The following is a 43,227-nucleotide window of genomic DNA, read 5'->3' as shown; positions in this document are numbered from 1 at the left end:
GTCCTCCCCGGAGGCGTGGCCGTTGCCCCGCCTCCGGGTCAGGATTAACAACGCCCCTTTTCCATCGATCACTTTTCTGAAATTAGCGGTTCTGTGCGCCATCTGCGGGTTCTCGGGCCGCGAAACGGGGAAACTAATCATTTAATGTCTATTGGTGCTATGTATACCCGAAAAATCACCCACTGGTTTGCCAGGCGATCGTTTCAGAATCGCATCTTCCTGCTGATCTTATTCACCTCGACGATCGTTATGCTGGCGATGTCATGGTATCTGACCGACATTACCGAAGAGCGTCTGCATTACCAGGTCGGGCAGCGGGCGCTGATTCAGGCAATGCAGATTTCGGCGATGCCGGAGCTGGTCGAGGCGGTTCAGAAACGCGACCTCGCCAGAATCAAAGCGCTTATCGACCCCATGCGTTCGTTCTCCGACGCCACCTATATCACCGTCGGTGATGCTAACGGCCAGCGCCTCTATCACGTCAACCCTGATGAAATCGGCAAATCGATGGAGGGCGGCGACAGCGATGAAGCACTATTAAACGCGAAAAGCTACGTGTCAGTGCGCAAAGGCTCGCTGGGCTCCTCGCTGCGCGGTAAATCACCGATTCAGGACGAGACCGGCAAGGTGCTCGGCATTGTGTCGGTAGGCTATACCATTGAACAGTTAGAGAACTGGCTCAGCCTGCAGATAAGCTCGCTGCTGATCCCGATGGCGATCATGTTACTGCTCCTGCTCTACTGCGCCCGCCGCTTCTCGTTGCATATCAAAAAGCAGATGCTGAATATGGAACCCCAACAGCTGTCGCAGCTGTTGATCCAGCAAAGCGTATTGTTTGAATCCGTGTTCGAAGGGCTTATCGCCATCGACTCCCGTTACAAGATCACCGCGATTAATCAGACTGCCCGCCGGCTGCTCAACCTGAGCCAACCGGAAACAACGCTTATTGGTAAAGGGATCAGCAGCGTGATTTCGCAGGAGGCTTTCTTCTACGATGCGCCGCAGACCAATAAAAAAGACGAGATCGTCACCTTCAATCAGATCAAAGTGATCGCCAGCCGGATGGCGGTGATCTTAAATAATGAGCCACAGGGCTGGGTGATCAGCTTTCGTAGTAAAGACGATATCAACACCCTCAGCCTGCAGCTTAGCCAGGTACAACAATATGCCGATAACCTGCGCGCCGTGCAGCATGAGCATCGCAATCTGATCTCCACCATCGCCGGCCTGCTGTTTCTTAAACGCTACGATCATGCGCTGGATCTGATCCAACAGCAGTCGGAAAGTCACCAGAAGGTCATCGATTTTATCGCGCGTAATTTCCAGGACAACCACCTGGCCGGGCTGTTGATCGGCAAATATTACCGGGCCAAAGAGCTTGGACTTGAGCTGATTTTCGATCCGGCCTGCTTCGTCGACAGATTACCCACCGCCCTTTCTCACAACGAATGGATCTCGATCGTGGGGAATCTGCTTGATAACGCCTACAATGCCAGCCTGCAACAGCCGCAGGGCTCAAGGCAGATAGAGTGCCTGATCAACAGTGACGGCCACGAGGTGATTATCGAGGTCGCCGATCAGGGATGCGGCATTGACGAGACGCTGCGCGATCGGATCTTCGAGCGCGGCGTCACCAGCAGCGTCAGCAAAGATCATGGCATCGGACTCTGGCTGGTTCGCAGCTACGTGGAACAGGCAGGTGGCAGCATCGTCGTCGAAAATAACATACCTTTTGGCACCATCTTTACTCTTTATATTCCCCTGACCCGAGATGAACATCATGGATAGCATCACCACTCTTATCGTTGAAGACGAACCTATGCTGGCGGAGATCCTGGTGGATAACATCAAACAGTTTCCCCAGTTCGACGTCATTGGCATTGCGGATAAACTCGAGAGCGCCAGGAAACAACTCAGACTGTATCAACCGCAGCTGATCCTGCTGGATAATTTCTTACCTGACGGCAAAGGTATCGACCTGATCCGCCATGCGGTCAGTACCCATTACAAGGGGCGGATTATCTTTATTACCGCTGATAATCATATGGATACCATCAGCGAAGCACTGCGCCTGGGGGTGTTCGACTATCTGATTAAGCCGGTGCACTATCAGCGCCTGCAGCACACCCTGGAGCGCTTCGCTCGCTATCGCAGCTCGCTGCGTTCCAGCGAACAGGCCAGCCAGATCCACGTCGATGCGCTGTTTAATATTCAGGCTCGGGAACAGACGGAACCGGCCAGCGCACCGCTACGCGGGATTGATGAAAGCACCTTTCAGCGCGTACTCCAGCTGTTTGCCGACACGGGGGTGGTGCATACCGCCGACTCGCTGGCGCGTATCCTTGGCAGCAGCAAAACCACCGCCCGCCGTTATCTGGAACAAGGGGTGAAGAATGACTTTCTGGAAGCGGAAATCAGCTACGGCAAGGTTGGTCGACCGGAGCGTATTTATCGCGGCAAACAGATCTCCCCTGAGCAGGTCTGAAACGTTTACGCCAGGGAATAGCTGACCACCAGCTGCCCCTTCTTCATCTTAATCTGACTGATAAGAATGTCGCCCAGCTCCGCCAGGCGGGCGACATGTGTGCCACCGCAGGGATAGGCGGGCAGTTCGCCAAACCCCACCATGCGCAAACCCTCAGCGAAGATCACCTGACGCGGGAGGTCCTGCGCCTGCCATGCCTTCACCTGGCTCAGCAGCGCGCTGGCGTCGGGTATCACGGCGTGGTTCCCGCCGGTGAAAGCGATCCGCCCTTCGCCAGGCCAGTGGTGCGCTTTCACCGGTTGCCAGCCAAGCTGTTCGCCCGCCAGGCCAAGCAGGTGACCGGCGGAATGCAGGCGGGCATGCAGGTGTCTCGCGGAGGCATCTATTCTCATCTCCACTTCACCGAGGGGAAGCGGTTGCGACAGAATATGCAGCACGCTGTCGCCGCGCACAATAACCGTCTCAACGGCCTGACCAGCTATCCAGCCGCGATCCGCCGGTTGACCGCCCCCTTGCGGGTGAAACAGCGTCCGATCCAGTTCGATGGCGTAGCGGCCATCCGCTTCCGCAGTGCAGGCGATGATCTGGGCGCGCCCATCGGTAGCGTCGCTGGTGTAATAAACCCGTTCAGTCATAGTGATTCTCCTCTCTGTCCGCCCAGTATATTATTAATACCGACAGCGATAATCCTATCACCAGCCAATGCACTCTTGCTCCGGGAGCACAAATGAATCTCAGCCTCCTGCCCGACCTTGCCCTTTTCGTCCAGATCGTCGACCAGGGCAGCTTCTCCGCCGTCGCCCGCCAGAGCGGCATTACCCCTTCCGCCGTTAGCCGCAGCGTGTCGCGGCTGGAGCGAGAGATGGGCTGCAAACTGCTGCAGCGTACCACCCGCAAGCTGCGTCTGAGCGATGCCGGGGAAACGGTGTATCAGCATGCCCAGCAGATGCTGGAAGCGGCGCGACAGGCGATGGATTCCGCCGGCAGTCGCCAAACGGTCGCCCAGGGAAAGCTGACGCTCAGCGTACCGAAAGCCGTCGGCCGCTTCGTGATCCATCCGCTGATGATGGCGTTTTTTCAGCGTTACCCGCAGGTTGACGTCTGCCTGCGGCTGGAAGATCGCCCTCTGGATTTTATCGATGACGGTATCGATCTGGCGTTACGCATCACCAATACCCCCTCGCCCGGTCTGCATGGCAAACCGTTGATGCCAGTCACGCACGTTATCTGCGCCACTGAGGTCTATTTACAGCGCCACGGTATGCCGCGCACGCCGCAGGAACTGCGCGCGCACAGCTGCATCAGCCTTGGCGAAACGCCCGCCGACGCGCGCTGGAAGTTCCGTCGGCAAGGGAAAACCGAAACGGTGCAAACATACGGGCGGTACGCCGCCAACCATACCGCCGTGCGCCTCGACGCGGTCAGGCAGCATTTAGGGATCGGCAGCCTGCCGCTGTTCACCGCCCGCGAGGCGCTGGCGAATGGCGATATCGTGCAGGTGCTGCCCGAATGGGAATTTATCAGCAGCTACTCCGGCGATCTGTGGCTGCTCTGGGCGGGAGATAAGCATATGCCCGCCAGAATGCGGGCGATGATTGATTATCTCAGCGAGACGGTGCCGGCGCTGAACGCAGGCAGCATAGCGCCAGCGAAATAACCGCAAACCACGGAATGATAACCCCCAGCACGAACCAGAGCCCGGAGCGGCCGATATCATGCATCCGCCGGCAGCCGATCGCCAGCAGAGGGAGAGTCATCAGCAGCAACCACAGCGCAGCAAAGGGTATAACAACAAAACTGAGGATGCCGTATTGAGGGTTAAAGCTGGTTGCCAGCCACCAGACGGCCAGCGGCGCGCTGGCGATCAGTAGATTGATAAGAAAAAACGTCCAGAACTGCTGTCGGCTGGCCCGGCCGCTAAAATTAAAGGTCTCTTTCCAGCCGCTTAAATACGCCTGTCCATAGGTCATCACTTCTCTCCTTGAAGATTGGGTGAGTATCACGGCGCCAGGGCGATCACCTCCGCCGCCCAGCGCTGAAACCCTTCGACATCGATATCCAGCGCCACCTGGGCATTGGCCGGCTGGCCCAGTCGCCCTTCGATATCCACCACCGTGGCGCCGGCGGTCCAGGTTCCCTGCGTCTCCACCGCCACAAAACACGGCTGTAGGGTGAACAGTTCCGGGCGGACCAGCCATGCGATAGCGCAGAGATCGTGCATTCTCAGACCACTACTCATGCTGCCGCTGCGATAGTGGCTAAACAGCGCATGGAGCATTTTACCGGTCTGATTCAGCGTCGGCAGGGTCGCCAGATAATCCGCCGTCAGCAGCGCCCGATTGGTGACGTCCAGCCCGCACATGATAATCTCCAGCCCGCTGTGGAAGACTTTCGCTGCGGCTTCCGGGTCGATGGCAATATTGAATTCGGCATTCGGCGTAAAGTTGCCCCGGCCCGCCGAGCCGCCCATGATCACCAGCCGGCGAATGTTGAACAGGCATTCGGGATACTGGGTCAGCAGCAGCGCAATATTGGTCAATGGGCCAATCGCCACCAGAGTGATCGGCTCGGCAGCATGCATCAACGCATCGCGGATCGCCTGGAAGGCCGGCTTCGCCAGCGGCTGCCGGTGATGCTCAACAAAGTCATACCCTTCCATACCGGATTCGCCATGCACCGAGGCGGCATCGCGCAGGGGACGCACCAGTGGCATCGAGGCGCCCTGCGCCAGCGGCACATCGGCATGCCAGAAGTGCAGCAGCTGCAGCGCGTTACGGGTCGTCTTCTCTACCGAGACATTGCCCGCCACGGTGGTCATCAGTTGCAGATCCAGCTCAGGGGCGAACAGCGCCGCGGCAATAGCGGCAGCATCGTCGATGCCCGGGTCTGTATCAAGAATGATCGGTAAGCGCATGGTTTCTCCCTAAAAAAAAATGCCAGACGTTAAGTCTGGCATCTTCTCATACTGCTGACGGAAAGAACTTACTCTACTTCACGGACATCCACACGCAGCTCTTTCGGCACTTCAAAGACGATATTCTCTTCCCGGCCTTCCAGCGGTACGGCTTCGCCGCCGCCCAGCTCCTGCAGGCGGGTAATGACGTTCTGCACCAGAATATCCGGCGCCGACGCGCCCGCCGTCACGCCGACGCAGGCCGCATCCTTGACCCACGCTTCCTGAATATCGGAGGCATCGTCAATCAGGTAAGCCGCCTTACCCATCCGCTGCGCCAGTTCGGCGAGACGGTTTGAGTTGGAGGAGTTTTTCGAACCAACCACCAGCACCACGTCAGCCTGCTCCGCCAGCGCGCGCACCGCTTCCTGACGGTTAGTGGTGGCATAGCAAATGTCGTCTTTGCGCGGGCCGACGATTTTCGGGAAACGCGCGCGCAGCGCGTCAATCACATCCGAGGTATCATCCACCGAGAGGGTGGTCTGGGTCATAAACGACAGCCGGGCGTCGTTTTTGACTTCCAGCTTGAGAACGTCTTCCGGCGACTCGACCAGGTACATGCCCCCTTGCGGGTTATTGTACTGCCCCATCGTGCCTTCGACTTCCGGGTGCCCGGCATGGCCGATCAGAATCGACTCTTCGCCACGGCGGCTGGCGCGGGCGACTTCCATATGCACTTTCGTCACCAGCGGACAGGTGGCGTCGAACACCGTCAGATCGCGGCTCTTCGCTTCATTCCGTACCGCCTGCGATACGCCGTGAGCGGAGAAGATCAGGATCGCGCCGTCCGGTACTTCGCTGATCTGTTCGATAAAAATGGCGCCGCGCTTGCGCAGGCTATCCACCACATAGCGGTTATGCACCACTTCATGACGAACATAGATCGGCGCGCCGTACAGCGTCAGCGCGTTTTCTACAATGCTGATAGCGCGGTCAACGCCAGCGCAAAAGCCGCGCGGGTTAGCCAACAGGATCTGCATGTTAATCCTCCAGCGCCGGATCGATCTCCAGCACTTCAATATCAAAATGAACGGTGCGCCCGGCCAGCGGATGGTTGAAGTCGACGGTGATGGAATCGCCGTTCACTTCACGGATCACGCCAGGCATTTCGCTGCCATCCATTGCGGTAAAGAGCATAATCGCGCCGATCTCCGGCTCGCCGGCGTCGATAAACTCGCGGCGAGAGAAATACTGAATCAGGTCCGGGCTCGGGACGCCAAATGCGGCGTCAGGCTCCAGCGAAAAGGCCTTTTTCTCGCCCTCTTTCAGACCAAGAAGCTGTTGCTCCAGCCCCTCAGACAGGGAGGTGTCGCCGAGGCGAAACAGCGCCGGTTTGCCATTGTTACGGGTGGACTCGGCGGTGGATCCATCGTCCAGCTTCAGCGTGAAGTGAACGAGAACCGCGCTGTTGCTCTGTACGGATTTAGACATGCAAATTGCTCGCTTGTTTTCGATCTCCTGGTGCCCGGAGGCGCTACGCTTACCGGGCGACGGGAGACCACACATTCTGTAGGCCGGGCTGACGTGGCGCCACCCGGCATTAACATTTACGCCTGCTCTTTTGCGGTCGGTTTCGGCAGGAAGCCTTCCAGCACAATCATCGCCGCGCCGATGCAGATAGCGCTATCGGCGAGGTTGAAAGTGGCGAAGTGCCAGTCGCCGACGTAGAAGTCGATCATATCGACCACAAAGCCGTGCCACAGGCGATCGAACAAGTTGCCCAGCGCGCCGCCGATAATCAGGGCGTAGGCAATATTGTTCAGCTTTTGCGTCGCCTTCGAACGGTACATCAGCACCGTCAGCACCACGCAAATGCCGATGGCGATCCCGGAAAAGAACCAGCGCTGCCAGCCACCGCTGTCGGCGAGGAAGCTAAAGGCCGCGCCATAGTTGCGGGCATAATGCAGATTAAGCGACGGGAACAGCGGAACCGTCTCCCCCAGAGCGAAGTTCTGGAGGATCAGGAATTTGCTGCCCAGATCGATAATCAGCACGGCTACGACCACCCACAGCCAGCGTAGCCCCGTTGAACAGATCGATTTACTCATCAGGCGAATTTACGTTGCTCGCCGTCACCGGCGACGTTGCTCACACAGCGTCCGCAGATTTCCGCGTGTTCCGCCACCTTGCCGATATCGGTGGTGTAATGCCAGCAGCGCGGGCATTTCTCACCTTCAGCTTTGCTCAATGCGACTTTCAGTCCTTTGAGCAGTTCGCTCTGCTGCGCATCAGCAGGCGCGCTCGCATAGTCTGCGACGTTCGCCCCGGAGGTCAACAGGACAAATCGCAATTCATCGCCCAGCGCGTTGAGCTTAGCGGCCAGATCGGCATCAGCATACAGCGTCACCGAGGCTTCCAGCGAGCCGCCGACTTTCTTATCCGCACGCGCCTGTTCAATCACTTTGTTGACTTCGCCACGGACTTTCAGCAGCTCATCCCAGAAGCCGTCATTCATCGCTTCGTCGTCGGCCAGACCGAAGAGACCTTGATACCATTCGCCGGTAAAGACGTATTTCTCACGCTCGCCCGGCAGGTAACCCCAGATTTCGTCCGCGGTGAAGGACATGATCGGCGCCATCCAGCGCACCAGCGCTTCCACGATGTGGAACAGCGCGGTCTGACAACTGCGACGCGCCACGCTGTCCGCCCTGGCGGTGTACTGACGGTCTTTGATGATGTCGAGATAGAACGAGCCCATCTCAATGGAGCAGAAGCGCATCAGGCGCTGCACCACTTCGTGGAAGTCGTAGGATTCGTAGGCTTTCAGGATATCTTCCTGTGCCGCCTGCGCGCAGCCGACCGCCCAGCGATCCAGCACCACCATCTCTTCCGGTTTGACCATGTCTTTTGCCGGATCGAAACCGTTCAGGTTGGCCAGCAGGAAGCGCGCGGTGTTACGGATACGACGATAGCTGTCCGCGGCGCGTTTGAGGATCTCGTCAGAGACCGCCATTTCGCCAGTGTAGTCGGTGGAAGCCACCCACAGGCGCAGGATATCGGCGCCCAGCTTGTTCATCACGTCCTGCGGGCTAACGGTGTTGCCGATAGACTTGGACATTTTGCGGCCCTGACCATCGACGGTGAAGCCGTGGGTCAGTACCTGACGATATGGCGCTTTGCCTTTCATCGCCGTGGAAATCATCAGAGAGGACATGAACCAGCCGCGATGCTGGTCGGAGCCTTCCAGATACATATCGGCGGCGTGACCGGCGAATTCCGGACGCACGTCAACCACGGAAGAGTGGGTCGACCCGGAGTCAAACCAGACGTCGAGGGTATCCGGCACTTTCTCGTAGCTGTCAGCGTCATCGCCAAGGATGTCGCGGGAATCGAGATCCCACCACGCCTGGATGCCGTCGACTTCAACACGCTTCGCGACTTCTTCCATCAGCTCAAGGGTACGCGGGTGCAGTTCGTGGGTTTCTTTATGCACGAACAGCGACATCGGCACGCCCCAGGTACGTTGACGGGAGATGCACCAGTCAGGACGGTTGGCGACCATCGATTCGATACGCGCCTGGCCCCAGTCCGGGATCCACTGCACGCCTTTGATCTCTTTCAGCGACTGCGCGCGCAGACCTTTCTGATCCATGCTCACGAACCACTGCGGGGTGGCGCGGAAGATGATTGGCGACTTGTGGCGCCAGCAGCACGGATAGCTGTGCTGCATTTTTTCCACATGCAGCAGCGCGCCGCGCTCACGCAGCATCTCAACGATGATATCGTTGGCTTTGAAGACGTTGATACCGTCCAGAGACGGATAGGTGCCTGGCAGATAAGCCCCGTCCGGGCCAACCGGGTTAGCGATTTCCAGACCGTATTTCTGGCTGATCGTGTAATCGTCCGGACCGTGGCCGCCGGCGGTATGCACCGCACCGGTACCGGCATCCAGCGTCACGTGGTCGCCAAGGATCGCCGGCACGTCGAAATCGAGGAACGGGTGCTGGAAACGCATCAGTTCAAGCTCGGCGCCGTTCACCGCCGCCAGGATGGTGTAATCGGCCGCGCCAACGCGCTTCATCACGCTCTCAACGAGGTCTTTCGCCAGGATCAGCGCCTGGCCGTCCACCTGCACCAGCGCATAGTCGAACTCTGGCGATAGGGAGATGGCGCGGTTAGCCGGCAGGGTCCACGGGGTGGTGGTCCAGATAACCAGCGACACCGGGCCGTTGACGTCGGCGACGCCGAATTTCGCCAGCACCGCGGCTTTATCTACCGCGTGGAACGCCACGTCGATGGATGGAGAAGTCTTGTCGTAATACTCCACTTCCGCTTCCGCCAGCGCGGAACGGCAGTCTACGCACCAGTGCACCGGCTTGGCGCCTTTATGCAGGTGGCCGTTGCCGATGATTTTACCCAGCGCGCGAATGATGTTGGCTTCGGTTTTGAAGTCCATGGTCAGATACGGATGCGACCAGTCGCCCAGCACGCCGAGGCGGATGAAATCTTTACGCTGCCCCTCGATCTGCAGAGCGGCATATTCGCGGCATTTGGCGCGGAATTCTGCGGCGGTGAATTTCTCGCCCGGCTTGCCGTATTCCTGCTCTACTTTCAGCTCGATCGGCAGACCGTGGCAGTCCCAGCCTGGAACGTAAGGCGAGTCATAGCCCGTCAGTCCTTTGGACTTAACGATAATGTCTTTCAGAATCTTGTTAACCGAGTGACCAATATGAATACTACCATTCGCATAAGGAGGGCCATCATGCAGAATGAAGGTTTTTTTGCCTTTTTTGGCTGCACGAATGATGCCGTACAGGTCATCATCGGTCCAACGCGCCAGCATTCCCGGTTCGCGTTTGGCGAGGTCGCCACGCATAGGGAACCCTGTTTCCGGCAAATTCAGGGTCGATTTATAGTCACTCATCAGATTCTCGGTTCCGTATTTCGGTTTGATAAACACCAGTGGCTCAGGCCTGGCTGGTCAGCCCAAATAATTCGCGGGCCGTTAACTCATCACGTGCGATTTGCGCCTTCAGCTCGTCGAGCGACGCAAACCGCTGCTCATTACGTATCTTTTTACGCAGTACTACATTGATATGGCGACCGTAGAGGTCCATTACAACGTCCAACAGATGCACTTCGAGCTGCTGACGCACGCCCGCTACCGTTGGACGGGTGCCAATATTGGCGACGCCGGCGATCGGCTTGTCGCCCAGCCCTGTCACTTCTACCGCATAGACCCCTTTAACCGGGGAAACCTGACGACGCAGCGGTAAGTTCGCCGTCGGAAAACCTATGGTACGGCCCAGTTCGTCGCCATGCACGACGCGCCCGGAAATGCTAAACGGATGGCCGAGCAGCGTCTCCGCCAGCAGGAGATCGTCATCGGCCAGCGCCTGACGCACCGCCGTGCTGCTGATCCGCACCCCGCCTTCGCAGAAGGTTTGGGTGCTGGTGACGTCGAAGCCGTATTCCGCCCCCGCCTTTTGTAATAACAAGAAATCCCCCTGGCGACCAGCGCCAAAGCGGAAATCGTCACCGACGGCAAGGAACTGCACGCCCAGGCGGCGCACCAGCAGTTCACTGATAAAATCCTGCGCCGTCAGCGCGGCGAACCGGCGGTCGAAGCGAACACACAGCACATAGTCGACCCCGCTTTCAGCCAGATAGCTCAGCTTTTCACGCAGGCGGGTCAACCGCGCCGGGGCTTTATCGGCGGCAAAGAGCTCGAGCGGCTGGGGTTCGAAAATCATCACCACCACCGGTAAACCGCGCTGGCGGCCCTCTTCGCGCAAGCGCTGCAGCAGCGCCTGATGCCCACGATGCACGCCGTCAAAATTGCCAATGGTCAGCACGCACCCGTGCGGGGCCTGACTGAGATTATGTATGCCGCGTATCAGCTTCATGTCTGGCTCAAAACAGTGAAAATCGTCCGAGTATACCTTGTACAACTGTCAACGTTAACCAGCGATTGCTCCTCGGCAACGAAAGTTCTCAGGAATTCATTCACTCAGCGCGAGTCAGCGGGAAAACCGCCCGCCCCCGGCGATTTTTATGGTGGAAAAGCTGTATTCGCCTGCAACAAGCTGGTAGAATCTTGCGCCATCACTACGTAATGAAGCGCTGTGGTGTTAAACGGCGCTTATTTGCACAAATCCATTGACAAAAGAAGGCTAAACGGGCATATTCCTCGGCCTTTGAATTGTCCATATAGAACACATTTGGGAGTTGGACCTTGGCTAATATCAAATCAGCTAAGAAGCGCGCCGTTCAGTCTGAAAAGGCTCGCAAGCACAACGCTAGCCGTCGCTCTATGATGCGTACTTTCATCAAGAAAGTATACGCAGCTATCGAAGCTGGCGACAAAGCTGCTGCACAAAAAGCATTTAACGAAATGCAACCGATCGTGGACCGTCAGGCTGCTAAAGGTCTGATCCACAAAAACAAAGCTGCGCGTCATAAGGCTAACCTGACCGCTCAGATCAACAAACTGGCTTAATCGCTGCTTGTTGTCGCTTTGTGAAAAAACCCGCGAAAGCGGGTTTTTTTATGCCTGTCATCTTTCCCGTCCTGGCGCGACCTGAGCCACGCCAGCCCACGCTTTCCGGCTATCTGGGTTCAGTAAACAGCGACGAATAATCGCGATTGCAGATGCGCTGTACCGCCGGATGCTGAATCATCCGTTCGGCGAAAATGGCGTGATACTCCTCCATCACGCTATCCATGCGACCAATTTCGACAATCGATTCATCATGGTAGAAATCATGCGCGTAGAGCGTCGGCGCGACAAAAATCGCATTATGCGCGGCGCCGAAGGCTTTCATGAGCGCCGCGTCGTCAAACTCGCCGAGGATCTCCACCTTCAGCCCCTGCACGTTAATCCAGTTCAGCAGCTTACGTCCCAGCATCGAGCGTCGACCAGGGATCAGCAGCCGTCGCTCTTCAAGACAGGCCGGGAACGGCTTCATTGGCGCCGGGTTCATGCACCAGAAGCTGACGCTGCACTCGCCAATCTTCACCGAAAACAGCCCTTCCTGCTGCGTCGAGTCGATCGGGCAGTCAGAGATAATCATATCGAGCTTATGCTGGCTCAGTTGCTCCAGCAGCAGCTCATGGGTGGATTCAAAACAGCGCAGATGGATCTGCTCGCTTTCGACAACGGCGGCATCCAGTACGCCGCTGACCAGCCGTTTCGATAGCGCATCGGCCACGCCGACGTCAAACAGCAGATTCGACTCTTTGCGGTAGTTGACGATGTCGAGCATCTCCTGGCTCAGGGTAAACATCCGGTCGGCGTAGCGAAAGACCAGCTCCCCGAGCTCGCTCGGCTCCAGCCCTCTTCCCTTGCGCTTAAATAACTTTCCCTGCAGACGCTCCTCCAGCGCTTTGATCTGCCCGGTAATGGTCTGCGGCGTCAGAAACAGCGCCTCCGCCGCGCCCACGACAGACCCTTCTTTATAGACGTGCCAGAAGTAGTACAGATGGTTGTAGTTGATATGTGACATGCTTCTCTCCCTGATAATGTCCAGGAGAGCCTGGCAGGCCCTCCTGCAGAAAGGTTATACCGCGAGGCGAGTATCCGTTACGCGCTGACGCAGTATGAGGTAGCCGGTAACAGCTGATACCACCGATCCAATTAAGATGCCAAGCTTGGCCCAGTTGATTAACGCGGGATCGACATTGCCAAAGGCCAGCGTGGCGATAAAAATCGACATCGTAAAGCCAATCCCGCACAGAATGCCCACCGCCATAATCTGCCGGCAGGTGGTCCCCTCCGGTAGCGAGGCCCACTTCAGCTTCAGGGCCAGCCAGCAGAACAGGCTGATCCCCAGCGGCTTACCGATAAACAGGCCGGCCATGATACCCAGGGGCAGCAGCGACGTCAGTCCATCAAGCGTAACCCCCCGCAGCGAGACGCCCGCGTTGGCGAAGGCAAACAGCGGCAGGATCATAAACGCCACCCACGGATGCAGGACATGCTCAAGCACTTTAGCCGGTGACTGACCCTGCTTCTCCTGGAGCGGGATCATAAAGCCGACGATGACCCCGGCAAGCGTCGCGTGAACGCCGGACTTCAGCACCGCGGTCCACAGCACCGCACCGACCAGAATATAGATCCCGGTGCGTCGCACGCCGCTCAGATTCAGAACCACCAGCACCGCAATCGCCGCCGCCGCCACGCCCAGCGAGAGCATTGACAGGTCGTGGGTATAAAACAGCGCGATAATCACGATAGCCCCAAGGTCATCAATAATCGCCAGCGCCATCAGGAAAATCTTCAGCGCCGTCGGGACGCGGCTGCCTAACAGCGCCAGCACGCCGAGGGCAAAGGCAATATCCGTCGCCGCCGGGATCGCCCATCCCTCTCTGGCGACAGGATCCTGAGCGTTAAAGGCCAGATAGACCAGCGCCGGGACGATCATCCCGCCGAGGGCGGCAATCACCGGAAAGACCGCCTGACGGCGACTCGCCAGCGAGCCCTGAATCAGCTCGCGTTTGACCTCCAGGCCAATCAGCAAGAAGAACACCGCCATCAGGGCATCATTGATCCATAGCAGCATATTCTTGTTGATCTCCAGCGCCCCCACCCGCAGCTGTACAGGCGTATCAAGGAAGGAGTGATACAGACCGCTGGTCACGCTGGTATTGGCCATGACCATCGCCAGCGCCGCGGCGATGATTAAGACAATGCCGCCGGAAGCATCGCTACTGAAGAATCGTTGCAGATGTTTCACTTTTACTTTCATCCTGTTGGTGAATAACTCGATAAAAGTATAATACACAGACTGATAACTCGAAAAAATCAGATTTAAGTTGCGCTAATGCTCGATTTTTACGAGTTAAAGAGGAGGGATAAGACAATGATAGACTGGGCAGCAAAAGGCCAGGCGTTGACGAAAGCAGAATTAACCGCGCAGATCGTCCCACATTTTCTGTCTTTTATTATATTCATATTTCAGACAATCCAGCGTCACGGTCACGTTCGCCGGAGACAGGCGATTTAGCTGCGGCAAAAAAGGATGCGCGTGCAGGTATTGAATAAATTTCGTCGCGCCATTTAACGTGGCGTGCCGCAGATTGGCCGTTTTTTTATTGCCGGTTAGGTTACAAACCGCCATCGCATAGTCCCGTGTAGAGAAGGTCCGCCAGACATTGTTGCGGTTCCCTCCGCCCATAAACAGGCGCGGCGGGATATCATGCAGCGGCGGCGTCATGCCTCGCTCTCTGACAAATGAGATATGGCATCGCCCCTGTTGAACCTGCTGCAAATTCGCCATCAGGCAGCCACCTAATATAAAACATTCCTGATCGATGTAGTGTTGAATATTGAGGGAACGTGCATCTGTCAGTGTTTTGACTAATTCAAAATGGCGATAAGCCGGCAATACGGGTTTGACCAGCATTCCCGGATCGTTTTTGTATAACGCCGCCGGTCCGTAATCCACATCAAAAAGCGTTGCGCGCCGCATCGTTATCGCTTCTTTCCGTTGCACAAGATGTACCAGCGTACCGGGCGGCAGGCGCTCTTCGTAATAAGAGTGGTATTGATACTCCGTTTCAACGGGCTGGAGTGAATAATTGGTTGTTACGGATATAATCCGACCGGTAGTCTCCTCGGCGGTGACCAGCACATATAGAAAATTGTCACCGCCGTTAAATTTAACCCGAAAAGCGCGGGTGCTGAGGGTAATGTCGAAAGCGGGAAAGGCAAACTCGCGTTCCGCCTGATTTGCCCTGCGGGATAACTTCTGTAATTCACGGCTTAGTCCGGTACTGTCTAACGCAAGGGCGGATCGGATATCCGCCAGCGAAGCCCCATCCTGGATGAGTGCGGCAAGATAATCCTGGCGCGGATCGGTTTTATATCTGACGGGATAAAGAAATGTTTTATGGCACTGCTGGCAGCAGACGCGTGGCTCTCCCTGCGCGGAAAAGCCATACTTTTTTAGTGAGACGCTGCCGCATCCTGGGCAGGATTTTATCAACCCTTTCCATACCCGATTTACCGACTGGCGAAAAAGATTCAGCGATCTTGCCGAAATCACAGGAAAATGAAAACCACATGCCCTGCATAACACATTTTTCCCCTGGTTCTGGTAATCCGGGCTGTTCAGCACGCCCAGATTTTTGCAGCCTGGCGTTTTGCAGCTATCGACATTAACCTGAGAAAACATGATTAACTCCCTGTGACGGTATGATTTTCAAACAAATATTGATTTTATCTCTGCCGGTGAAAAACCATTCTGATGGAGCGTTTTCATCGCGCTCATAGTCACCGCGCTATGAGAGAAAAACGCTTTATAGCCTGCGCACAAATAGTTGTGGTTTCTCTCGCCCGTCGCGGATTGCAAGAAGCGGTGCTTGGGGCAGCCGCCGTAGCAGGCAAATTGCCACTGACAAGAGCGACACTCCTGCGCCATTGAGTGGCTTTTATCATCACCAAACTGCTGGTTTTGCGCGCTATTATTCATCGCATGTAGCGTTGTATCCTGAATATTTCCCAGCCTGTACTGCGGATAAACAAAATGATCGCAGTTATAAACGTCGCCGTTCATCTCCATCGCAAACGCGCTGCCGCAGGTTGGAGCGAATACGCATACCTGGGAAGGCAACCCACACCAGGCGGCAAGCGTCTGTTCAAACATCTGTATGCCTATGTCGCCAATGTCTTCGCGGACCCATACATCAAAAATAGCGTTAAGAAAATGGCCAAACTGTAGCGGATCAACCGACCACGGCATCATTTTTGTTTGCCTGTCCTCAGGGTGCGCCAGCCCAAGGTCGCTCTTTTCGCTGCTTCTTTCCACCAAAGGGATAAATTGCATATAACGGCTGCCGATGCTCTTCAGATAGCGATATACCTGAAGCGGATGGCGCATATTGCTCTGATTAACAACCGTCAGCGTATTAAATTCAACGCCGTGGCGGTTCAGACATTGTATGGCCTGTTCAACTTTCGCATGCGTCGCTTTTCCCGCGCGCGTAACGCGCCATTCGTCATGCAAGGCTGCATCACCGTCAATGGAAATACCGACCAGGAATTGATTGGCACGAAAAAACTCAGCCCATTGGTCGTCGATCAAAATGCCGTTCGTCTGGAAGGTATTCACAATCGTTTTTCCCGCAGCATAACGCTGCTGGAGTTCGATCGCCCGGCGATAAAAAGGCAGCCCCATCAACGTTGGTTCTCCGCCCTGCCAGGCAAAAATCACCTCATCAATCTCTTGTGCGGCAATATGTTGTTTAATGAAGCGTTCCAGCATCTCGTCTGACATTCTGTAGTTGCGCTTTCGCTCCGGGTAGAGCTTTTCCTTTTCCAGATAGAAGCAGTACTTACAATCAAGATTGCATACTGAACCTGTCGGTTTAATCATGACCTGACAGCTCTTTCTTCGCATGATCGCTATATCCATCCCAATAAAAAGAACCTGATTCAGTTTAAACACCGAATCAGGCGGGCATCGCCCTAAGTGGCATACTACGGTTTTATGGTTATTCGGTTAGCCCCAGGTGACCGGTGTCGGCTTATCGCCACGGGCTTTCATTAACGAATCGTTATCGATGTCTGCTTTATACTTCAGGAACTTATCGTACAGTTGTTTCTCAATATCCGGCCGTTTGCCAATCTGATTGAGCGTTTCGTAACGATCGGTCTTCAGGTTGTAGAGATACTTCGGTTTATTTTCACGATCGATGATCATTTTCCAGTCGCCATCCCTGATCGCCCACTCATCGGTTGGATCGTCCTGGAATGGCATATCAACGCCGAAGATCAACGGCTTATTACGCTCCAGCGGCTTCTGTTCCAGCAGCGGAACCAAAGACTGGCCATCGTACGTGCGATCGTTCGGGAGTGTAAAATCCATCATCTTCGCCAGCGTCGGCATCCAGTCAAGACCGGAAACCGGCGTATCCGTCACCATCCCCTGCGGCAGATGTTTGCCATATTTAATAATCGCCGGAACGCGGATGCCGCCTTCCCACAGATTATCTTTACGGCCACGCAAACCATCGGTCTCACCCGCCAGGTTCAGCTCATACACCTTACGCGCCTCACGCGTTACCGGGCCATTGTCACTGGTGAAAATCACGATGGTGTTGTCTTCTTCGCCCATTGCCTTAATTTTATCCAGCACTTTACCGACCTGAGCATCCATGTAACTGATGTTCGCGTAGTACTCCCCCGTGCCACGCCACGGTTTATCAGCCCAGTCGCCATAAAACAGGTCTGGATGCTGTTTTTGGTACGCGCTCATATATTGCGAGTACATATCGAGATACTTCTTCGGCGAAGCCAGCGGGCTGTGCACCTCAGTAAACGCGACATATAAGAAGAACGGCTTATCATCTTTCTTATTATCCAGCCAGTTCACCACTTCAGAGCTGACAAATTCACCGCTCATTTTATCTGCGCGACCAATTCGTTGCCCATTGCGTAGCCATCCTGTCGGATGCACCACCCCGTAGCGAGGACGCTCTTTGGCATTATCCAGCGTGGAATCCGTGACAAATCCCGCCGGATTCACCAGACTGTAATCAAACCCCATATCTTTTGCCTGGGGTTGATCGGTACGATCTCCACCTGCATTCAGGTGCAGTTTGCCCATCATCGCCGTGTCATAGCCCTGCTGTTTCAACAGATTGGCGATGGTCAGTTCATTACGCCCTAATGCAACATCTTTGCCTTCCGGGATCCATGAGCGAATACCGGTACGAAATGGCATACGACCGGTTAACAGACCCGCACGGGAGGGGGAGCACAGCGGCGCAGGCGCATAATAATCGGTGAATTTCACCCCTTCCTGCGCCAGTTTGTCGATATTCGGGGTTTTGACAATGGGATGTCCATAAGTTGCAAGATCGCCATACCCTAAATCATCAGCCAGAATAATAACCAAATTAGGACGCTTTTCTGTTGCGGCATGTGCTGTTGACAGCGCGCTCCCGGCACATAGCGCCAGCCCAATCATACTGGCAACAACTGTTTTTTTCATTTTAACTCCTTTGACATTTTTTAAAATTCATACCCAACCATATAAATCATTTGATCGCCAAAGCCGTCATAACCTAATTTGTTTTTAAAATAACGCCAGGTTACCGTTGCCTTCCAGCGAGGATAAAATTTCCAGGCCAGCGTTAAACCGCCATTAATGCCATAATCACCGTGTTGCTGTTCCGCGTAGGCATCATTTCGCTCAAATTCAATTTCATTCCAGTCTGACAGAACAAATTTCTCGTCAAATAGCGTGAAGTTATAAGCTGCCGTCCAGCCCAGTACATACCCGTTCCAGCCGCTTGTTTGCCCATATTTTGGTGAAACATAATCACCCGACTCATTGTGGAGTCCGAGGTAAGGTTTAAAGAATCCCCATTTCCCGGACCATCCCAGATAACCAAGACCATAAAACATGTCCAGATCATCCCCCCACGTATTTTCCCACTGGCCATAAATCTTGCCAAAGAGCGTATAGTCAGAGCCAAAAAGGCGAACATGCGTCATCGCTGAAACCGTATGGTTACGCCCCGCGACAGAATGGTTGAGTACATTACTTTCAAAAAAAGAATAGAATTCAGCTTCTTTAAAATTGACGCCAAAATCAGCTGTGGCTTTCCAGACTTCACCACGACCTACATCGACAAAGCCGCTGTTCCAGTCAGCATAACCTGCATTAATCGATCCAAAAGAATATTGGTAGTCCAAAGATGCTTGTACGGAGTGACTAAAGCCCAAGGATGCTGCAAGTATCGTACAAGCCAATAGCGTATTTTTTATCCGAGGCATTGAAAGTATTTCCCAAAGTTATAATTCGTCCATAGACATACACTACTTTTCTGCGGCGCTTATTGTTAGCGAAACACACCATCAAAATAGTGATGAAAATCTCATATCAAAAGGGACGATGGGCATTATCAGGCATGTGTCAAAATATGTTGTTTTAGTGAGGGTAAGTTATTATTTATAAATATCCGGCACTATCATAACGCACTTGTCTGTTACCTATTTTTGTCATAACTGGCGCGCAAGGACGTTATTGATTTGAGCGACGTCCGACAATACCCATTTGGGCAACCACAGATGAAACGTTCGGGCTTTATCCTGGATGATTAAGACATAATGCCCCAGCAACATCGAAATGACCAGACCATCAATTATTCATGTTATAAATAATAAAGCCCTATTGAGATTAACTGCACATATATTAAATGCATGTAGGTTATGCCATGAGGGAAAAATAAATCAATGGGAAGAACGCTGTTAATACTCCTGATTCAATAAAATAAAGATTCTGAATCAAAGAGTTAAATTAATGGATACATCAAGAAGAAATAAAAAAGCCTGGGATTTCTCAATCTCAGGCTTTTTATCAGCAATGACGGAAATGATTAACGAGTCAAATCATCAAAAAACTTCTTCACACCGTCAAAGAAGCTTTTCGAACGCGGGCTGTTGTTTTCCCCGGTCGGGCCGCCGAAGCTTTCCTGCAGCTCTTTCAGCAGCTGCTTCTGCTTCTCGTTCAGCCCCACCGGCGTCTCCACCACCACCCGGCACAGCAGATCGCCCTGCGCGCCGCCGCGAACGGATTTCACGCCTTTCCCACGCATGCGGAACAGCTTGCCGGTCTGGGTTTCACCCGGAATTTTCAGGTTGACGCGACCGTCGAGCGTCGGGACCTCAATCTCACCGCCCAGCGCAGCCATGGTGAAGTTGATCGGCACTTCGCAGTACAGGTTATTACCTTCACGCTCAAAGATAGCGTGCTGCTTCACCTGAACCTGAACGTACAGATCCCCTGCCGGTGCGCCATGCTCGCCGGCTTCGCCTTCGCCCGCCAGACGGATCCGGTCGCCGGTATCCACGCCCGCCGGGATTTTAACCGACAGGGTTTTGGTCTTCTCAACGCGGCCGTGACCATGACATTTATTGCACGGATCTTTAATCAGCGTACCGCGTCCCTGACAGTGCGGACAGGTCTGCTGTACCGCAAAGAAACCCTGACGCATCTGTACCTGGCCCGCGCCATGACAGGTCGGACAGGTCTGCGGTTTGCTGCCTGCTTTGGCGCCGCTGCCGTGGCAGACGTCGCACTCTTCCAGCGTCGGAATACGGATCTCTTTGGTGACGCCACGAACCGCTTCTTCCAGCGTCAGCTCCATGTTGTAACGGAGATCGGCGCCGCGCGCCGCGCGCTGCCGGCCACGTCCGCCGCCAAAGATATCGCCGAAAACATCGCCAAAGATATCGCTGAAGTCCGCACCGCCGCCAAAACCGCCGCCGCCGCCCATGCCGCCCTGCTCAAAGGCCGCATGGCCGTACTGATCGTAGGCCGCACGCTTCTGGGCATCAGTCAGGATTTCATACGCTTCTTTGATTTCTTTAAATTTGGCTTCGGCCTCTTTATCACCCTGGTTGCGGTCCGGGTGATACTTCATGGCCAGGCGCTTATAAGCCTTTTTGATTTCACGCTCTTCCGCTGTTTTGGAGACGCCTAAAATCTCGTAGTAATCTTGCTTTGCCATCGGTGTTTTTCAGCCCCTTAACATGCGTGCACGGGCGGAGAGGAAACCTCTTCGCCCGTGCCAGTGTTTTACCCGTTCAAAGGGCGATTATTTTTTATCTTTCACTTCTTCGAACTCAGCGTCGACAACATCGTCGTCTTTCGCGTTGCTCGCCTGAGCGTCAGCGGAACCCGCCTGCTGCTGAGCATGCTGCTGCTGGGCGATTTCCATCAGCTTCTGGGAAACCTGCGCCAGCGCCTGCATTTTCGCTTCGATGTCCGCTTTGTCTTCACCTTTCAGCGAAGTTTCCAGCGCAGTCAGCGCAGACTCGATGGCAGTTTTGTCGTCAGCCGGCAGTTTATCGCCTGCTTCTTCAACCTGCTTGCGAGTGCTGTGCAGCAGATGGTCGCCCTGGTTACGGGTCTGTACCAGCTCTTCGAACTTACGGTCAGATTCGGCGTTAGCTTCCGCTTCGCGAACCATTTTCTGAATTTCTTCTTCATTCAGACCGGAAGACGCTTTGATGGTGATCTTCTGCTCTTTACCGCTGTTTTTGTCTTTCGCGGAGACGTGCAGGATACCGTCAGCATCGATGTCAAAGGTCACTTCGATCTGCGGCATGCCACGCGGCGCCGGGTTAATACCATCCAGGTTGAACTGACCCAGAGATTTGTTATCAGACGCGCGTTTACGCTCACCCTGCAGCACATGGATGGTAACCGCGGACTGGTTGTCTTCAGCGGTAGAGAACACCTGGCTGTGCTTGGTCGGGATAGTGGTGTTTTTGCTGATCAGCGCAGTCATCACGCCGCCCATGGTTTCGATACCCAGCGACAGCGGGGTCACGTCGAGCAGCAGAACGTCTTTCACATCACCGGTCAGAACACCGCCCTGAACGGCAGCGCCGATCGCCACGGCTTCGTCCGGGTTAACGTCTTTACGCGGTTCTTTACCAAAGAACTCGGCCACTTTCTTCTGCACCATCGGCATACGAGTCTGACCACCAACGAGGATGACGTCGTTGATATCGGAAACGGACAGACCAGCATCCTGCAGGGCTACTTTCAGCGGCTCGATGGAACGGTTAACCAGGTCTTCTACCAGGCTTTCCAGTTTCGCACGCGTCACTTTGATGTTCATGTGTTTCGGACCGGTCGCGTCTGCCGTGATGTACGGCAGGTTAACGTCGGTCTGCTGAGCAGAAGACAGTTCAATCTTCGCTTTCTCAGCGGCTTCTTTCAGGCGCTGCATCGCCAGCGGGTCGTTGCGCAGGTCAATGCCCTGATCTTTCTTAAATTCATCAACGAGGTAGTTGATCAGACGGGTATCGAAGTCTTCGCCGCCCAGGTGAGTATCACCGTTGGTCGCCAGTACTTCGAAGGTTTTTTCGCCATCAACTTCGTCGATTTCGATAATAGAGATATCGAAAGTACCACCACCGAGGTCGTAAACCGCGATCGTGCGGTTGCCCACTTCTTTATCCAGACCGTACGCCAGCGCGGCCGCGGTCGGTTCGTTGATGATACGTTTGACTTCCAGACCGGCGATACGGCCAGCATCTTTGGTTGCCTGACGCTGCGCATCGTTGAAGTAAGCCGGTACGGTGATAACCGCTTCAGTTACCGGTTCACCCAGGTAATCTTCAGCCGTTTTCTTCATTTTTTTCAGCACTTCAGCAGAGATCTGCGGCGGTGCAGTTTTGGTGCCCTTCACATCCAGCCATGCGTCGCCATTGTCTGCGGCAACAATTTTGTATGGCATGATAGAAACGTCACGCTGAACTTCTTCGTCCTGGAAGCGGCGGCCAATCAGGCGTTTAATCGCAAACAGGGTGTTTTGCGGGTTTGTCACTGCCTGACGTTTAGCCGGCTGACCAACCAGAGTTTCACCATCCTGGGTATAGGCAATGATAGAAGGCGTGGTGCGATCGCCTTCGGCGTTCTCCAGCACGCGTGCAGTAGTGCCATCCATAATCGCTACACAAGAGTTGGTAGTACCCAGGTCGATACCAATAATTTTACCCATCTAAACGTCTCCACTAAAAATTCGATCAACATGTGGTTGTGAACCTGTAATAAGGGCGAAACGTGCGGTTTCAACTGCCCAGACATCATTTTTTTTCAGGTTCTTCACTGCGGTTGACTACAAGATGGGGTCGCCCACCCCGGCATCAAGGGGCAAGCAGAAAAATTTTTTGTCGGAGGCCAGCCGACGCCCTCGCCCGCTGCCGTCGATGGCTTAGCAAACGATGTTGTCGGGCGGCAAAAAAGATGGCGAAACACCCATACAAGTAACGAATAAAAAAACCGAATATATTCATAATATCATTGACATAAAACGCAATACTTGTGCGCTAAAAGCCCCGTTTTCGCAGTGATAAGATCCCCGCCCTCGCACTTTACTTATTCAGGGGACAGATTAATGAAATCACTATTCCGGCTTTCAGCGGGGCTTATCCTTAGCGTGTCAGTTATCACCTCGGCGGCCGCCAACGACCATAAGATCCTCGGCGTGATAGCCATGCCGCGCAATGAGACCAACGATCTGACGCTGAAGCTTCCCGTCTGCCGGGTGGTCAAACGTATTCAGCTCAGCGCCGAACGCGGCGATATTCAGCTCTCCGGAGCAACGGTCTACTTTAAGGCCAGCCACGGCGCCAGCCACACCCTGAACGTGCCCGCCGGGATCAAAGAGGGCCACACCACCGGCTGGATCTCCCTCAACAGCGATAACGACAACAAGCGCTGTGTGAAAAAAATCGCCTTCTCCGGCCACACGGTCAACTCCTCAGATATGGCCTCACTGAAAATTATCGGCGACGACTAACGTCGTCCCCTGCCCGAGAGAAAACGTTATGCATATTAACTATCTGGATGATGACGATCTCGCCTTTCTGCCTGAGTGCAGCGAGGCGCATCTGGAAGCGTTTACCCGTATTCTGACCCACAGGGAAAATGGCAAACCCCGTCTCTCCAGTACGCTGCTGCGCAACGAGACCTTTCTGTCTATGGAGGGCCACCCGGAGCGCTATCGCCGCAACTGGCAGTTGATCGCCGGCGAGCTACAGCATTTCGGCGGCGACAGCATCGCCAATACGCTGCGCCGCCATGGCAAATTTTATCGCGCCATCCTGCTGGATGTGTGTAAAAGGCTAAAGGCGAAGGTCGATAAACAGATGACGACGCCGCAGATCGAGCAACAGTTGTTGACGCATTTTCTGCAGCACAGCTGGAATAAGCTGGATGAGGAACAAAAAACGCAGTTTCTCGCCGCGGTGGAGTGCCGGAGCCATGAGCTGGAAAGCCTGCTGCCCCATCTGTTGAGGCGCCGCAAGCTGAGTGAAGGCGTTGCCCTGCTACTCGATGAGCGGTTAACCGCCATTCTGCGCACGCACGCCGCCGTGAGCGTCATCGGCCATGGCCTGGTACGCGGCGCCGGGCTGGGGGGGCCGCTTGGCGCCGCGCTGAACAGCGTGAAAGCGGTAAGCGGCAGCGCTTATCGGGTCACCATCCCCGCGGTTCTGCATATTGCCTGTTTACGACAAATGCTCCACTCGTCGTCGGGCACAACTGAAATTGGTGAAAAATACCCCGCCAGATCATAGACAGCCTTTCCGCGCCTCATTATTATGCCGCGCCCCGCCGCCAAGTCGCGGGGTAATGCTTCCCTTTTAATGATAATTTTGAGGAATTATGGGCAACACTAAGTTGGCTAATCCGGCACCGCTGGGCCTTATGGGCTTCGGCATGACCACTATTCTGCTTAACCTGGCGAATAGCGGCCTGTTCGCATTCGATGTAGCTATCCTGGCGATGGGCATTTTTTACGGCGGCATTGCGCAAATTTTTGCCGGCCTGCTGGAATACAAAAAAGGCAACACCTTTGGCTTGACCGCTTTTACCTCCTACGGCAGCTTCTGGCTGACGCTGGTTGCTATTCTCCTGATGCCGAAAATGGGCCTGGCTGATGCGCCGAACGCGCACTTCCTCGGCATGTATCTCGGCCTGTGGGGTATTTTTACGTTGTTCATGTTCTTCGGTACGCTGAAAGCCGCACGCATGCTGCAGTTCGTGTTCCTGAGCCTGACGGTGCTGTTTGCGCTGCTGGCGATTGGTCATCTGGTGGATAACGAAGGCATCGTGAAAGTTGCCGGCTGGATCGGCCTGGTTTGCGGCGCCAGCGCCATTTACCTGGCGATGGGCGAAGTGCTGAACGAGCAGTTCGGCCGCACCGTGCTGCCGATCGGCGAACCGCGTTAATCTTCCGCCGCCGCCCTGTAACAGGGCGGCGGCTGGTTATCATCGGCAAACCTGCTTAGCGCTGCAGCTCCCCTTCCGGCAACCTCGCCGCCGTCAGCCCCTGACGCAGCCAGATACCTAATCCCAGCCCCATCAGCGACAAGGCCAGCACATACCAGGCCGGGGCCATCGGCGACACCCCCATCAGCATCGTGACGGCAATTGGCGTCAGGCCGCCAAAAATCGCGTACGACAGATTGTAGGAAAAGGAGATGCCGGTGAAGCGTACTTCCGCCGGGAAGGCCCGCACCATAACATAAGGCACCGCCCCCACCACGCCCACACAGAGTCCCACCGTGCCGTAGAGCAGAAACAGCCGCTGCGGGCTGGCGCCAGACAGGTGGTAAAACGCCCAGCTGGCAACCGCCAGCAGCAGGCTGCCGACGATAAAGGTGCGGCTGGCGCCGAAGCGGTCCGCCGCCAGCCCGGCGAGCAGACAGCCGATGCACAACATAATCGTGGCAATGCTGTTGGCCTGCAGGGTTATCGCCGGGGCGAAGCCATAGTGTTTCTGCAGCCAGACCGGCGACATCAGGATCACCACCACCACGCCTGCCGACAGCAGCCAGGTCAGCAGCATAGAGACCGCCACCGCCTTCTGGTGCTTGAGGACGACCGCTTTTACCGGCAGCTCCTGCGCCAGCGCTTTGCGCTGCTGCATCTCAAGAAAAATCGGCGTCTCCTGCAGCCAGCGGCGCAGATACATCGCCACCAGACCAAATACGCCTCCCAGCAGGAAGGGGATCCGCCAGCCGCCGTCGTGGATCCCCTGCGGCGTCAGGCTGGTGTTGATAAGCGTCGCTACCACCGATCCCAGCAGGATGCCTACGGTCAGGCCGGCCGTCAGCGTGCCGCAGGCGATACCAATGCGTTTTTCCGGAACATGCTCGGCGACAAATACCCAGGCGCCAGGCACCTCGCCGCCGATCGCCGCCCCCTGCAGAATACGCATCAGCAGCAACAACAGCGGCGCGACGATGCCCACCGAGCTGTAGGTCGGCAACAGACCAATCGCCAGGGTCGGCAGCGCCATCAGCAGGATGCTGAGGGTAAACATTTTCTTGCGGCCAACCAGATCGCCAAAATGGGCCATGATGATCCCCCCCAGCGGACGCGCCAGGTAACCGGCGGCGAAAATCCCAAAGGTCTGTACCTGGCGAAGCCATTCCGGAATATCTGAGGGGAAGAAGAGCTCGCCGACGACGGCGGCGAAGAAAACGAAGATGATAAAGTCATAAAACTCCAGCGCGCCGCCAAGGGCGGCCAGCGTCAGCGTTTTATAATCCTGGCGGTTGAGCGGTCGGTTTGCATATGACATAACGCGATTTCATCCTGAGGCGTGCAGCGTATTTTATAGTGTGTAAAGTAAACAGCACTATATCGTAAATAAAACGGCACACCATCAGCGATGCATGTTATGTCACAAATGCATCAAATTCAGGATAAAGTTTCGCGTCGGGCACTTTTGGGACGAAATGCTTCTACCACACGGCCATCGGTTTCCACATAAGGCCCCTCCAGCAACTGTACACAATAAGGTACACTTGCGAAAATACCGTGCACCAGCACGTTGCCGTCAGCATCTTTCACCCCTTCCAGGGTCTCCTGAATCGCTTTCGGTTGTCCGGGAAGATTGAGGATCAGCGCCTGCTTGCGGATCACCCCGACCTGCCGGGAAAGGATCGCCGTCGGCACAAAGTGTAGGCTAACCTGGCGCATTTGCTCGCCAAAGCCCGGCATCTCGCGATCGGCAATCGCCAGCGTGGCGTCGGGCGTCACATCGCGACGCGCCGGGCCGGTGCCGCCGGTGGTCAGCACCAGATGGCACCCCATCTCGTCAACCAGTTCGCACAGCGTTTGCTCAATAATGACCTGCTCATCCGGGATCAGGCGAGTCTGCAGTTCAAAAGGGGTGGTAAGGGCACGCGCCAGCCACTCTTCCAGTGCCGGGATGCCTTTGTCCTGATAGACGCCGCTGGAGGCGCGATCGGAAATGGAAACTAAGCCGATTCGTAAGGTATTCATGGTTATTCCGTTCAAACTGTGGCGTTAAACGAAATGATACACTGCTGCTGGCGGGACAGACAGTGTAATGTGGCCGACGGGCGTCGGCCACCTGCGGGATTACAGCAGTTCGCCGATCATTTTTTCCAGTTTTTCCTGGTCGATCGCAAACTTACGGATACCTTCCGCCAGTTTGTCTACCGCCATCGGATCCTGGTTATGCTGCCACAGGAACTCAGATTCGGTAATACGCTCCGGACGCGCTTTCACTTCACCGGTATACACCAGTTTACGCTCAACGGCGCCTTCGCTTTCGGACAGCTCTTTCAGCAGCGCCGGGGCGATGGTCAGGCGGTCACAGCCAGCCAGTTCCAGAATTTCGCCAACGTTACGGAAGCTGGCGCCCATCACCACGGTTTCATAACCGTGCTGCTTGTAGTACTCGTAGATTTCGCTGACGGAAACCACGCCCGGATCTTCTGCCGGCGCGTACTCTTTCTTATCGGTGTTGGCTTTGTACCAGTCGAGGATACGGCCAACGAACGGCGAAATCAGGAAGACGCCCGCTTCGGCGCAAGCGCGAGCCTGAGCGAAGGAGAACAGCAGCGTCAGGTTGCAGTTGATGCCCTCTTTTTCCAGCTGTTCAGCGGCGCGAATGCCCTGCCAGGTGGAAGCCAGCTTGATCAGAATACGATCGTTGCTGATGCCCGCGTCGTTATACAGCTTGATGATGCGCTTGGCTTTAGCGATAGACGCTTCGGTGTCGTAGGAGAGACGCGCATCCACTTCGGTGGAGATACGGCCCGGGATCAGTTTCAGGATTTCGAGACCGATGTTCACCGCCAGCTTGTCGGAAGCATCGAGGATCTGCTGCGCGCGATCGCTGCTCTGGCTACGAGCCCAGGCCACAGCGTCGTCAATCAGCTTACGGTACTCAGGGATCTGAGCCGCGCCGAGGATCAGGGAAGGGTTGGTGGTGGCATCCTGAGGCTGATACAGCTTCATTGCCGCAATATCTCCGGTGTCAGCGACGACAGTGGTGTACTGACGCAGAGAAGTTAATTTATCCGTCATGATATATTTCTCTTAAACAGCAGTTAAGGGGATGTAACCGGTCTGCCCAGATGATAACACGCTGCCGGGTCAGCGCAACCGCCGACGAGAGAAGAGCGCAGAGTGTGATAAACTATGCAGATTAATTTGCTGAAAGCGCAAGGATTGTCACTTAATTGGTAACGCTTACACTGGCGTGCCGGCATGGACAAGAGGATGTTTAATGCCTGATTTTCTCTCATTTATCAATGAAATACTCTGGGGCTCAGTGATGATTTATCTGCTACTGGGCGCCGGTATCTGGTTTAGCTGGCAAACCCGGGGTATTCAGTTACGTTACGTGCGCAAATTTGGCCGCAGCCTGAAAAAAAGCCTGCACCCGCAGCCGGGCGGTTTAACCTCCTTTCAGGCGCTCTGTACCAGCCTTGCTGCGCGAGTCGGCAGCGGCAATCTTGCCGGCGTCACGCTGGCTATCGCCGCCGGCGGGCCCGGCGCCGTATTCTGGATGTGGGTCTCCGCCCTGCTCGGCATGGCCAGCAGCTTCGCCGAATGTTCCCTTGCCCAGCTGTATAAAGAGCGCGATAGCCGCGGGCAGTTTCGCGGCGGTCCGGCCTGGTATATGGCGCGCGGGCTCGGCATGCGCTGGATGGGCGTTCTGTTTTCGATCCTCCTGCTGCTGGCCTATGGCTTTATCTTCAATACCGTACAGGCCAACTCCGTGGCCCATGCCCTGCGCTATGCGTTCGATCTGCCGGCGGCAGTCAGCGGCGGCGTGCTGGCCGTTGTCGTTCTGCTGGCCATCCGCCGTGGTTTACGCGGCGTGGCGCGCCTGATGCAGTGGATCGTCCCCATCATGGCGCTGCTGTGGATCGCCACCAGCCTGATTATCGGCCTGTGGCATATCACCGCCCTGCCGACGATTTTCGCCACCATCTTTCGCTGCGCCTTCGGCTGGCAGGAAGCCGCCGCCGGCGCGGTGGGCTACACCATCAGCCAGGCGCTGACCAGCGGCTTTCAGCGCGGCATGTTCTCCAATGAAGCAGGAATGGGCTCTTCGCCTAACGCCGCCGCAGCCGCCGCCTCCTGGCCGCCGCACCCGGCGGCGCAGGGTATCGTGCAGATGATTGGCGTGTTTATCGATACCATCGTCATCTGTACCGCCAGCGCGATTATCGTCATGCTGGCGCCCCACCCCTACAATGAGTATACGCTCAACGGCATCCAGGCCCTGCAGCACGCGATGAGCATGCTGGTCGGGGGCTGGGGGGCGGGTTTTATCGCTTTCATCGTGCTGCTGTTCGCCTTTAGCTCTATCGTCGCCAACTACCTGTACGCGGAAAATAATCTGGTCTTTCTGCGTCTGGATAAGCCGCGCTATATCTGGGCGCTGCGGATACTTACCGTCCTGATGGTGCTGCTGGGAACCGTGGTTAGCCTGCCGGTCGTCTGGCAGAGCGCGGATATCATTATGGCGCTGATGGCGATGACCAACCTGACGGCCATCCTGCTGCTCTCCCCGACGGTGCGGATTATCGCCAGTGATTATCTGCGTCAGCGCCAGCTGGGCATTCAGCCCACTTTCGATGCGTCGCGCTATCCTGAGATTCACCAACAGCTGGCCCCGGGCGCGTGGAATGAACTGCCGCGCGAATAGCGCGGCAATCGCAGCTATCGATCCCACCATGCACTTTTTTTGTTAAAATTCGTCGAAATTACCTGCAAGGACTGGATATGCTGATTCTGATTTCACCTGCTAAAACGCTCGATTATCAAAGCCCGCTGGCAACGACTCGCTATACCCAGCCCGAACTCCTCGAGTATTCTCAACAGCTTATCAGCATCGCCCGTCAGCTGACCGCGCCGCAAATCGGCAAGCTGATGAGCATCAGCGACAAGCTGGCGGATCTGAACGCCACCCGTTTCCACGACTGGCACCCTGACTTTACGCCGCAAAATGCCCGCCAGGCGATCCTCGCCTTTAAGGGCGATGTCTACACCGGCCTGCAGGCAGAGACGCTCACTGAGGACGACTTTGACTTCGCCCAGCGACACCTGCGCATGCTCTCTGGCCTGTATGGCGTGCTGCGTCCGCTGGATCTGATGCAGCCCTACCGCCTGGAGATGGGGATCCGTCTGGAAAACCCCCGCGGCAAAGATCTGTACCAGTTCTGGGGCGAGACCATTACCGAGAAGCTGAATCAGGCGCTGCAGGCTCAGGGCGACGATATCGTCATCAACCTGGCTTCCGATGAATATTTTAAATCGGTGAAAACGCAAAAATTGCAGGGCCAGCTGATCAAGCCGGTATTCCTCGATGAGAAGAACGGCAAATTCAAAGTGATCAGCTTCTATGCCAAGAAGGCCCGTGGCCTGATGAGTCGCTACATTATTGAAAACCGCTTAACCCAGCCGGAACAGCTGAAATCCTTTAATAGCGAAGGCTATTTCTTTGATGCCGAGGCGTCGGAGAAAGGCGAACTGGTGTTTAAACGCCACGAGCAGTAAGTAAACGGTCCCCCTACGGCGTTCGACGCAACAGGGGGACGGTAAGGATTTAGCCCATCATCAGCTTACGCAGCGCGGCGAAATCCGCCGGCAGGTTGTGAGACAGCAGCGGCAGGTCGGCGCGGTCGGCCAGCTCTTTCGGCAGCGGCAGGGTCTCCTGCAGGATCTCCTCCACGCTCTCTTTGAACTTCGCCGGATGGGCGGTGCCGAGGAACAGACCGTACTCTCCCGGCTGCAGCTGATCGCGCAGCGCGCGCCAGGCAATCGCCGCGTGCGGCTCAGAGATGTAGCCGATGGCCTTCAGCTCGCGCATTGCCGCTTTGGTGGTCTCATCATCGACCGCGGCATAGCCCAGCTCGCTGAGACGCCAGATTTTACGGCGGAACAGCTCTTCGACACGCGGCCAGTTGTTCGGCTGGCTGACGTCCATGGCGTTGGACAGCGTCGCCTGGGTGGCTTTTGGCGCCCACTCGCCGCCCTGCAGATAGCGCGGAACGGTGTCGTTGGCATTGGTGGCGGCGATAAAGCGTTTGATCGGCAGACCCAGCGACTTCGCCAGCAGACCGGCGGTCAGATCGCCGAAGTTGCCGCTCGGCACGGAAATCACCAGCTGATTGCGGGCTTCCTGCGGCAGCTGCGCCGCCGCTTCGAAGTAGTAGCAGATCTGCGCCAGCAGGCGGCTGATGTTAATGGAGTTAGCCGAGTTGAGCCCCAGCGTCGCCTTCAGTTCTTCATCGTCAAACGCCTGCTTCACCAGCGCCTGGCAGGCGTCGAAGTCGCCGTCAATCGCCACGGTTTCAATGTTGCCGCCGAGAGTACAGAACAGCTTCTCCTGCAGCGGGCTGATCTTGCCGCGCGGGTAGAGGATCACTACCTTAACGTTCGGCAGTCCGTAGAAAGCATGCGCCACCGCCGCCCCGGTATCGCCAGAGGTCGCCGTGAGGATGGTGACCGGCTTATCGCCTGCGATATGGGTCAGCATCTGCGCCATAAAGCGGCCGCCGAAATCCTTGAAGGCCAGCGTGGGGCCATGGAACAGCTCCAGACAGCCGACATCCTCCTGAACCTTGCTCACCGGCGCCGGAAACGCAAACGCCGCGCGGACCCGCTGCTGCAGGACATCCTGCGGGATCTCATCGCCGATAAAGGCGGATAAAATTTTGGCGCTGCGGGTGACAAAATCCTGCGCCAGCATGTCGTCGATTTCAGTCAGGCTGAATTCCGGCAGATCGTGCGGAAAGAACAGGCCCTGATGCTTGCCAAGTCCCTGGGTAACGGCCTGCGCAAAGCTGACCTGCTCATTGTGATCTTTTAAGTTATACAGTTTCATTGGTTATCCCACTACGCGTGCGCCCGCCGTGTCCAGCCGGCAAATATGTACAAAGCCTTCCTGATTCTGCAGATAGTGCGCGCCAAGCCAGTCGGCGACGCGCTGTGCGGTGTCCGGCTTATCGCACAACGCGAACAGCGTTGGGCCAGAGCCGGAGATGCCGCAAGCCTGGGCGCCCATCTCCATGGCCGCCTGACGCGCTTCGCTAAAGCCCGGCAGCAGTTTGGTTCGGTACGGTTCGGCAATCACATCTTTCATCAATTTTGCCGCCAGCTGCGGCTGGCGGGTGTAGCAGGCGTGAATAAAGCCCGCGAGGTGGCGACCATGGGCGATACAATCCTGACGGCGGTACTGCGCCGGCAGAATCGCCCGCGCTTCGGCGGTGGATACTTTAATCCCCGGATAGGCCAGCACCCACAGCCACTCATCAAACCCGGGCACCTGCTGGCTGATAATCCCGTTCTCTTCGATCATCAACTGCATACCGCCAAGATAGCACGGCGCCACGTTGTCGTAGTGAATGCTGCCGGAGATACGCCCTTCCATCTCCCCCATCAGCGCCAGCATGCGCGTCTCGTTCAGCGGCTTACCGCAAAACTCGTTCATCGCCACCAGCGCGGCGACCACCGAGCAGGCGCTGGAGCCCAGCCCGGAGCCAATCGGCATGTTTTTTTCCAGGGTCATCGCCACCGGCACCGTTTTACCGATCTCCCGGCAAAAGCTTTCCCAGCACTGGTAAACAATGTTCTCCTGCGGCGCCGTCGGCAGTTTGCTGGCGAAGCGTCCCAGATTCTGCAGGCTGAATTGCTCCGCCGCTTCGACAGTAACGTTGTCGCCAAGCAGCGTGCCATCGACCGGCGTGACCGCCGCGCCCAACACATCAAACCCGACGCTCATATTGGCACTGGAAGCCGGGGCATATACTTTGACCATCTTAAACTCCTAACTTCCAGGAAAGGGTGCGCAGCAGGTCGGCGAATACACCGGCCGCCGTGACGTCGTTCCCGGCACCATAGCCGCGCAGCACCAGCGGCAATGGCTGATAATAGTGGCTGTAAAAGGCCAGCGCGTTCTCGCCATTTTTGACTTTGAACAGCGGATCGTTGCCGTCAACGGCGGCAATTTTCACCCGGCAGGTACCATCCTCTTCGATGTTACCGACATAGCGCAAGACTTTACCTTCATCGCGCGCCTTAGCGATCCGCGAGGCGAACGCATCATCCAGCGACGGCAGGCGGGCCATAAAGGTCTCAACATCACCGCTGGCGTCGAAGTCCGCCGGCAGCGCCGACTCGACGATAATGTCCGACAGCTCCAGTTCACGTCCGGTCTCACGGGCCAGAATCAGCAGCTTACGCGCGACATCCACCCCGGATAAATCGTCGCGCGGATCCGGCTCGGTATACCCCATCTCACGGGCCATCGCCGTCGCCGCCGAGAAACTCACGCCCTCATCCAGCTTGCCGAAGATAAACGACAGAGAGCCGGAGAGGATCCCGGAGAAATGGCGCAGTTCATCGCCGGCGTTGAGCAGGTTCTGCAGGTTCTCAATCACCGGCAGGCCAGCGCCAACGTTAGTGTCATAGAGGAACTTGCGGCGCGAGCTGCTCGCGGCGTGGCGCAGCTGATGATAGTAATCCAGCGAAGAGGTATTGGCCTTTTTATTCGGCGTGACCACATGGAAACCTTCGCGCAGGAAGTCGGCGTACTGATCGGCGACCGCCTGGCTGGAGGTACAGTCGACGATCACCGGATTCAGCAGGTGGTACTCTTTTACCAGGCGGATCAGGCGGCCAAGATTAAAGGGTTCTTTCGCCTCCGCCAGCGACTCACTCCAGTTTTCCAGATTCAGACCATGCACGCTGGTCAGCAGCGCCTGAGAGTTGGCCACGCCGCAAACGCGCAGATCGATATGTTTGCTCTTCAGCCAACTCTGCTGGCGTTTGATTTGCTCCAGCAGCGCGCCGCCGACGCCGCCGACGCCGATGACGAACACTTCGATCACCTGGTCGGTGTTGAACAGCATCTGATGGGTCACGCGCACGCCGGTGGTGGCGTCGTCATTGCTGACCACCACCGAAATGGAGCGCTCGGATGAACCCTGGGCAATCGCCACGATATTGATATTGGCGCGGGCCAGCGCGGCAAAAAACTTTGCCGAGATACCGCGCAGAGTGCGCATTCCGTCGCCCACCACCGAGATAATAGCCAGACGCTCCATAATGGCCAGCGGCTCCAGCAGCCCCTCTTTCAGCTCGAGATAAAACTCATCTTCCATCGCCCGTTTAGCACGCGCACAGTCGCTCTGCGGCACGCAGAAACTGATGCTGTACTCGGAAGAGGATTGGGTGATCAGCACGACCGAGATGCCGGCGCGGGACATGGTGGCGAAGACGCGGGCCGCCATGCCGACCATGCCTTTCATCCCCGGCCCGGAGACGTTGAACATCGCCATGTTGTTGAGGTTAGAGATGCCTTTGACCGGCAGATCGTCCTCGTCGCGGCTGGCGCCGATGAGCGTTCCCGGTGCCTGCGGGTTGCCGGTATTTTTAATCAGACATGGGATTTGGAACTGGGCGATAGGGGCGATGGTGCGCGGGTGCAGCACTTTCGCGCCAAAGTAGGAGAGCTCCATCGCCTCCTGATAAGACATCGATTTCAGCAGACGCGCATCCGGCACCTGGCGCGGGTCGCAAGTGTACACGCCGTCGACATCGGTCCAGATTTCGCAGCAGTCGGCGCGCAGGCAGGCGGCCAGTACCGCAGCCGAATAGTCGGAGCCGTTGCGCCCCAGCACCACCAGCTCGCCCTTCTCATTGCCGGCGGTAAACCCGGCCATCAGGATCATATGGTCTGCCGGGATCTGGCTGGCGGCGATGCGGCGGGTGGATTCGGCGATATCGACCGTGGATTCCAGATAGTGGCCCACCGCGAGCAGTTTTTCCACCGGGTTAATCACACTGACTTTATGACCACGGGCTTCCAGCAGACCCGCCATGATGGCGATGGAGAGCTTTTCGCCTCGGCAGATCAGCGCGGCATTGACGCTGTCCGGGCACTGACCCAGCAGGCTGATACCGTGCAGGACATGCTTAATCTGAGCAAACTCCTGCTCAACAAAGGCTTTCAGCTGGGCGAGCGGGAAAGCGGGCTGGGCGTCGGCAAGGCCCTGAAGAAGTTCGGTAAAAATGCGTTCAGCGTCGGCAATATTGGGGAGGGCATCCTGGCCGCCAATGGTCTTTTCAATCATCGCTACCAGATGGTTGGTGATCTTCGCCGGGGCAGACAGGACGGTCGCTACCTGCCCCTGCCTGGCATTACTCTCCAGAATATCGGCAACCCGCAGAAACCGTTCCGCATTTGCCACTGATGTACCGCCGAACTTCAACACTCGCATGGTTCTTACCCCTTGATCTCTTGTCAAAAAAAAAGCCCGCACTGTTCAGGTGCGGGCTTTTTTCTGTGTTTCCTGTACGCGTCAGCCCGCACCGTTACCTGTGGTAATGGTGGTGGTGATAATGGTGGTAATCATGCCGATGCGATTCATGGATGTTGTGTACTCTGTATTTTTATCTGTCTGTGTGTCCTGCCTATATTGGTTAAAGTATCTGCCCTCTTAAGTCAATGAATTTCTCAATTAACCTCATTTCAGCGAGCTTACGTATTGCGCCACCCCGACAAGAAAAAACATCCAGATCGGCGGAACACTCCCCGCAAAAACAGCACATACAACCATAATTAAAATATATGACAGAGCTTTATTCTGGCAGGTTTTTTTCAATATCATGCAGCAAACGATGCAACATTGCCGTGTCGCGCTGCTGCAGCAGCCCCATTCGTTGCGACAGCCAGTCGGCCAGTTTGGCATCATCCTCCACGCCCAGACGCGAAAGCAAGGCCAGGGCGCGCAGGCGCAACGCCTGCAGCTGATGATGGTCTGCCGCGGCGGCGGTGGGCGCCGGTTGTTGCATAAGCGATGCTAATTGATAGCAGTAGACCATCACCGACTGACCGAGGTTGAGCGAAGGATAATCCGCGGCCATCGGCACGCCGGTCAGCACATCGGCCAGGGCCAGCTCCTCATTGGTCAATCCGGCGTCTTCACGGCCAAATACCAGCGCGGTATGGGTCATCCAGTTCGCCTTCTCCTCCAGCAGCGGCAACAGCTGCTGCGGCGTGGCGTAATAGTGAAACCGCGCGCGACTGCGGGCGGTGGTGGCGACGGTAAAATCGACGTCGTGCAGCGCCTCGGCAAGGGTGGAATAGGTGGTGATGCCATCGAGGATGTCGCCTGAGCCGTGCGCCACCCAGCGTGCCGCCGGCGCCAGATGGGCTTCACTGTCCACGATCCGCAGATCGCGAAATCCCATGGTTTTCATCGCCCTGGCGGCGGCGCCGACGTTCTCGGCCCGGGCAGGACCGACTAAAATAATCGTTAAACGCATTGCGGTTTTTTTCTCTCTCTCAGGCGTTGTCGAGGCGCGGAGCCCCGCATTTTACGCGGTGAAAATTTACAAATTTGCAACAAAAATCACTAAAATTGCGTTATCTTACCCATAAAAAAATCTAAACTGTTCTCAGGAGGCCATGACAAGGAGTATGTTAACAGAACCCATTTATCCATATGATGGGCAATGAAATTTCACCTGACGCATCGTTCCAGACATTGGATTCACTGTATTTATTAATTTATCCACGCAACTAGTTGAGCCGGGTAAAGATTGTGACTATAAAGAGCATGGCGATGCAATGATTTCACAAGACTGTTAACGTGCTACAATTGAACTTGATATATGTCAACGAAGCGTAGTTTTATTGGGTGTTCGGCCTCTCTTAGCCTGTTATGTTGCTGTTAAAATGGTTAGGATGTCAGCCGTTTTTGACACCGTCGGGTCCAGAGGGAAAGTACCCACGACCAAGCTAATGATGTTGTTGACGTTGATGGAAAGTGCATCAAGAACGCAATTACGTACTTTAGTCATGTTACGCCGCGCATGTTAATTTGCGACATGCAGCAGGCAGGTCAGGGACTTTGGTACTTCCTGTTTCGATTTAGTTGGCAATTTAGGTAGCAAACATGCAGACCCCGCACATTCTTATCGTTGAAGACGAGTTGGTAACACGCAACACGTTAAAAAGTATTTTCGAAGCAGAAGGTTACGATGTATTCGAAGCGACCGATGGCGCGGAAATGCATCAGATCCTGTCTGAAAATGATATCAACCTGGTGATCATGGATATCAACCTGCCGGGTAAAAATGGTCTTCTGCTGGCGCGCGAGCTGCGCGAGCAGGCTGACGTCGCGCTGATGTTCTTAACCGGTCGCGACAACGAAGTGGATAAGATCCTTGGCCTCGAAATCGGCGCTGACGACTATATCACTAAACCGTTTAACCCGCGTGAACTGACTATCCGCGCGCGCAACCTGCTCTCCCGTACCATGAACCTCGGTACCGTGAGCGAAGAGCGTCGCAGCGTGGAAAGCTACAAGTTCAACGGCTGGGAACTCGATATCAACAGCCGTTCCCTGGTCAGCCCGAACGGCGAACAGTACAAGCTGCCGCGCAGTGAATTCCGCGCGATGCTGCACTTCTGCGAAAACCCGGGCAAAATTCAGTCTCGTGCCGAGCTGCTGAAGAAAATGACCGGTCGCGAGCTGAAGCCGCATGACCGTACCGTTGACGTGACCATTCGTCGGATTCGTAAACACTTCGAATCCACTCCGGATACCCCGGAAATCATCGCTACCATTCACGGTGAAGGTTACCGTTTCTGTGGCGATCTGCAGGAATAATGCGATTTATTCCGCAGCCATGATGTGAAAACGGCGCCCCGAGGGCGCCGTTTTTTTATGCCATCACTCTTTCCAGAGGCGCAGTTTGTCGTCATCGGCAGACGGCGGCGGAGGCACACTGCCTTTCGGTAACGATAACGCATACCAGTCCACTCGCCGGGTCAAAAACATCAGGCTGCTTAGCGCCAGCACCAGCACCCCGGTACCCAACAGCAGCGCGCTGTCCTCGGAATGCAGCAGAAACCACATCACCCCGTCCAGCAGCAGCAGCGCCGCGACAAACAGCAGGCTGTTACGCCATCCCCTGAGCACCGCCTGGAGGTAGATCCCGTTCATCACCGCGCCGGACAGGCTGGCGGCCAGCCAGGCGGCGGTAAAGCCAATGTGCTCCGAAAGCGCCAGCAGCACCAGGTAAAACAGCACCAGCGATAGGCCCACCAGCAAATATTGCATCGGATGCAGGGGGCGATGGGTCAGGCTTTCGAAAGCGAAAAAGGCCATAAACGTCAACCCAATTAACAGGATGGCATATTTTGTCGCCCGGTCGGTTAGCTGATACTGGTCGGCAAGCGACATGACATCGGCACTGAACGCCGGCAGGCGCGACCACGGGATCTCCATATCATCCTTGAAATAGCTGCCCATATCGTTGGCGAACCAGCTGCTTTGCCAGTGGGCGCGATAGCCGGCAGCATTCACTTCGCGTTTCGTTGGCAGGAAGCTGCCGAGAAAGCCGGGATGCGGCCAGTTACTGGTCAGCTGCAGCTCACTGTTGCGCCCGAGCGGCGCCAGTGAAAATGCGCCCGTCCCGTTCAGATCGAGCGAAAAAGCGATCTCAAGCGGCTTGTTGTCCTCCGCCAGCGCAGGCATCGGCATATGGATGCCCGCCCCATCGCCGCTGATCCCCAGCCCAGGCTCCACGCTTAATACGCTGCCGTTAACCTCCGGAGCATGAATGGCGCCAATGCCGCGGGCATCGCCGACGCTCACCACCAGCCGCGGCTGGCCTAAGACAATATTCGTTTTTTTCAGCGCCGCCAGACGCAGCGGATCAAACGAAGCCTTAATCTGCAGGGCGTTATGCCAGACCTGTCCGCTGTAGATGCCCACCCTCCTCGACTCCACGGTCTGTTTGCCGGTGACCGCCAGCGACTCCGGCAGCCAGTAGTACTCCCAGCTCCGCTGATATTCGACCTCTTTTTGGTTCTCCCTGCGGGTCAGCGTCTCGGTTACCGGAATAGCGATCAGCGGCCCGGCGAGTTTTTGCGGGCCGCTGGTGCTCTGTTCAATGGCATCCACAACCTCGCTGCGATAATCAGCCCGCTCATTGATGAGCTCCCTGACTATCATCAAAGGCAGAGATAACAGCACAATACAGCCTATTAACGTGGTGATTTTCCAGAATAACGGTGATTTCAACATAGCTTTCTCCCTATCGTGATGGCCTCACAATAGGGCGGTTGTGTGGGGGGAATTTGAAGCTATGTGAAGGGACGGTGAAGTCTCAGCGTGGCGACCACGCCGCCTTCGGGCCGATTGTGTAGACGGATATCGCCGTGATGCAGGCGCGCGACTTCACGAACAAAGGCCAGCCCAAGGCCGCTGCTCTTATGGCCGTCTTCACGCGGCAGCGAGTAGAACCGATCAAAGATCCGCGTCAGGGCATACTCCGGAATACCGCATCCGTTATCCGTTACGCTCAGTCGCACCTCTGCATTTCGTTTCTCTACTGCCAGGGCGATCTCGCCCCCCTGGGGGGTAAAATCAATCGCGTTGTCGAGCAGATTGCCCAGCGCCTGGGACAGCAGTTCGCCATCGCCATTGACCAGCATCCCACTCTCCTGCCAGCGCAAGGTGATGGCTTTCGCCGCCAGGGCGATGTCGCGCTCTTCCGCCAGGCGTTGGTATAGCGCATCTATCGACACCGGCTGCGGCTTTATCTCCAGCCGGCTTTCCAGTCGCGCCTGCTGGAGCAACCGCTCCACCAACAGCTGCATGCGAGTATTTTGCGCGAGGATATTCTCAGTAAACCGCGCCGCCACCGCAGGCGGCGGCTCTTCGCGCAGGATCTCCGCCGCACCGCGGATGGCCGCCAGCGGACTTTTCAGCTCGTGAGTCAGGTCATAGACATAGTTTTCGATGGCGTTTTTGCCTTCGAGTTTCACCCGCATGCTCTCCAGCGCCTGGGCCAGCTTACGCAGTTCGCTGCTGCCGACCTCCGGCAGCGGCAGCGGGCGGTCAGCGGTCACCGAGTCCGCATAGCGCACCAGCTTGCCGATAGAGAAATTGATCCACCAGACGACGCCGCAGCCAATCAACAGGGCAATGCCCAGCAGAGCGCCGCCGGCCCAAAGGATCCGCCGCTCGCTGCGCTGAATGACCGGCGTCATCGCCAGGTTGGGTTTACCGACGCTCAGCACGCCGATAATCCGCCCCTTATCCATCACCGGCGCGGCGATATACATCACCGAGCTGGCTTCATCATGCGGATCGCTGCGCGTACTGCGCGCGCCGTACTGGCCGCGCAGGGTGAGCCAGACGTCGTTCCAGCGTGAATAGTCCTGCCCTGTCGCCTCTCCGCTCGAGTCAAACACCACCTTGCCCCGGGCATCGGTCAGATAGACGCGGTACTCATTCCGCACCTTTTTAATTCCGCCAATATTGGCGTTGAGCCGCTGCTGGTTGAGCTGGTGAAAGGCCTGCGCCAGCCTGCCCTGCTGCGGGTTTGCCGCCAGCAGGTCCTCACGCGCCAGCGCCGCCAGCAGGGTGGCGGTATCGTTGAGGGTCCCCTCCGTCGCCCGGCGCACGCCCGGCTTCACTTCCTGGACAAAGATCGACAGTACAAACCACGCGGCGATCGCGACGATAAGAAAATAGCCCAGCAGCAGGCGCATGCCGATGCGCATCAGCCGCGCCCCAGGCTGTAGCCCATCCCGCGATGGGTATTGATTGGCGCCACCTCAGGATTGACGGCCCGCAGTTTAGCGCGCAGGGTTTTGATGTGGGTGTCGACGGTGCGGTCGAGGCTTTCCCAGGCATCGCTCCACACCAGCTCCATCAGCTGCTGGCGGGAGAAGACGCGACCGGGCGCGTGAAGCAGCGTTTTCAACAGCAGAAATTCATAGCGCGTCAGGTTCAGCGGCTGGCCGAACCAGCTTATCGACGCCGCCTGCTCGTCAAGCACAAACTCGCCGACGCGAACTACCGACGAAGGCGCGGCGAATTTTTGCAGCCGCCGCAGCACGCTGCGCACCCGCGCGCAGACTTCGCGCGGCGAAAACGGCTTGGCGATGTAATCGTCAGCGCCGATTTCCAGCCCCAGCAGCTTATCGACCTCGTCGCTCCGCGCCGTCAGAAACAGCACCGGCAGCGCCGGAAAGCGCGTCAGCAGGCGCCGACAGAGCTCGAAGCCGCTGATATCCGGCAAGCCGACGTCGAGGATGGCCACATCGGGCGCCTGATGCGCCGCCGCCTCCAGCGCGGGCAACCCGCGGTCAAAGACGGTGACCTGGAAGCCCTCCTGCTGGAGCATATAAACCAGGGTATCGGCGATACTCTGTTCATCCTCAACTAACCAAATCCGTGGCTGCTGCATGCGCGCTCCCGTTTATTTATTCCAGGGCATAATCGGCACGGCGCTGATGGCGTTCTTCGGCGAACCATCAACCACTTTATCCGAATAGGTCAGGTAGACCAGCGCATTGCGTTTCGCATCATAGAAGCGAACAACCTGTAGCTTTTTAAACACCAGCGAGGTGCGCTTCTGGAACACCACGTCGCCCTGGCTTTTGCCATTTTTGATTTTGTCCGTCAGCTCAATCGGCCCGACCTGCTGGCAGGAGATGGCCGCATCGGAGGTATCTTCCGCCAGACCCAGCCCGCCTTTGATCCCGCCGGTCTTCGCCCGGCTGATATAGCAGGTCACGTTCTGCACATCCGGATCGTCAAAGGCTTCGACGACAATTTTGTGATCCGGCCCTAACCATTTGAAGACCGTATCCACGGAACCAATCTGCTCCGCCTGAGCGACCTGGCAGCCGGCCAGCAGCAGCAGGCCCATCGCAAACTTCTTGTATTTCATATTGTTACCATTCTTAAAAAATATAGCTGAGTGATTATCACGCACTTTTCGGAAAAGGTTTATAGATCACAGCTTTACAAAATTCTCGTTCAGATCCACGCACCTACCGCATTTAAAAGCAAAAAAAACACTGAATGCTAAAACATCAAAAAATGCTATTATCCGCTACTTTAATATCAGGCACCTGTGTTTAAGGATGGGGACATTTTATGGATCAAGCAGGGATTATTCGCGATCTCCTTAGCTGGCTGGAAGGTCACCTGGATCAGCCGCTTTCTCTGGACAATGTGGCGGCGAAGGCGGGTTATTCCAAGTGGCATTTGCAGCGAATGTTTAAGGATGTCACCGGCCATGCCATCGGTGCCTATATTCGCGCGCGCCGGTTGTCGAAATCAGCTGTCGCATTACGCCTTACCGCCCGTCCAATCCTTGATATTGCGCTGCAGTACCGTTTCGACTCCCAGCAGACCTTCACCCGGGCGTTTAAGAAGCAGTTCTCGCTGACGCCGGCGCTCTACCGCCGCTCGCCGGACTGGAGCTCGTTCGGTATGCGTCCGCCGCTGCGTCTTGGCGAGTTTACCCTGCCGAAACATGAATTTGTCGCCCTGCCCACGACTCAACTGCTGGGGGTAACCCAGAGCTATACCTGTAAGCTGGAGGAAATCTCCGACTTCCGCAACCAAATGCGGGTCCAGTTCTGGCGCGATTTCCTCGGCAACTCGCCGTCGATCCCCCCGGTGCTCTATGGGCTGCATGAACCGCGTCCGAGCCTGGAGAAAGACGATGAACAGGAAGTGTTCTATACCACCGCGCTGACGCCGGAGATGGCTAACGGCCACCTGCAGAACGCCCATCCGGTGACGCTGGAGGGCGGCGAGTATGTCATGTTTACGTATGAAGGGCTGGGTACCGGCCTGCAGGAATTCATCCTGACGGTCTACGGCACCTGCATGCCGATGCTGAACCTGACGCGTCGCAAGGGGCTGGATATTGAACGCTTCTATCCTGAAGATGAAAGCCGGGATCAGGCCACGCCGATTCAGTTGCGCTGCGAATATCTGATCCCGATCCGCCGTTAACGCTGCAGCTCGTCCATCGCGGGGGCGTCAAGATGCGAGACGTCGCCCGCCGTTTCCACCACCCAGCCGGAAGCCAGCCACGGGCTCTGCTGATAATCGACGCGCGAGATAGAGCAGTTGCGCAGACGCAGCCGACGCTCTGCGTACGCCGGCAGCCCTAAAATCGTGCTCACCAGGCAGCCCAGCGCGATACCATGACTCACCAGC

41 protein-coding genes, 1 pseudogene and 1 other annotated feature (1 of these 43 running past the window's edge) are annotated in these 43,227 nt (G+C 56.3%); of the genes and pseudogenes, 11 read left to right on the top strand and 31 right to left on the bottom strand.

Features of this window, described 5'->3' with window-relative positions; translation table 11 throughout:
- Nucleotides 1-159 precede the first annotated feature (159 nt).
- Both ACOI6Z_RS22935 and ACOI6Z_RS22930 read left to right on the top strand, forming a co-directional pair.
- On the top strand, nt 160-1,788 hold the full coding sequence (locus ACOI6Z_RS22935) for an ATP-binding protein (RefSeq protein WP_065813343.1): 1,629 nt from the start codon (nt 160-162) through the stop codon (nt 1,786-1,788).
- Nucleotides 1,781-2,485 carry a response regulator gene (locus ACOI6Z_RS22930; protein ID WP_065813344.1) on the top strand — a complete coding sequence of 235 codons (705 nt, stop codon included), beginning with the start codon at nt 1,781-1,783 and terminating at the stop codon, nt 2,483-2,485. Before ACOI6Z_RS22935 ends, ACOI6Z_RS22930 begins: the two co-directional genes overlap by 8 nt.
- 5 nt (nt 2,486-2,490) lie before the next feature.
- Here the strand turns inward: ACOI6Z_RS22930 and ACOI6Z_RS22925 are convergent, their stop codons facing one another.
- Nucleotides 2,491-3,120 (bottom strand): serine-tRNA(Ala) deacylase AlaX, encoded by a 630-nt coding sequence (locus ACOI6Z_RS22925; RefSeq protein WP_050534018.1) that lies wholly within the window; start codon nt 3,118-3,120, stop codon nt 2,491-2,493.
- 92 nt (nt 3,121-3,212) lie between these two features.
- Between ACOI6Z_RS22925 and ACOI6Z_RS22920 the strand changes: the two genes are divergently transcribed.
- On the top strand, nt 3,213-4,142 hold the full coding sequence (locus ACOI6Z_RS22920; RefSeq protein WP_065813345.1) for a LysR family transcriptional regulator: 930 nt from the start codon (nt 3,213-3,215) through the stop codon (nt 4,140-4,142).
- On the opposite strand, the gene ACOI6Z_RS22915 is transcribed toward ACOI6Z_RS22920, so the two are convergent.
- From ACOI6Z_RS22915 to ACOI6Z_RS22880, 8 genes and pseudogenes are all read right to left on the bottom strand, one after another.
- Nucleotides 4,090-4,455 carry a DUF805 domain-containing protein gene (locus ACOI6Z_RS22915; RefSeq protein ID WP_049014574.1) on the bottom strand — a complete coding sequence of 122 codons (366 nt, stop codon included), beginning with the start codon at nt 4,453-4,455 and terminating at the stop codon, nt 4,090-4,092. The genes ACOI6Z_RS22920 and ACOI6Z_RS22915 overlap by 53 nt on opposite strands.
- 29 nt (nt 4,456-4,484) lie before the next feature.
- Nucleotides 4,485-5,399: a ribonucleoside hydrolase RihC gene (gene rihC / locus ACOI6Z_RS22910; protein ID WP_064155490.1), complete on the bottom strand. Its 915-nt coding sequence runs from the start codon at nt 5,397-5,399 to the stop codon at nt 4,485-4,487.
- A gap of 68 nt (nt 5,400-5,467) precedes the next feature.
- Nucleotides 5,468-6,418: a 4-hydroxy-3-methylbut-2-enyl diphosphate reductase gene (gene ispH, locus ACOI6Z_RS22905; RefSeq protein ID WP_002887979.1), complete on the bottom strand. Its 951-nt coding sequence runs from the start codon at nt 6,416-6,418 to the stop codon at nt 5,468-5,470.
- Between the two features lies 1 nt (nt 6,419).
- A complete protein-coding gene (gene fkpB, locus ACOI6Z_RS22900) occupies nt 6,420-6,869 on the bottom strand; it encodes an FKBP-type peptidyl-prolyl cis-trans isomerase (RefSeq protein ID WP_023291927.1) in 450 nt (149 codons plus the stop codon).
- Between the two features lie 116 nt (nt 6,870-6,985).
- The gene (gene lspA / locus ACOI6Z_RS22895; protein ID WP_023291926.1) at nt 6,986-7,486 is read right to left on the bottom strand and encodes a signal peptidase II; all 501 of its coding nucleotides are present in this window, start codon (nt 7,484-7,486) and stop codon (nt 6,986-6,988) included.
- Entirely contained in the window at nt 7,486-10,302 is a 2,817-nt protein-coding gene (gene ileS, locus ACOI6Z_RS22890) for an isoleucine--tRNA ligase (protein WP_044525330.1), read from the bottom strand. Before ileS ends, lspA begins: the two co-directional genes overlap by 1 nt.
- 43 nt (nt 10,303-10,345) lie before the next feature.
- Complete coding sequence (gene ribF, locus ACOI6Z_RS22885) at nt 10,346-11,284, bottom strand: bifunctional riboflavin kinase/FAD synthetase (protein ID WP_004204236.1); 939 nt, start codon at nt 11,282-11,284, stop codon at nt 10,346-10,348.
- A gap of 7 nt (nt 11,285-11,291) precedes the next feature.
- Nucleotides 11,292-11,497: pseudogene (locus ACOI6Z_RS22880) on the bottom strand (DUF2575 domain-containing protein); the annotation flags it as partial.
- A 116-nt stretch (nt 11,498-11,613) separates the two neighbouring features.
- Here ACOI6Z_RS22880 and rpsT point away from each other — a divergent pair.
- On the top strand, nt 11,614-11,877 hold the full coding sequence (gene rpsT, locus ACOI6Z_RS22875; protein WP_002887965.1) for a 30S ribosomal protein S20: 264 nt from the start codon (nt 11,614-11,616) through the stop codon (nt 11,875-11,877).
- Between the two features lie 109 nt (nt 11,878-11,986).
- On the opposite strand, the gene nhaR is transcribed toward rpsT, so the two are convergent.
- The 8 genes from nhaR to dnaK form a co-directional block, all read right to left on the bottom strand.
- Nucleotides 11,987-12,883, bottom strand: coding sequence for a transcriptional activator NhaR (nhaR, locus tag ACOI6Z_RS22870; RefSeq protein WP_023291923.1), 897 nt, complete (start codon nt 12,881-12,883; stop codon nt 11,987-11,989).
- 54 nt (nt 12,884-12,937) lie between these two features.
- The gene (gene nhaA, locus ACOI6Z_RS22865) at nt 12,938-14,113 is read right to left on the bottom strand and encodes a Na+/H+ antiporter NhaA (RefSeq protein WP_032429094.1); all 1,176 of its coding nucleotides are present in this window, start codon (nt 14,111-14,113) and stop codon (nt 12,938-12,940) included.
- Between the two features lie 171 nt (nt 14,114-14,284).
- Entirely contained in the window at nt 14,285-15,553 is a 1,269-nt protein-coding gene (locus ACOI6Z_RS22860; RefSeq protein WP_065813346.1) for a cytoplasmic protein, read from the bottom strand.
- A gap of 27 nt (nt 15,554-15,580) precedes the next feature.
- Nucleotides 15,581-16,780 carry an anaerobic sulfatase maturase gene (locus ACOI6Z_RS22855; RefSeq protein ID WP_117129219.1) on the bottom strand — a complete coding sequence of 400 codons (1,200 nt, stop codon included), beginning with the start codon at nt 16,778-16,780 and terminating at the stop codon, nt 15,581-15,583.
- Between the two features lie 99 nt (nt 16,781-16,879).
- The gene (locus ACOI6Z_RS22850; protein WP_048296642.1) at nt 16,880-18,373 is read right to left on the bottom strand and encodes a sulfatase; all 1,494 of its coding nucleotides are present in this window, start codon (nt 18,371-18,373) and stop codon (nt 16,880-16,882) included.
- A gap of 20 nt (nt 18,374-18,393) precedes the next feature.
- Nucleotides 18,394-19,161 (bottom strand): outer membrane protein OmpK, encoded by a 768-nt coding sequence (locus tag ACOI6Z_RS22845; RefSeq protein ID WP_023291918.1) that lies wholly within the window; start codon nt 19,159-19,161, stop codon nt 18,394-18,396.
- Nucleotides 19,162-19,763: 602 nt separating this feature from the next.
- Complete coding sequence (gene dnaJ, locus ACOI6Z_RS22840; protein ID WP_002887955.1) at nt 19,764-20,897, bottom strand: molecular chaperone DnaJ; 1,134 nt, start codon at nt 20,895-20,897, stop codon at nt 19,764-19,766.
- 87 nt (nt 20,898-20,984) lie between these two features.
- Nucleotides 20,985-22,901, bottom strand: coding sequence for a molecular chaperone DnaK (dnaK, locus tag ACOI6Z_RS22835; protein WP_023291917.1), 1,917 nt, complete (start codon nt 22,899-22,901; stop codon nt 20,985-20,987).
- A 396-nt stretch (nt 22,902-23,297) separates the two neighbouring features.
- Between dnaK and ACOI6Z_RS22830 the strand changes: the two genes are divergently transcribed.
- The 3 genes from ACOI6Z_RS22830 to satP all read left to right on the top strand — a co-directional run bounded on the left by ACOI6Z_RS22830 (nt 23,298) and on the right by satP (nt 25,135).
- Nucleotides 23,298-23,702, top strand: coding sequence for a DUF2541 family protein (locus ACOI6Z_RS22830; protein WP_023291916.1), 405 nt, complete (start codon nt 23,298-23,300; stop codon nt 23,700-23,702).
- Between the two features lie 28 nt (nt 23,703-23,730).
- Complete coding sequence (gene msyB / locus ACOI6Z_RS22825) at nt 23,731-24,480, top strand: acidic protein MsyB (protein WP_420687520.1); 750 nt, start codon at nt 23,731-23,733, stop codon at nt 24,478-24,480.
- An 88-nt stretch (nt 24,481-24,568) separates the two neighbouring features.
- The gene (gene satP, locus ACOI6Z_RS22820; RefSeq protein ID WP_050534024.1) at nt 24,569-25,135 is read left to right on the top strand and encodes an acetate uptake transporter; all 567 of its coding nucleotides are present in this window, start codon (nt 24,569-24,571) and stop codon (nt 25,133-25,135) included.
- A 55-nt stretch (nt 25,136-25,190) separates the two neighbouring features.
- On the opposite strand, the gene ACOI6Z_RS22815 is transcribed toward satP, so the two are convergent.
- The 3 genes from ACOI6Z_RS22815 to tal form a co-directional block, all read right to left on the bottom strand.
- Entirely contained in the window at nt 25,191-26,492 is a 1,302-nt protein-coding gene (locus tag ACOI6Z_RS22815; RefSeq protein WP_065812862.1) for an MFS transporter, read from the bottom strand.
- 119 nt (nt 26,493-26,611) lie between these two features.
- Nucleotides 26,612-27,199, bottom strand: a complete 588-nt coding sequence (mog, locus tag ACOI6Z_RS22810) for a molybdopterin adenylyltransferase (protein ID WP_004204229.1) — start codon at nt 27,197-27,199, stop codon at nt 26,612-26,614.
- A gap of 99 nt (nt 27,200-27,298) precedes the next feature.
- Nucleotides 27,299-28,252 carry a transaldolase gene (gene tal / locus ACOI6Z_RS22805; protein WP_004204228.1) on the bottom strand — a complete coding sequence of 318 codons (954 nt, stop codon included), beginning with the start codon at nt 28,250-28,252 and terminating at the stop codon, nt 27,299-27,301.
- A 202-nt stretch (nt 28,253-28,454) separates the two neighbouring features.
- Between tal and ACOI6Z_RS22800 the strand changes: the two genes are divergently transcribed.
- A complete protein-coding gene (locus tag ACOI6Z_RS22800; protein WP_065812861.1) occupies nt 28,455-29,885 on the top strand; it encodes an alanine/glycine:cation symporter family protein in 1,431 nt (476 codons plus the stop codon).
- A 77-nt stretch (nt 29,886-29,962) separates the two neighbouring features.
- On the top strand, nt 29,963-30,736 hold the full coding sequence (gene yaaA / locus ACOI6Z_RS22795) for a peroxide stress protein YaaA (protein WP_032452393.1): 774 nt from the start codon (nt 29,963-29,965) through the stop codon (nt 30,734-30,736).
- A 49-nt stretch (nt 30,737-30,785) separates the two neighbouring features.
- On the opposite strand, the gene thrC is transcribed toward yaaA, so the two are convergent.
- From thrC to yjjY, 6 genes are all read right to left on the bottom strand, one after another.
- Nucleotides 30,786-32,066, bottom strand: coding sequence for a threonine synthase (thrC, locus tag ACOI6Z_RS22790; RefSeq protein WP_002887863.1), 1,281 nt, complete (start codon nt 32,064-32,066; stop codon nt 30,786-30,788).
- Between the two features lie 3 nt (nt 32,067-32,069).
- A complete protein-coding gene (gene thrB, locus ACOI6Z_RS22785; RefSeq protein ID WP_002887853.1) occupies nt 32,070-32,999 on the bottom strand; it encodes a homoserine kinase in 930 nt (309 codons plus the stop codon).
- Nucleotide 33,000: 1 nt separating this feature from the next.
- Nucleotides 33,001-35,463, bottom strand: a complete 2,463-nt coding sequence (thrA, locus tag ACOI6Z_RS22780) for a bifunctional aspartate kinase/homoserine dehydrogenase I (RefSeq protein WP_023291908.1) — start codon at nt 35,461-35,463, stop codon at nt 33,001-33,003.
- Nucleotides 35,464-35,488: 25 nt separating this feature from the next.
- Nucleotides 35,489-35,606, bottom strand: a sequence feature (Thr leader region).
- Nucleotides 35,545-35,613 carry a thr operon leader peptide gene (gene thrL / locus ACOI6Z_RS22775; protein ID WP_004222578.1) on the bottom strand — a complete coding sequence of 23 codons (69 nt, stop codon included), beginning with the start codon at nt 35,611-35,613 and terminating at the stop codon, nt 35,545-35,547. Its footprint overlaps the feature before it by 62 nt.
- Nucleotides 35,614-35,824: 211 nt before the next feature.
- A complete protein-coding gene (locus tag ACOI6Z_RS22770) occupies nt 35,825-36,511 on the bottom strand; it encodes a tRNA/rRNA methyltransferase (RefSeq protein WP_044525309.1) in 687 nt (228 codons plus the stop codon).
- 396 nt (nt 36,512-36,907) lie between these two features.
- Nucleotides 36,908-37,048: a protein YjjY gene (gene yjjY, locus ACOI6Z_RS22765; RefSeq protein WP_004146984.1), complete on the bottom strand. Its 141-nt coding sequence runs from the start codon at nt 37,046-37,048 to the stop codon at nt 36,908-36,910.
- A gap of 95 nt (nt 37,049-37,143) precedes the next feature.
- On the opposite strand from yjjY, the gene arcA reads away from it, so the two are divergent.
- Nucleotides 37,144-37,860 carry a two-component system response regulator ArcA gene (arcA, locus tag ACOI6Z_RS22760; protein WP_002887843.1) on the top strand — a complete coding sequence of 239 codons (717 nt, stop codon included), beginning with the start codon at nt 37,144-37,146 and terminating at the stop codon, nt 37,858-37,860.
- A gap of 63 nt (nt 37,861-37,923) precedes the next feature.
- Here the strand turns inward: arcA and creD are convergent, their stop codons facing one another.
- The 4 genes from creD to creA are packed head-to-tail and all read right to left on the bottom strand — an operon-like array spanning nt 37,924 to nt 41,941.
- A complete protein-coding gene (gene creD, locus ACOI6Z_RS22755) occupies nt 37,924-39,282 on the bottom strand; it encodes a cell envelope integrity protein CreD (RefSeq protein WP_049014561.1) in 1,359 nt (452 codons plus the stop codon).
- Nucleotides 39,283-39,341: 59 nt separating this feature from the next.
- Nucleotides 39,342-40,766 carry a two-component system sensor histidine kinase CreC gene (gene creC, locus ACOI6Z_RS22750; protein WP_044525307.1) on the bottom strand — a complete coding sequence of 475 codons (1,425 nt, stop codon included), beginning with the start codon at nt 40,764-40,766 and terminating at the stop codon, nt 39,342-39,344.
- On the bottom strand, nt 40,766-41,455 hold the full coding sequence (gene creB, locus ACOI6Z_RS22745) for a two-component system response regulator CreB (RefSeq protein WP_048296628.1): 690 nt from the start codon (nt 41,453-41,455) through the stop codon (nt 40,766-40,768). The genes creC and creB overlap by 1 nt, the downstream gene beginning before the upstream one ends.
- A 12-nt stretch (nt 41,456-41,467) precedes the next feature.
- Entirely contained in the window at nt 41,468-41,941 is a 474-nt protein-coding gene (gene creA / locus ACOI6Z_RS22740; RefSeq protein WP_009309170.1) for a protein CreA, read from the bottom strand.
- A gap of 209 nt (nt 41,942-42,150) precedes the next feature.
- On the opposite strand from creA, the gene robA reads away from it, so the two are divergent.
- Entirely contained in the window at nt 42,151-43,020 is an 870-nt protein-coding gene (robA, locus tag ACOI6Z_RS22735; protein ID WP_004204217.1) for an MDR efflux pump AcrAB transcriptional activator RobA, read from the top strand.
- On the opposite strand, the gene gpmB is transcribed toward robA, so the two are convergent.
- Nucleotides 43,017-43,227, bottom strand: the 3' end of a protein-coding gene (gene gpmB, locus ACOI6Z_RS22730) for a 2,3-diphosphoglycerate-dependent phosphoglycerate mutase GpmB (RefSeq protein WP_004204216.1). Its footprint extends 437 nt past the window's final position; 211 of the gene's 648 nt are visible here — the last part of the coding sequence; its start codon lies beyond the right edge, outside the window; it ends in the stop codon at nt 43,017-43,019. The genes robA and gpmB overlap by 4 nt on opposite strands.

Origin of the sequence: Klebsiella sp. C239 (assembly GCF_048822715.1) — a bacterium.
Lineage (GTDB): Bacteria > Pseudomonadota > Gammaproteobacteria > Enterobacterales > Enterobacteriaceae > Klebsiella > Klebsiella quasipneumoniae.
The sequence above is the reverse complement of the archived record's forward strand: the minus strand, read 5'-3'. Positions and strand labels throughout refer to the sequence as shown.

Coding starts and splice junctions, on each gene's coding strand:
- mog (WP_004204229.1), bottom strand. CDS start 27,199: ATGAATACCTTACGAATCGGCTTAGTTTCCATTTCCGATCGCGCCTCC.
- ACOI6Z_RS22770 (WP_044525309.1), bottom strand. CDS start 36,511: ATGCGTTTAACGATTATTTTAGTCGGTCCTGCCCGGGCCGAGAACGTC.
- creA (WP_009309170.1), bottom strand. CDS start 41,941: ATGAAATACAAGAAGTTTGCGATGGGCCTGCTGCTGCTGGCCGGCTGC.
- ileS (WP_044525330.1), bottom strand. CDS start 10,302: ATGAGTGACTATAAATCGACCCTGAATTTGCCGGAAACAGGGTTCCCT.
- ACOI6Z_RS22850 (WP_048296642.1), bottom strand. CDS start 18,373: ATGAAAAAAACAGTTGTTGCCAGTATGATTGGGCTGGCGCTATGTGCC.
- ACOI6Z_RS22935 (WP_065813343.1), top strand. CDS start 160: ATGTATACCCGAAAAATCACCCACTGGTTTGCCAGGCGATCGTTTCAG.
- creD (WP_049014561.1), bottom strand. CDS start 39,282: ATGTTGAAATCACCGTTATTCTGGAAAATCACCACGTTAATAGGCTGT.
- ACOI6Z_RS22830 (WP_023291916.1), top strand. CDS start 23,298: ATGAAATCACTATTCCGGCTTTCAGCGGGGCTTATCCTTAGCGTGTCA.
- ACOI6Z_RS22925 (WP_050534018.1), bottom strand. CDS start 3,120: ATGACTGAACGGGTTTATTACACCAGCGACGCTACCGATGGGCGCGCC.
- arcA (WP_002887843.1), top strand. CDS start 37,144: ATGCAGACCCCGCACATTCTTATCGTTGAAGACGAGTTGGTAACACGC.
- fkpB (WP_023291927.1), bottom strand. CDS start 6,869: ATGTCTAAATCCGTACAGAGCAACAGCGCGGTTCTCGTTCACTTCACG.
- tal (WP_004204228.1), bottom strand. CDS start 28,252: ATGACGGATAAATTAACTTCTCTGCGTCAGTACACCACTGTCGTCGCT.
- ACOI6Z_RS22845 (WP_023291918.1), bottom strand. CDS start 19,161: ATGCCTCGGATAAAAAATACGCTATTGGCTTGTACGATACTTGCAGCA.
- rihC (WP_064155490.1), bottom strand. CDS start 5,399: ATGCGCTTACCGATCATTCTTGATACAGACCCGGGCATCGACGATGCT.
- dnaJ (WP_002887955.1), bottom strand. CDS start 20,897: ATGGCAAAGCAAGATTACTACGAGATTTTAGGCGTCTCCAAAACAGCG.
- ribF (WP_004204236.1), bottom strand. CDS start 11,284: ATGAAGCTGATACGCGGCATACATAATCTCAGTCAGGCCCCGCACGGG.
- ACOI6Z_RS22915 (WP_049014574.1), bottom strand. CDS start 4,455: ATGACCTATGGACAGGCGTATTTAAGCGGCTGGAAAGAGACCTTTAAT.
- thrC (WP_002887863.1), bottom strand. CDS start 32,066: ATGAAACTGTATAACTTAAAAGATCACAATGAGCAGGTCAGCTTTGCG.
- msyB (WP_420687520.1), top strand. CDS start 23,731: ATGCATATTAACTATCTGGATGATGACGATCTCGCCTTTCTGCCTGAG.
- robA (WP_004204217.1), top strand. CDS start 42,151: ATGGATCAAGCAGGGATTATTCGCGATCTCCTTAGCTGGCTGGAAGGT.
- ispH (WP_002887979.1), bottom strand. CDS start 6,418: ATGCAGATCCTGTTGGCTAACCCGCGCGGCTTTTGCGCTGGCGTTGAC.
- creB (WP_048296628.1), bottom strand. CDS start 41,455: ATGCAGCAGCCACGGATTTGGTTAGTTGAGGATGAACAGAGTATCGCC.
- nhaR (WP_023291923.1), bottom strand. CDS start 12,883: ATGTCACATATCAACTACAACCATCTGTACTACTTCTGGCACGTCTAT.
- ACOI6Z_RS22860 (WP_065813346.1), bottom strand. CDS start 15,553: ATGTTTTCTCAGGTTAATGTCGATAGCTGCAAAACGCCAGGCTGCAAA.
- thrB (WP_002887853.1), bottom strand. CDS start 32,999: ATGGTCAAAGTATATGCCCCGGCTTCCAGTGCCAATATGAGCGTCGGG.
- thrA (WP_023291908.1), bottom strand. CDS start 35,463: ATGCGAGTGTTGAAGTTCGGCGGTACATCAGTGGCAAATGCGGAACGG.
- yaaA (WP_032452393.1), top strand. CDS start 29,963: ATGCTGATTCTGATTTCACCTGCTAAAACGCTCGATTATCAAAGCCCG.
- yjjY (WP_004146984.1), bottom strand. CDS start 37,048: ATGACTAAAGTACGTAATTGCGTTCTTGATGCACTTTCCATCAACGTC.
- ACOI6Z_RS22800 (WP_065812861.1), top strand. CDS start 28,455: ATGCCTGATTTTCTCTCATTTATCAATGAAATACTCTGGGGCTCAGTG.
- satP (WP_050534024.1), top strand. CDS start 24,569: ATGGGCAACACTAAGTTGGCTAATCCGGCACCGCTGGGCCTTATGGGC.
- lspA (WP_023291926.1), bottom strand. CDS start 7,486: ATGAGTAAATCGATCTGTTCAACGGGGCTACGCTGGCTGTGGGTGGTC.
- dnaK (WP_023291917.1), bottom strand. CDS start 22,901: ATGGGTAAAATTATTGGTATCGACCTGGGTACTACCAACTCTTGTGTA.
- ACOI6Z_RS22815 (WP_065812862.1), bottom strand. CDS start 26,492: ATGTCATATGCAAACCGACCGCTCAACCGCCAGGATTATAAAACGCTG.
- creC (WP_044525307.1), bottom strand. CDS start 40,766: ATGCGCATCGGCATGCGCCTGCTGCTGGGCTATTTTCTTATCGTCGCG.
- ACOI6Z_RS22920 (WP_065813345.1), top strand. CDS start 3,213: ATGAATCTCAGCCTCCTGCCCGACCTTGCCCTTTTCGTCCAGATCGTC.
- ACOI6Z_RS22930 (WP_065813344.1), top strand. CDS start 1,781: ATGGATAGCATCACCACTCTTATCGTTGAAGACGAACCTATGCTGGCG.